This is a genomic window from Pseudomonas sp. 10-1B, from assembly GCF_000935045.1.
Taxonomy (GTDB): domain Bacteria; phylum Pseudomonadota; class Gammaproteobacteria; order Pseudomonadales; family Pseudomonadaceae; genus Aquipseudomonas.
This window is the reverse complement of the sequence record NZ_JYKS01000022.1, coordinates 1-55045: the sequence shown is the minus strand read 5'-3', so window position 1 is coordinate 55045 and position 55045 is coordinate 1. Positions and strand designations below refer to the sequence as shown.

Sequence of the window (55045 nt, the reverse complement as noted above, 5' to 3'; positions counted from 1 at the left end):
GGAGCTGGCTTGCCGGCGAAAGGGCTGCAAAGCAGCCCCGACATTCTCAATTCAGTAACTGGCCCGCAAGCTCAACGTCAGGTTCCGCGGCTCACCATAGAAGTTCGAGCCCCAGGCACTATCGACCCGCTCGTAATACTTGCGATCGAACAGGTTGTTCGCCGTCAGCGTCGTCGTCAGATGCTTGTTGAAGCGGTACCCCACCTGCGCCGTCGCCACACTGTAGCCACCCTGCACGAAGTCCACGCCGTTGCGCATGTAATAGGTCTCGCTAACCACCCGTACCCCGCCGCCGACACTGAAGCCCTGCAACGGCCCATCGCTGAACTCGTAACGCGTCCACAGGTTGAAGTTGTGCTTCGGCGTAATGCTGATGCCCTGATAGTTCTCATCGCTCATCGATTTAAGCATAGTGAAAGCGTAACCGGTGCTGATGCTCCAGTTATCGGTCAGGTTGCCCGCCAGCTCGGTTTCCCACCCTTGGCTACGCACCTTGGCCTGCGCTTCGTAGTACGCCGTCTGGCTCACCGACTGCGCACGGTTCTCGTCATAGATGCGGAACAGCGCCACGCTGCCGTTGAGCCGACCATCGAAGAACTCCCGCTTGAGCCCCAACTCATACTGCTTGCCTTTGCGCGGGTCGATCGGCACACCATCGGCATCCACCTCGGTCTGCGGCTTGAAGATACTGGTATAGCTGGCGTAGGCCGACAGCTCAGGGGTGAGCTTGGCGACCAGCGCTGCATAAGGGATGAACTTGCGATCGATGTTGGTATCGGAGCTGTTGAACTGGTTGAAGAACGGGTTGGCGTTGCGCGCCTCGCTATCGAACCAGCTCACCCGGCTGCCCAGAATCACGTCCAGCCAGTCGGTGGCGCTGATCTTGGCCCGGGCGTAAACACCATACTGGTTGGACTTCGACCAGTTGCCGTTGACCATCTCGTATTCCTGCTTGGGAATATCGATGCTGCCCGGGTCAAACACGTTGATGGCGAAATATTCGCCGCCACCGTAGGTGAAGTCCTTGTCCAGATGCTGGTATTCGCCGCCCACCGTGAACTCGTGGGTACGACCGAAAGCCTCTACCGGCAGGGTGACGAAGCTGTCCAGGCCCACTGACTTGATATGCGTGTAGTAGGAATAGGCAAGTGCGTAACTGCCGCCGGTCTCCGGGTCCACCGCATCGTCAGTCCAGGTAAAGTTACGGGTCGGCGTCTCGGCATCGCGGTAGGTCAGCGAAGTCTTGAACTGGCCGCCGTTTTCCAGCGTATGGTCCACTTCGAAGAAGCTTTCCCACAGGCGCTCGTCCAGTTCGTTCCACTTGGCGTCGACGAAGGTCGAGCGGCTGACGTCGAGCAACTTGCCATCGGCATAGGCCGGCAAACCGAAGGCGGGCGTGGAGTTGTTGCGTTGGTAGGTGCCACCGAAAGACAGCGTGGTGGCCGGGGTAATGTCATATTCCAGGCGGCCGTAGATCATCGGCCGCTCATTCTGTGCGTAATCGACGAACGACTGGTTGTTCTCGTAGGCCGTGACGAAACGCCCACGCAGGGTGCCCTGGTCGTTCAGCGGCCCGGTGATGTCGACCGTGGAGTGATAGCGGTCCCAACTGCCCGCCGACAGCTCGCCAGACAAGCCGAATTGCCCCAGCGCCCGCTTGCGCACCAGGTTGATGGTGCCGCCCGGTTCACCCGCCCCCTGATACAAGCCCGACGGGCCACGCAATACCTCGACGCGATCGAACATGGCCAGGTCGAAGCTGGTGGCCATGTCACCCTGCCCCGTGCGCTGCGAAACGCCATCGACCTGTACCTGGTCGACCAGGAAGCCGCGCATGTACACGTCGTTCAGGTTGGAGCCGGTGTTATAGGACTTGATCGTCGCCCCGGTCACCTGGCGCATGGCGTCCTGCAGGCTGTTCATGTTCTGGTCGTCCAGGCGTTGGCGGGTAACCACCGAGACCGACTGGGGAATGTCCTTGAGCTTCTGCTCGCCCTTGCCGATGGTCAGCGCACTGGTGGTGTAGGAACGCGTGCCTTCGGTGGTGGTACCCAATTGTCGGCTGTCGATCTTGATCGCGCCCAGTTGCAGCGAGCTGTCCTCGTCATTGCCGCGCCTCTGCAGGGTGACACTATCGCCGTCGATGTAGCTGGCACTGAGCCCGGTACCCTGCAACAGGCGGCTCAACGCCTGCTCCTGTGGATAACTGCCGCTCACCCCTGGCGAACGCAGGCCCTGGGTGAACTCGCCAGGCACCAGCACTTGAATTCGCGTCACCGCACTGAAGGCAGCCAGGGCCGAGTCCAGCGGCTGGGCCGGAATCTCGAAACGATAGGCTTGAGCCTGGGTCGCGGCACTGGCGTGCAATGGCACGGCCAATGTGCCGCAGGCAAGCGCGATGGCCAGGCCGAGCGCGGTGCGCGTGGCGATGATCTTCATGTGGTGAGGCTCCCCGAATGCGTCCTGATGATCGACGGCGCGGCACTGTCTGAGAGTGCTTATTATTTGCGCCTACCCAATCAAGGACGACGGCCTGGCGGGAAACCCTGAAACTTTTTAAAAATTCTTCGCTCAGCCCTCACGAAGAATCCGCAGGTAAGGCGTGTACTGCTCGGCACGCAGCCCCAAGGTATGGGTCAGCGCCTTGAGCACGGCATCGGGCTTGTCGATTTCGAACACACCAGACACCTTGCGCTGGCGCAGGCCATCGCCCAGCAGCACGGTCTGGCCTGGCCAATAGCGGTTCAACTCGGCGACCACCTCGGCCAGCGGCTGCTGGCTGAACACCAGTTGCCGCTGCCGCCAGGCAAAGGCGCCGGCGGGGTCGAATGGGTGCAGGGCGTCCAGCGAGCCTGCTGCATACTCCACCGCCTGCCCCGGTTCTAGGAATACCCCCAGGCCACTGCCAGCATTGACCTCGACCTTGCCTTGGGCGACTTTGACCCGAGTCTGCCCAGCGTCACTGGCCACGCTGAAACGGGTGCCGACCACCCGCACCCAACCATCACCCGCATTCACCACGAACGGCCGGGCGGGGTCGCGCGCCACGTCGAACCAGGCTTCGCCACGCAATAGCCGGACCCGTCGCTCACCTTGCGCCAGCACGACCTGTATCGCCGTATCGGTGTTCAGTTGCAGCTGCGAGCCGTCGTCGAGCCGGATGCTGCGTGACTCCCCCGTAGCCGTGGCATAGTCGGCGCGCCAACGGTCGATGAAAGGCGTCTGGCCAATCAGCAAGCCAAGCAACAAGGCCGCCGCAACGCCCTGGGCAACCTTGCGCCAGGTTCGCCGGGCAGGCTTGCGCCACTGCTGGCGCTGCTGTTCACGCAGGCGTGCAGCAGGTGCCTGCAAGGCGCCCAGCAACAGGATCACTTCGTCCCAGGCCTGCGCCTGCGCAACCCCTGTGGCCTTCCAGGCAGCGAACGCCGCCTGCTCCTCGGGCGTGACATCGTCGGCCTGCAGACGGTAGTACCAGGCTGTAGCTTCGGCAAATAACTGCTCGCTGTCGGGCGTTTCGCTCATCGGGATATCTGTCGTTCCAGGGTTCATGGCCGCAGCGTCCTCACCTGGCCGGCCAGTTGCCGCTTGATGAAGGCGCGACAGTCGAGCAGTGCCCGGCGCAGCTGGTATTCGACGCTGCGTGGCGTGATGTTCATGCGCTCGCCGATTTCCCGGTAGCTGCAGCCGTCGACATGATAGAGCAGGAAGATATGCCGGGTAGCCTCGGGCAGCGACTCGATCGCCGCCTGCATCAAGGCGTGCTGCTGCTGGTCGAGCAGTTGCTCTTCGACACCGGGGTCGTCGCTGGCCAGATCCTCACTGGGTTCGCCACCGTCCAGGCGCTCGCGCCGAATCATCTGGCGCTGGTGATCGCGTACCAGGTTGCTGGCGATGGTGAAGAGAAAGGCCGGCAGGTTGTCGATCTGCTTGTCGGCAGGCAGCCGCGCCAGGCGCAGGAACGATTCCTGGGTCAGGTCGGCGGCTACCTGGGCATTACCGGTGCGCCGCGCAACAAACGCTTCCAGCGCTTTCTTCTGCTCGGTGAACAGACGAGCGATCTGCTTGTTCCATGAGGACACGGCACGTCTCGGCTCAAGGTCTCGGAGGTGCGCACGCTAGCAGATGATGAGATGTATTCGCAATTGATGCCCGCGCAAGGTGCGACTCGGTGCCAGTCAGTAAAGCCTATAAGGCACATTGGGGCTGCTGTGCAGCCCATCGCCGGCAAGCCAGCTCCCACAGGTACCGTGCAGATCTCAAGCTTTGCACAGTCTCTGTAGGAGCTGGCTTGCCGGCGATGGGCCGCAAAGCGGCCCCCAGAAATCTCAAACCCTGTCCCAAACCTCGAAGTGATACCCAGGCTTGCCTTCTTCAGCCTGTGCCTCGCTCGACACCAGTTTCCACTGCCCCTGATCGAACTCAGGAAACCAGGCATCCCCCGCCGGTGCCAATTCCACCCGCGTCAGGTACATCCGGCTGACCAGCCCCTTCTCCAGCGCCTGCCCATACAACTGCGCCCCGCCAATCAGCATCAGCTCATCGACGCCTTTCTCAAGCGCCCACTGCTCGGCCCGCACCAGCGCCTGTTCCAGGGAGCTAAACACCTCGGCCCCGGCCAGTTCCAGCCCGGCCTGCCGGCTGACCACGATATTCAACCGCCCGGGCAGCGGCCGCCCCAGCGAGTCCCAGGTCTTGCGCCCCATGATGATCGGCTTGCCCAGGGTGGTGGCCTTGAAATACTTGAAGTCCCCCGGCAAATGCCAGGGCATGGAGTTGTCGATGCCGATCACACGGTTCTCGGCGTGAGCCGCGATCAGGCTGAGGGGGAGTGATGTATTCATGCCAGCGAGGATAGCACCGGGCGTGTGGGTTATGCTTCTGCCCTGACCTGTGCAATGGAAGACCTTGTGACTGCACCGACTCCACTGGACAAGCGCTGGCTAACCGAAGCGGTACGCCTGCGCGAAGAACACGCCGGCCTGCTGGAAGATCAGGAAGCCAACCGCCATGCGCGCCAACTCGGCGGCGACCTGGCGATGCGGATCGAAGCTCGGGCGCTGTTCCTGGCCGAACGCGATGGCATCAGCACCGCCCTGCGCCACTGGAAGCAGGGCGCGCGCCTGGCGTTGCTGGCCTTGCTGCTGATGGCCGTGCTCAGCGGTGCAGGCCTGGCGCTGGCCGCCCTCGGCGACGGGCAACGCCCGGTGAATGTGTTCTGGGCGCTGGGCAGCCTGCTCGGGCTGAACCTGCTGATGCTGCTGGGCTGGGCCGTCGGTTTTGCCGTGAGTGGCGAACATGGCGCGGGGCTGGGCCGCCTGTGGCTGTGGCTGAGCGAACGCTTTGCCCGTGACGCCAAGGCCGCGCACCTGGCGCCGGCGCTGCTGGTGCTGCTGCAACGCCAGCGCCTCAACCGCTGGCTGCTCGGCCTGCTGGTGCATGGCCTGTGGCTGCTGGCGATGCTCACGGCCTTGGGCATGCTGCTGACCTTGCTCGCCACCCGTCGCTACGGCTTTGTCTGGGAAACCACGCTGCTCGCCGCCGACCCGTTCATTCACCTCACCCAAGCCTTGGGCGCCCTGCCCTCGTTGCTGGGCTTTGCCGTACCTGACGAAGCCATGATCCGCGCCAGCGGCGACAGCCTGCCGGCTCTGGACCTGGCGCGCCAGGCCTGGGCCAGCTGGCTGCTCGGCGTGGTGCTGGTATATGGCCTGCTGCCACGCCTGCTGCTGGCCGGGCTATGCCTGTGGCGCTGGCGCCAGGGCCGCGAACGCCTGGCGCTGGACCTGAGCCTGCCCGGCTACGCGCAACTGCGCGAAGCGCTGATGCCGCGCAGCGAACGCATCGGCGTGCAGGATGCTGCGCCCGAAGCCTTGCCGCAGTTCGCCGCCGGCCAGCTGGAAAGCGGCAGCAGCGGCGCCCTGCTGGTCGGCCTGGAGCTGGACGACCAGCGCCCCTGGCCGCCGGCCCTACCCAAAAGCGTGACCGATGCCGGCGTACTCGACAGCCGCGAATCGCGTAACCGCCTGCTCGAACAGCTCAGCCGCTTCCCTCCTGCACGCCTGGCCATCGCCTGCGACCCACGGCGTTCGCCCGACCGCGGCAGCCTGGCGTTGCTCGCCGAACTGGCGCGCAATGCCGGCGCAACCCGTATCTGGCTGCTGCAGGCAGCACCGGGCCAGGCCCTCGATGCCCAGCGCCTCGGTGACTGGCACGAAGCCCTCGACCGCCTTGGCCTGGCGCACGCCGACACCTCACCGCTGACCTGGCTGGAGCATGGCCATGACTGAGCCACTGAAACTGGCCGTGGTCGGCCACACCAACGTCGGCAAGACCTCGCTGCTGCGCACCCTGACCCGCGACGTGAGCTTTGGCGAAGTGTCCCACCGCCCCAGCACCACCCGCCATGTGGAAGGCGCGCGCCTGTCGGTGGATGGTGAACCCTTGCTGGAGCTGTACGACACCCCGGGCCTGGAAGACGCCATCGCCCTGCTCGATTACCTCGAGCGGCTGGAGCGCCCGGGCGAACGCCTGGACGGCCCGGCCCGCCTGGAGCGTTTTCTGCAAGGCAGCGAAGCACGCCAGCGTTTCGAGCAGGAGGCCAAGGTGCTGCGCCAGTTGCAGGCCAGCGATGCCGGCCTGTATGTGATCGACGCACGCGAGCCGGTGCTGGCCAAGTACCGCGACGAACTGGAAGTGCTGGCCAGCTGCGGCAAGCCATTGCTGCCAGTGCTGAACTTCGTCGCCAGCCATCAGCACCGCGAACCACAATGGCGTGAAGCCCTTGCCCGGCTTGGCCTTCACGCGTTGGTGCGGTTCGACAGCGTGGCCCCGCCAGAGGACGGCGAGCGCCGTTTGTACGAGAGCCTGGCCCTGCTGCTGGAAGGCGCCCGCCCGGCCCTGCAGCGGCTGATCGACGACCAGCAGGCCCAGCGCCTGGCTCGTCGACACAGCGGCAAGCGCCTGATTGCCGAGTTGCTGCTGGACTGCGCCGCCTGTCGGCGCAGTGTCGAGGCCGAGCCAGCGGCCGAAGCCCGCGCCATCGAGGCCTTGCGACACGACGTGCGTCAACGCGAACAGCGCTGTGTCGAGGCGCTGCTCAAGCTGTATGCCTTCCGCCGCGAGGATGCCCATGCCAGCGACCTGCCCTTGCTGGATGGCCGCTGGGGCGACGACCTGTTCAACCCCGAAACCCTGAAACTGCTGGGCGTGCGCCTGGGCAGCGGGGTAGCGGCCGGGGCTGCGGCAGGTGCCGGGGTCGATCTGCTGGTTGGCGGACTTACCTTAGGTGCAGCGGCGTTGGCCGGGGCGATTGCCGGCGGCGCGCTGCAGACGGCGCGCAACTATGGTTCGCGGTTGATGGGCAAGCTCAAGGGCAAGCGCGAGCTGACCGTGGATGACACCGTATTGCGGCTGCTGGCCTTGCGTCAGCAGCAGTTGATGGTGGCGCTGGATAGCCGCGGACATGCGGCGCAGGACAGCATCAGGCTAGGAGAGCTGGATGAGAAAGCCTGGCGCGAGGGCAAGCTGCCAGAGGCGCTGGTGAAGGCCCGGGCGCATCCGCAGTGGTCGACGCTGAACCCTGGTGCGAAACTGAACCAGGCGGAGCGACAGGAGCAGTTGGAGGCGCTGGTTTCACAGATTTGAGCCAGCAGGCCCGGCCCTATCGCCGGCAAGCCAGCTCCCACAGGAACCCCACAGCCTTCAAGACCTGCGCAGTACCTGTGGGAGATTCTATGGTTTCTGGCAAAGGCACCAGGGTTGCCAGGTGCTCGCCACAGCATCTTTCAGCCCTGATGCGATCCTGTGGGAGCTGGCTTGCCGGCGATAGGGCCGGTGCTGGCAACCAGGATTTCAGAGTAAAGCCAAAGCCTTCTGCTTCAACCCATCCAGGTCAATCAGCGGCACCCCGACCTCCTTGGCCTTCTCATCCCACTCCCGCATGCGCAAGCTCACCTCGAACAGCGGATCCCGCTCGAACGCATCCGCCTCGGCCTCATTCATCATGCCCCCCTGATACCCCAAGGTACGCCGGCTCGCCTCGCTCAAGCGCTGGTAATACCCCGGCTGGCGCAAAGTCAGGTAGCGCTTGGCTTCCACGTGATATTGCACCAGTCGCACCATACGCTCGCCAAAGCCACAGCGGCGCAGGTACTCGGCACCAATGCGCTCATGGCTGACCACCCCGTAGCCGCCCATGCTGGCGTCACCGCCACACAGGTGGCCAATGTCGTGGAAGAACGCTGCCAGCACCACTTCGTCATCGAAGCCTTCGGCCATGGCCAGTTGCGCGGCCTGGGACATGTGTTCGAGCTGGGTGATGGCTTCGCCGATGTAGTCGTCGCTGCCGTGGCGCTCATACAGGGCGAAGGTGCTGTCGATGATCTGGGCTGGGGTAGGCATCGGTATCTTGTCCTGGCTTGATAGCGGCGGTGGCCTCTTCGCGGGCTTGCCCGCTCCCACAGGTACTGCGCAGGTCTTCAACTGCGCGCTATCCCTGTGGGAGCGGGCAAGCCCGCGAAGAGGCCGGTACAGGTTACTGCTGGGCCACCTTCTCCGACTTGCCATCATAGCGCTTGCGCCACTCGGCCAGGATCTGGTCACGGTTCTTCGAAGCCCAGGCAAAGTCGTTCTTGATCAGGCGCTGCTCATAGTCCGCCGGCAGCTCGGTCTGCGGCTTGGCAATGCCCGGCGCGGCCAGCACGGCGAAGTTCTCCTTGTACAGCTCCATGGCCGCCGGGCTGGCCGAGAAATCGGCCAGGCGCTTGGCCGCATCCGCCTTGGGCGAACCCTTGATCACCGCAGTCGCCTCGATCTCCCAACCCAGGCCTTCCTTCGGCAGCACGATGTCCAGCGGTGCACCTTGGCGCTTGAGCTGCACGGCCGGGTACTCGAACGAGATACCAATCGGGAACTCGCCCGCCGCCGCCAGCTTGCACGGTTTGGAGCCAGAATGAACGTACTGGCCGATGTTCTGGTGCAAGGCATCCATGTAGGCCCAGCCCTGCGGCTCGCCATAGGTCTGCAGCCAGGCGCTCACATCCAGGAAGCCGGTGCCGGACGAGGCCGGGTTAGGCATGACGATCTTGCCTTTGTACTCGGGCTTGGTCAGGTCCTGCCAGCTCACTGGCTTGCTCAGGCCCTGTTTCTCGGCCTCGACGGTGTTGAAGCAGATGGTCGCGGCCCACACGTCCATGCCGACCCAGGCCGGCGGGTTGGCAGCATCGCGGTAGTTGCCGGCGATCTTGTCCAGGTCCTTCGGTGCATAGGCTTCGAGCATGCCGTTCTGGTCGAGAATGGCCAGGCTGGAGGCGGCCAGGCCCCACACCGCGTCGGCTTGCGGGCGGTCTTTCTCGGCCAGCAGCTTGGCGGTGATGATGCCGGTGGAATCACGAACCCACTTGATCTCGATGTCCGGGTTGGCCTTCTCGAAGGCCTGCTTGTAGCTCTTCAGTTGCTCCGCTTCCAGGGCGGTGTAGACCGTCAGCTGGGTGCCGGCGGCCGAGGCCTGCAGGCTGAACACGGCGGAAACGGCAGCGGCAAGTGCAAGGTGCTTGTACATGGGTAGGTTCCTTACAGATCAGACGGTCGCGGCGCGTTGGCGCCAGGCTTGGGAGCGGCGCAGCAGGCCGCGTGAGGCTGCGGCCAGCAGCAGTGAAGCGCCGGCACTGGTCAGCAGAATCAGGGTGGACATGGCGGCAGCACCGCCGACGTTGCCGGCGTCGTCCATGTTCAGCACGGCGACGGCAGCCAGGATGGTGTCGGGGCTGTACAGGAAGATCGCCGCCGACACGGTGGTCATTGCCGAAACGAACAGGTAGCGGATGATGTCCAGCAGCGCCGGCAGGCAGATCGGTACGGTCACCCGCAGGAAGTGCTTGTACAGCGGCGCCTTCAGCGACAGCGCGGCAGCCTCGAACTCGCCGTCGAGCTGGCGCAGGGCGGTGGTCGCTGTCATCTGCGCGGTGGTCAGGTAATGAGCGATGGTGCACACCACCAGCAGCCCCATGCCGCCGTAGAACACATGCAAAGGGTTGCCGTTCAGGTTGAAGAAGAAAACGTAGCCCAGGCCCAGCACCAGGCCCGGCACGGCCATGGGGATGAAGCTGAGCAGGCGCAGCACCTGGTTGAGTAGGCGTTGGCCCTGGGTCTTCTCCATCAGGTAAGCGCCGGTGAAGATCACGATACTGCCGATCAGCGCGGTGCCAACGGCCATGGTCACGCTGTTGCGATAGGCCAGCCAGCCGCCACCGGCGGTGTCTTCGAACATGTAGTGGCGCAGCGACAACGACAGGTTGTAGGGCCAGAAGGTAACCAGCGACGAATACACCGCCATGCCGATCACCAGCAGCAACGCCGCGCACACCAGCAGCACGATGGCCAGGAAGCAGGCATCGCGGCGCCGCGATGGCTTGGGCTCGAACACCTGGGCACGGCCGCTCATGGCCTCGCCCTGGCGCCGGCGCAGCCAGGCATCGACGCTGAAACTGAGCAGCGCCGGCACCAGCAGCACCATGCCGATCAGTGCGCCACGGCCAAACTGTTGCTGGCCGACCACCGCCTTGTAGGCCTCCAGGGCCAACACCTGATAGTCGCCACCGACCACCACCGGCACACCGAAGTCGGTGATGGTCAGGGTGAACACCAGGCAGAACGCCGCGAACACCGCCTGGCGCGTGGCCGGCCAGGTGATGCTGGTGAACGCCCGCCAAGGGCCGGCGCCCATGCTGGACGCCGCGTCGAACAGGCGTGCATCGGCCAGCGACAGCGCCGACAGCAGAATCATCAGCGCGTGCGGGAAGGTGTAGATGACCTCGCCCAGCACGATGCCCCAGAAGCCGTAGATGTTGTCGCTGAGCAGCCCGCGCAATAGCCCCTGGTTACCGAATAGGTAGACCAGTGCGATGGCCGGCAGCATCGACGGCGCCAGCAGCGGCAGCAGCGAGATCCCCCGCCACAGGCCCTTGGCCGGAATCAGCGTGCGTTGCAGGGCATAGGCGAACAGGTAGGCCAGGGGCACCACGATGGCCGCAACGGTGAAGGCCACCGACAGGCTGTTGCCCAGCAACCAGTGGAAGTTGTCACTGGCAAACAGTTCACGGGCCGCCAGCAGGCCGCCACCCTGGCCCGCCTCGGCGCTGAAGCCGCGCCAGAAAATCGCCAGCAGCGGCATCAGCACAGCCAGCAGCAGAAGGATCAGCAGCAGGCTCTTGCCGCCGACGACGAATAGCCGGTCACCCATGGCGACGCCTGCACGCGGCGCGGCCTTGGTTTGGGTCTGCGGCAGGGACATTGGCGCGGCCATCTCAGGCAAACACCTGCAGGCTCTGCGGCGGCAGCGCCACCCAGATGTCCTGCGAGCCCAGCTGCGGCATGGCCTCGGGGGCCAGCTCCGCCAGCAGTGCATGGCCTGGCAGGGCCTTGAGTTCGAAACTCATGCGGCAGCGGTTACCGAGGAAGGTGATTTCACGGACCATGGCCGGGAACAGGTTTTCTTCATGCACCACCGGGTTGACCGTGATCGCCTCCGGGCGGCAGAACAACCGGCCGCTGCTGGCCTGGGCCGAACCCGGTGCCAGGCGCATGTTCATGCCACCGACCTGGGCATGGCTGTCATCGCTGCGCTGGAACGGCAACCAGTTACCCTGGCCGACGAACTCGGCGACGAACGGCGTCGCCGGCTGGTCGTAGATTTCCTGCGGGGTGGCGTACTGCTCGACCTGTCCGTTGTTCATCACGGCAATGCGGTCGGCCATCAGCATGGCTTCGTCCTGGTTGTGGGTAACCATCAGCGTGGTGATGCCCAACTGGCGCTGCAGCTGGCGCAGTTCGCTGCACAGGTGCTCACGCACCCGGGCATCCAGCGCCGACATCGGCTCGTCGAGCAACAGCAACGAGGGCGACGGCGCCAGCGCGCGGGCCAGGGCCACGCGTTGCTGCTGGCCACCGGAGAGCTGGCCGGGGTACTTCTTCTCACTGCCGGCCAGGCCCACCAGTTCGAGCATTTCCGCCACCCGCTGGCGGGCCTGCTCGCGGCCGCTGCCGGTCAGGCCGTAGGCGATGTTGGCTTCGACGGTGAGGTTGGGGAACAGCGCGTAGGACTGGAACAGGATGCCGTAGTCACGGGCCTGGGGCGGCAGCGTGGAGATATCGCGCTGGCCGATGTACAGCGTGCCGCGGTCCTGGCGCTCCAGGCCGGCGATACAGCGCAGCAGCGTGGTCTTGCCACAGCCGGACGGGCCGAGCAGGCACACCAGCTCGCCGGCGGCGATGTCCAGCGAGACATCGTTGAGCGCCGTGAAGGCACCGAAGCGCTTGTGGATGTTGCGCACTTTCATCTGTGCGCCGGGGGTGGCGTGGTTCATGGCAAGGCCTCATCGAAGAGATGGGGCCATGCTAGGAAGGCTGTGCGAAGGTTCTGTGGCTTTTGGGCAAAAGCCAGCGATAGTGGTATAGGCAGATTTTGTAGTGGCTTGCGAGGGCCTCTTCGCGGGCTCGCCCGCTCCCACAGGGCCTCCACAAAATTCAAACCCGATGCAGTACCTGTGGGAGCGGGCAAGCCCGCGAAGAGGCCAACACAGCTTTAGAAATGGGAACCGGCCACTTCCTGCGCCACCCCCAGGAATGCCGCCGGCAACCGGGCCTGGCGCCGCTCCTTCAGGCAATACAGGTATTCATGCATCACCGGCGCATTCTCCAGCGCCAGCACCCGCAACTCCGGGTTGTGTGGCACCTCATGGCGGGCAATCACACTGATGCCGATATTGCGCAGCACCGCCTCGCGAATCGACTCCCGGCTGCCGATTTCCAGCAACGCCCCGGCCTTCACCCCCGCCTCTTGCATCATCTGCTCGGTCAGCTTGCGCGTGGTCGAGCCCTTCTCGCGCATCAGCAGGCAATGCCCGGCCACCACCTCGATCGACACCGCCTGGCGATGGGCCAACGGGTGATTGCGGTGCACCGCTACCACCAATGGGTCGCTGCCCAGCACCCGCCGTACCAGGCGCGCGTCTTCCACCAGTTGCGACGAAGCGGCGATATCCACCCGGTAGTCCTCGAGCATCTCCAGCACCTGCTGCGAATTGCCGATCTCCATCGCCACTTCCACCTGGGGCAGGCGTTCGCGAAAGATCTTCACCAGGTCGAGAACGTAGTAAGGTGCCGTGGCCGCAATACGCAGGCTGCCCTGGGCCTGGCCGCTGTTGCGCAGTTCGAACTCGATGTCGGCCTCCTGCTGCAGCAACGCCTTGACCATCGGCAGCAGGCGCACGCCCTCCTCGCTCAGCACCAGGCGCCGCCCGCCGCGGTAGAACAGCTCCACCGCGTAGTGGCTTTCCAGGTTGCGAATCTGCGTGGTCACCGTGGGCTGACTGAGCCCGAGCTTCTTCGCCGCCAGGGTGATACTGCCCAGGCGGGCCACCATGTAGAAGGCTTTCAGCTCCGAACTCAGCATGCACGTCCTCTATTTGCGCAACAGGCGCAAGCCGTTGAACACCACCAGCAGGCTCACGCCCATGTCGGCGAACACCGCCATCCACATGGTGGCCATACCGGCAAAGGTGATCGCCAGGAATATCGCCTTGATGCCCAACGCCAGAACGATGTTCTGCATGAGGATCGCCGCACTTTGCCGCGACAGCCTGACGAAGGCCGGGATTTTCCGCAAGTCGTCGTCCATCAGCGCCACGTCTGCAGTCTCGATGGCGGTGTCGGTACCGGCCGCCGCCATGGCAAAGCCGATCTCGGCACGGGCCAGGGCCGGCGCATCGTTGATGCCGTCACCGACCATGCCCACACGATGGCCCTGACCGTACAGCGCTTCGATGGTCTTGAGCTTGTCGGCAGGCAGCAGATTGCCTTCGGCGCGGTCGATACCCACCACAGCGGCAATGGCCTGGGCGGTATGCGGATTGTCACCGGTCAGCATGACAGTCTTGATACCCAGTTCGTGCAGCTCGGCGATGGCTTGGCGGCTGCTGTCCTTGACCGTGTCGGCCACGGCGAACAGCGCCAGCGGGCCAGAGCCGTCCAGCAACAGGACCACGGTCTTGCCCTGACGCTCAAGCGTGTCCAACTGGGCCTCCAGCGTGGGCGAACATAGCCCCAGCTCCTCTACCAGGCGGTGGTTGCCCAGGTGGTAGACCTCACCGCCGATGCTGCCACGCACGCCGCGCCCGGCCAGGGCCACGAAGTCGTCAACCTCGCTCAAGGCCAGGCCTTGCTCCTTGCCAAACAGGGCGATGGCACGGGAAACCGGGTGGTCCGAACGCTCTCCCAGGCTGGCGGCCAGGGCTTGCGCGCGGCCTTCGAACAGCGGCTCCAGTACCTTGGCGTCGGTTTGCACCGGCTTGCCATGGGTGATGGTGCCGGTCTTGTCCAGGGCCAGGAAGTCCAGGTGGCGACCGCCCTCGAGGTACACGCCCCCCTTGATCAGGATGCCTTTGCGTGCAGCAGCGGCCAGGCCGCTGACGATGGTCACCGGGGTCGAGATCACCAGCGCGCATGGGCAGGCCACCACCAGCAGCACCAGGGCGCGGTAGACCCAGTCGAACCAGGCACCGGCCATGAACAGTGGCGGGATCAGCGCCACCGCCAGGGCAATGGCGAATACCGCCGGGGTATAGATGCGCGAGAAACGGTCGACGAAGCGCTGGGTTGGCGCCCGTGCACCTTGGGCTTCCTCGACGGCCTTGATGATCCGCGCCAGGGTCGATTGCCCGGCAGCAGCGGTGACACGGAACTCCAGCGCCCCCGCCTGGTTGATGGTGCCGGCGAACAGCATGTCGCCCGTCACCTTCTCCACGGGCAGGCTTTCGCCGGTGATCGGCGCCTGATCGACGCTGGATTGCCCGCTGGTCACTTCACCGTCCAGGCCGATGCGCTCGCCAGGGCGTACCCGCACCAAAGCACCGATGGCCACCTCGCGCACCTCCACTTCCCGCCACTGACCATCAGCCTGCTGCACGGTAGCCATGTCCGGAGCCAACTGCATCAGGCCGCTGATGGCATGGCGCGCGCGGTCCAGCGAGCGCGCTTCGATCAACTCGGCGACGGTGAACAGCACCATCACCATGGCCGCTTCCGGCCACTGGCCGATCAGCACGGCGCCGGTCACGGCGATGCTCATCAGCGCGTTGATGTTGAGGTTGCGGTTTTTCAGGGCGATCCAACCCTTCTTGTAGGTGCCCAGACCGCAACCAAGGATCGCCGCCAGCGCCAGCGCCGCCACCACCCACTCAGGGGCCAGCGCGGCAAAGTGCACGACTTCGGCGGCGATCGCCGCAATACCGGATAGTGCCAATGGCCACCAACGAGCCTTGGCCGGTTGTGGCGCCGCTGGCGTGACGTCGTCCTCAGCGCCAAGTGGCTCGGCTTTCATGCCCAGGCTGTCGATGGCTCGCTCGATCTCGACAGTGCCGCCCAGCGTGTGGCGTACACCGAGCACGCGGTTGATCAGGTTGAACTCCAACTGCTCGATGCCCGCCAACTTGCCCAGCTTGTCCTGGATCAGGGTCTGCTCGGTGGGGCAATCCATGGCCTCGATGCGGAAACGGCTGAACTGGGCGTGGCTGCTGGCTTTCTCGCTCAACTGCACCAGGGCAGGCGCAGCGCTAGCGCCACAACAGCTATGGGTGTGGTGGTCGTGCTTGTGTTCGTGGCTGGCAGGCTGGTTCATGAGGTCGTCCTTAATTTGCGCCTGTTGCCAAGTGAACACCCTGTAGCCACTATAGGGTCAAGCCACTTGCTGGAGATTTCGTGATGAAGATCGGAGAATTGGCCAAAGCCACCGACTGCGCCGTGGAAACCATTCGCTATTACGAGCGCGAGCACTTGTTGCCGGAACCAGCCCGTAGCGACGGCAACTACCGGCTGTACACCCAGGTCCACGTCGAGCGACTGACCTTCATCCGCAACTGCCGCACCCTGGACATGACCCTGGACGAAATCCGCAGCCTGCTACGCCTGCGCGACAGTCCGGATGACTCGTGTGGCAGCGTCAATGCGCTGATAGACGAGCATATCGAGCATGTGCAGGCGCGGATCGATGGGCTGGTGGCGTTGCAGGAGCAGTTAGTGGAGCTGAGGCGGCGCTGCAATGCGCAGGGGTCGGAGTGCGCGATCTTGCAGCGACTGGAGACGAATGGGGCAGTATCGGTGCCTGATACCGAGTATTCGCATGTGGGGCGGAGTCATGGGCATTGAGCCAAAAGCTTCGCGGGCACGCCCGCTCCCACAGGGATAGCACAAGGCTTGGGCCTGTGACATACCTGTGGGAGCGGGCGTGCCCGCGAAGAGGCCAGCTCAGGCGATAGAGAACGATCAGACCGCCATTGGCGCCGTCATCGGCGCATGGTGCTCATACCCTTCCAGCCAGAAATCACCCGGCTCGATCTTCTCCAGCCACTCCGGCTCGTACTTGCCGGTTTCGGCAAACGCCGGCACACGATCACTGATCACCAGCTTCGGCGCTTCCAGCGGCTCGCGCTTGAGCTGCTCGTTGAGCATGTCCAGGTGGTTTTCATACACATGGGCATCGCCGATGAAGTAGGTGAACCAGCGCGGGGTATAACCGGTCAGGCGACCGAACAGCGACAGCAGCGCAGCGCCTTCGGTGAGGTTGAACGGTGTGCCCAGGCCCAGGTCGTTGGAGCGGATGTAGAGGGTCAGGGAAATTTCCCTGGTCTTCACGTTCGGGTGGAACTGGTACAGCAGATGGCACGGCGGCAGGGCCATTTCGTCCAGCTGGGCGCAGTTCCAACCGTGGAACAGGATACGTCGGCTGCCCGGGTCGTTGGCGATGGTGTCCAGGCACTGGCGTACCTGGTCGATGGCCTTGTACAGGATGACGAAGGCGACGCCGTCCTCTTCGTCCTGGGCAATACGACGGAAGCCCGCCTTTTCGGCCATTTCGATGGCCGCCGGGTTGCTCAGCGGGATGCGCTTGTAGCCCGGCCACTGGCGCCATTGCACGCCATAGATTTCGCCCAGGTCGTCATGGCCCTGGCGGAACGGGTTGGCCAGCCATTGGGCGTTTTCGTTGGCGTTCTGGTCCCAGACCTTGCAGCCCAGCTCACGGAATTCACCAGCGTTCTTCACGCCGCGCAGGAAACCGACCATTTCGCCGATCGCCGACTTGAACGCCAGCTTGCGCGTGGTGATGGCCGGAAAGCCCTTCTGCAGGTCGAAACGCAGCATGGCGCCCGGCAGGCTGATGGTGCGGATGCCAGTGCGGTTTTCCTGCAACGTGCCGTTTTCGATGACCTCACGGACCAGGTCTAGATACTGTTTCATGGCTTACCTGTAACAAGAACGGCAGGGGGATCGCCCCTGCCGCAAGAATCAAACTGTGGCCTTGGCCGTCGGTTTACGGTTGTAGGCCCACCAGATCAGGAAGATGCCGCCGACGATCATCGGCACACACAGCAACTGCCCCATGGTCAACCAACCGAAGGCGATGTAGCCGAGCTGGGCATCGGGTACTCGGACGAACTCCACGATGAAACGGAAGATGCCGTAGAACAGCGCGAACATGCCAGAAACGGCCATGGTCGGGCGCGGCTTGCGCGAATACAGCCAAAGGATGACGAATAATGCCACACCTTCGAGCGCGAATTGGTACAGCTGCGACGGGTGACGCGGCAACTGCGCGGGGTCGCTGAACGGCGGGAAGATCATCGCCCATGGCACGTCGGTAGCCTTGCCCCACAGCTCGGCGTTGATGAAATTGCCGATACGCCCGGCACCCAGGCCGATCGGCACCAGCGGGGCAACGAAGTCCATCAGCTCGAAGAATGACTTGTTGTTGCGCTTGCCGAACCACAGGGCCGCCAGCATCACCCCGATGAAACCGCCGTGGAACGACATGCCGCCCTTCCATACCTCGAAGATCAGCGTCGGGTTGGCCAGGTAGGCGTGCAGGTCGTAGAACAGCACGTAGCCCAGGCGCCCGCCGACGATCACCCCCATCGACAGCCAGAACACCAGGTCGGAGAGCTTTTCGCGGGTCCAGGCAGGGTCGAAACGGTTGAGCCGGCGCGAGGCGAGCAGCCAGGCGCCGCCGATACCGATCAGGTACATCAGGCCGTACCAATGGATTTTCAGCGGCCCGATGGCCACGGCCACAGGGTCTATCTGCGGGTAAGGCAGCATGGAACTTCCTCTCGATTCAAATCAAAAAGCTGAGGCCGACACAGAACAGCAGGGCTGCGAACAGGCGTTTCAACAAACGTGGCGACAGCTTGTGCGCCAGGCGCGCGCCGAAGCGGGCAAAGAACATGCTGGTCACGGCAATGCCAACCAGCGCCGGCAGGTACACGTAACCCAGGCTGTGGGCCGGCAGGTGCGCCTCGTGCCAGCCCAGCAGCATGAAGCTCAGGGCACTGGCCAGGGCAATCGGCAGGCCACAGGCAGAGGACGTGGCTACCGCCTGCTGCATGGGCAGGCTGCGCCAGGTCAGGAACGGCACGGTCAGCGAACCACCGCCGATGCCGAAAATGGCCGAAGCCCAGCCAATCACCCCACCGGCGCCGATCAGTGCGGGTTTGCCAGGGATGCCACGGCTGGCCTTGGGCTTGAGGTCCAGGGCCATCTGGGCGGCGATGACCAGGGCGAACACACCGATGATCTTTTGCAGCAGCGGGCCCTGGATCAGCGAGGCAGTCTTGGCGCCGATACCGGCCCCGAGGAGGATGCCGAGGGTCATCCAGGCGAAGATCGGCCACTGCACCGCGCCCTTGCGATGGTGCTCGAGCACCGCGTTGATCGAAGTGAAGACGATGGTTGCCAGCGAAGTACCGACCGCCAGGTGAGTCAGCACCGAGGCATCGAAGCCTTGCAAGGTGAAGCTGAATACCAGCACCGGCACGATGATGATGCCGCCGCCCACACCGAACAGCCCGGCCAGCACGCCGGCGCAGGCGCCCAACAGCAGATAGAGCACGAATTCCATTCGTCTTCCCCGAGAAATCAATCCGGCATGGTAACGGAAGCCGGGCTCGGGGCTCTAGTGAAGTCTGTGACAGGATGGATCCGCCTCGCCGCAGTGGGTACAGTGGCAAAAAACCCAGAGGCCCGACCGATGTGCCTGATCGTATTCGCCTGGCGGCCGGGGCATGCCCTGCCGCTGATCGTGGCGGCCAACCGCGACGAGTTCTATGCCCGCCCTACCCAGGCCCTGGCGGCCTGGGAGGATGCACCCGGGGTGCATGCCGGACGTGACCTGGAGGCCGGCGGCACCTGGCTGGGCGTGGGGCCGCAGGGGCGGTTCGCGGCACTGACCAATATCCGCGACCCGGGCCAGGCGCTGGGGCCGCGCTCGCGGGGTGAACTGGTGGCGGCGTATCTGCAGGGCGAACTGGGGGTCGAGGCTTACCTGGACCAGGTAGCCAGCCGCAGCGGGCAGTATTCGGGGTTCAACCTGTTGGTGGGTGATGGGCGGCAGCTGGGTTACCTGCATGCCCGGGACGTGGCGCCACGCTTGCTGGAGGCCGGGGTATATGGGCTTTCCAATGCCGGGCTGGATACGCCGTGGCCGAAGCTGGTGAAGGCGCGCACTGGGTTGGAGAGGCTGCTGGATACGGCCGATCCACAGCGGTTGCTGGCGTTGCTGGCGGATGACCAGCCTGCGGCTGACGGTGATCTACCGGAGACAGGTGTGGGGCTGGCGACCGAGAAGTTGCTGTCGAGTGTGTTCATTGCCAGCCAGAACTATGGGACCCGGGCGAGTACCGTGCTGATTGTGGATGATCAAGGTAGAAGGCGGCTGGTCGAGCGCAGTTTCGGGCCTTTTGGGGGGCATCTTGGGGAAGTTGAGCTTTCAGTCTGACCCTTTGATGTTGCCTGTCCTGGCCTCTTCGCGGGCTTGCCCGCTCCCACAGGCATTTCACAAGATTCGAGCCCTGTGGAGTATCTGTGGGAGCGGGCGAGCCCGCGAAGAGGCCGGCCCAGGCAACATCATACTTACAGGGTTTTATTGGCCCCAGGCCCAATCATCCGCGCCAACCCAAGGTTCTTCAGGGCCAACTGCAGCGAGCTGTGGATAACCTGCGGGTTGTCATGGCTCAAGGCCTCGGCCAGCAGCTCCTTGGCCTTGCCCATGTTGATCTGGCGCAGCATCCACTTCACCTTCGGCAAGTTGGTGGCGTTCATCGACAGGCTGTCGAAGCCCATCGCCATCAGCAGGATCGCCGCCGCCGGGTCACCGGCCATCTCGCCGCAGATACTTACCGGCTTGCCTTCGCCATGGGCATCGCGCACCACCGTGTTCAGCGCCTGCAGCACCGCCGGGTGCAGGTAGTCATACAGGTCGGCGACCCGCGGGTTGTTGCGGTCCACCGCCAGCAGGTACTGGGTCAGGTCGTTGGAGCCGACCGACAGGAAGTCCACCTGCCGCGCCAGCTCCTTGGTCTGGTACACCGCGGCCGGGATCTCCACCATCACGCCCACCGGCGGCATCGGCACGTCGGTGCCTTCGTCACGCACCTCGCCCCAGGCGCGGTGGATCAGGTGCAGCGCCTCTTCCAGCTCATGGATGCCGGAAATCATCGGCAGCAGGATGCGCAGGTTGTTCAGCCCTTCGCTGGCCTTGAGCATGGCGCGGGTCTGCACCAGGAAGATTTCCGGGTGGTCGAGGGTGACGCGAATGCCGCGCCAGCCAAGGAACGGGTTTTCTTCCTTGATCGGGAAGTACGACAGCGCCTTGTCGCCACCGATGTCGAGGGTACGCATGGTCACCGGCAGCGGGTGGAAGGCCGCCAACTGCTCGCGGTAGATGGCCAACTGCTCTTTTTCGCTGGGGAAGCGCTGGTTGATCATGAACGGTACTTCGGTGCGGTACAGCCCAACCCCTTCGGCGCCGCGCTGCTGGGCGCGCGCCACATCGGCGAGCAGGCCGGTGTTGACCCACAGCGGCATGCGGTGGCCGTCAGGGGTAACGCACGGCAGTTCGCGCAGAGCATCCAGGCCCTGGGCCAGCTGGCGCTCTTCCTCGACCACATCGCTGTACTGTTTGCGCAGCACTTCGCTGGGGTTGGTGAACACCTCGCCCTTGTAGCCGTCGACGATCATCTCGATGCCGTCGACCTTGGAATACGGCAGGTCGACCAGGCCCATCACCGTGGGGATGCCCATGGCACGGGCCAGAATGGCGACGTGGGAGTTGCCCGAGCCCAGTACCGAGACCAGGCCGACCAGCTTGCCTTCCGGCACTTCGCCGAGCATCGCCGGGGTCAGTTCTTCACTGACCAGGATCGTGTTGTCGGCGTACACCAGCGACTGCGAACGGGCTTCCTGCAGGTAGGCCAGCAGGCGCCGGCCAAGGTCCTTGACGTCCGAGGCGCGCTCACGCAGGTAGTCATCATCCATCAGCTCGAAGCGGTTGACGTGCTCGCCGACTACCTGGCGCAAGGCGCCCTGGGCCCACTGGCCGGTCTTGATGACAGCGGTCACCTCACCGCCCAGGGCGGCGTCTTCGAGCATCATCAGGTACACATCGAACAGCGCCCGTTCTTCCGGGCGCAGCTGGGTGGCCAGCTTGGCCGACAGCTTGCGCATGTCGTCGCGCACGCCTTCGAGGGCGTTCTGGAACAGTTTGAGTTCGGCGTCGATGTCTTCGACGGCCTTGTCCGGCACCACTTCCAGGTCGGCCGGTGGCAGCATCACCACGGCACGCCCCACGGCAGCGCCTGGCGAACCTGGCACACCGACGAAGCGCGCCTCCTGGATGCCCTTGCCCTGACGGCCCAGGCCACGGATCGAACCAGTGGCCTCGGCGTGGGCGATTACCCCGGCGAGCTGGGCGCTCATGGTGACCAGGAAGGCTTCCTCGCCCTCGTCGAACTGGCGGCGCTCCTTCTGCTGGATGACCAATACCCCGACCACACGGCGATGGTGGATGATCGGTGCACCCAGGAAGGAGGCGAATTTTTCTTCGCCGGTTTCGGCAAAGTAGCGGTAACGCGGGTGGTCGGCGGCGTTTTCCAGGTTCAGCGGCTCTTCCCGGGTACCGACCAAGCCGACCAGGCCTTCGTTGGGGGCCATGCTGACCTTGCCGATGGAGCGCTTGTTCAAGCCTTCGGTGGCCATCAGCACGAAGCGGTTGGTTTCCGGATCGAGCAGGTAGACCGAGCAGACCTGGCTGCCCATGGCTTCCTTGACGCGCAAGACAATGATCCCCAACGCCGACTTGAGATCTTTGGCGGAGTTTACTTCCTGGACGATCTTGCGCAGCGTATTGAGCATGGCTCGGGGTCGAACTCCGTCGTCAGTCGCGCGTCAGCAGGCGCGGTGCTAGCTCTTTCAGGGCGCGTCGGTAGACCTCGCGCTTGAATGTCACAACCTGGCCCAGCGGGTACCAATAGCTGACCCAGCGCCAGCCGTCGAATTCCGGCTTGCCGGTCAGGTCCATCCGCACCCGTTGTTCGTTGCTGACCAGACGCAACAGGAACCACTTCTGTTTCTGGCCAATGCACAGCGGCTGGCTGTGGGTACGCACCAGTCGCTGGGGTAAACGATAACGCAACCAGCCGCGGGTGCAGGCAAGAATTTCCACATCATCGCGTTCAAGGCCAACTTCTTCGTTCAGCTCGCGGTACAGGGCATCTTCCGGCGTTTCGTCAGGGTTGATGCCACCCTGGGGAAACTGCCAGGCATCCTGGTTGATCCGTCGAGCCCATAGCACCTGCCCGGCATCATTCGTGAGAATGATCCCGACATTGGGGCGAAAACCATCCGGGTCGATCACGGCAGCAACCTCGCAAACGCATGTCACCGCATTGTTCCACAAAGCTTGCGAGCGCAGCAACGCGCCCGCCAAGCTTATGTGCAGCAGCGTGCAGCACCGCGACGCGGGCAACCGAATGCGAAATGCGCGAGGGCAGCTATACCGGGCGATGCATGCGGTGACCGGTGGTATCGCTCAGGACTTGAGCTTGCCGGGGCCGCTGTGCGGCCCATCGCCGGCAAGCCAGCTCCCACAGGGACCGTGCAAAACCGCTTTTTGTGGGAGCTGGCTTGCCGGCGATGGGCTGCAAAGCAGCCCCAAATTCCATCAGACTGGCTTGGCCCCCATCAGCCCGGCAATGGACAGGAAGCAAACCCCACTGAACACTGCCAACGCCAGGGTAAAGCGCAGCCCCACCACCTCGGCCTTGCGCAGCCGGTTCAGCCGCACCAGCAGCCACCACACGGCAAACGCGCCGAACGTATAGATGATGCTGGACGCCAGCACCCAGGTCTGCCCCAGCGGCCAACCCACCAGGTGTACCAGCCACCAGCCGGTGAACGGCATGCTCACCAGGCACAGGCCCATCACCAGCCAGACGAACAGCAGCGGCCGCCGTAGCAGCTTGGCATAGGCCTCGGCATCGCCCTGGCGGCGGGCGCGCACGGTCCAGATCGCCAGGCCCAGGGCGCCCAGCAGCAGGAGTGCGGTGGCGATGATGTGCAGGGTCTTGAGGGTGGTCAGGTGTTCCATGTCACTGTTGTCCTTAGCAGGCCATTTTGTGCTGGCTTCTTCGCGGGCTTGCCCGCTCCCACAGGGAAATAACTGGCCCTAAGGCCTGCGCTGTACCTGTGGGAGCGGGCAAGCCCGCGAAAGGGCCATCAGCCCCAGCTTAGCCGCTCAACCCAGGAACAGCTTGTAAGCCGGGTTCTCGGTCTCGTCCCAGTACGGGTAACCAATCTTGGCTAGCGCCGCCGGCACCAGGTGGCGCTCATCTTCCGGAACCTGCAGCCCGGCCACCACACGCCCGTCTGCCGCACCATGGTTACGATAATGGAACATCGAGATGTTCCAGCGCCCGCCCAGCTTGTTGAGGAAGTTGAACAACGCCCCCGGTCGCTCGGGGAACTCGAAGCGCAGCACCATTTCGTCACTGGCGCCAGCCGAATGGCCGCCGACCATGTGGCGAATATGCATCTTGGCCAGCTCGTTGTCGGTCAGGTCGGTAACCGGGAAACCCTGCTCGGTCAGCTGTTGAACCAGCGCCGCCCGCGGGTCGTTTTCCGGGTGGGTCTGCACACCGACAAAGATATGCGCCTCGTCGGAGGTGTGCTTGCGGTAGTTGAACTCGGTGATCTGGCGCTTGCCGATCGCTTCGCAGAAGGCCTTGAAGCTGCCCGGGCGCTCGGGGATGGTCACGGCGATGATCGCTTCGCGCTTTTCACCCAGCTCGGCACGCTCGGCCACATGGCGCAGGCGGTCGAAGTTGACGTTGGCGCCGGAATCGATGGCCACCAGGGTCTGGCCGGTCACGCCGTACAGCTCGACGTACTTCTTGATGCCCGCCACGCCCAAGGCGCCAGCAGGTTCGGTGATCGAGCGGGTATCGTCGTAGATATCCTTGATTGCCGCACAGATCTCATCAGTGCTGACAGTGACCACCTCATCCACATGGTGGCGGCAGATATCGAAGGTGTGCTGGCCGATCTGCGCCACCGCCACGCCGTCGGCGAACAAGCCCACCTGCGGTAGCACCACGCGCTCGCCGGCAGCCATGGCCGCCTGCAGGCAGTTGGAGTCGTCCGGCTCGACGCCGATCACCTTGATTTCCGGGCGCAGGTACTTCACATAGGCGGCAATGCCGGCGATCAGGCCGCCACCGCCTACGGGCACGAAGATCGCATCCAGCTGGCCAGGGTGCTGGCGCAGGATTTCCATGGCCACGGTGCCCTGGCCGGCAATGGTGTGCGGGTCGTCGTAGGGGTGGATGTAGACGAAGCCCTTTTCATCCACCAGTTTCAGCGAATAGGCCAGTGCCTCGGGGAACGAGTCGCCGTGCAGCACCACCTTGCCGCCCCGCGACCGCACGCCTTCGATCTTGATCTCCGGGGTGGTCTTGGGCATCACGATGGTGGCCTTGATGCCCATCTCGCGCGCAGCCAGGGCCAGGCCCTGGGCATGGTTGCCGGCCGAAGCGGTGACCACGCCACGGGCCAGTTCTTCCGGGGTCAGCTGCGCCAGCTTGTTGTAGGCCCCGCGGATCTTGAACGAGAACACCGGCTGCAGGTCTTCGCGCTTGAGCAGAATCTGGTTGCCCAGGCGCTTGCTCAGCTGCCCGGCGCTCTGCAGCGGGGTTTCGACCGCAACGTCGTAGACGCGCGAGGTGAGGATCTTCTTGACGTACTGTTCGAGCATCGGGAAAGCATCACTGGGCCGCGGGACAAGGGCTGCGAGTCTACCCCAGCGCTACGTCGGGCGACCACAGCAAAGCCGTGCGAGCCGTTATACTAGGCAACTTTGAAACCGCCCTGCCCCTTCCGGAGCCCGCATGACCCAGGACCAACTCAAACAGGCCGTCGCCCAGGCCGCTGTCGACTTCATTCTGCCCAAGCTGGATGAAAAGAGCGTCGTCGGCGTCGGTACCGGTTCGACCGCCAACTTCTTCATCGACGCCCTGGCTCAGCACAAGACCGCCTTCGACGGCGCGGTCGCCAGCTCCGAAGCCACTGCCCAGCGCCTGAAGGGCCATGGCATCCCGGTCTACGAGCTGAACAGCGTCAGCGAGCTGGAGTTCTACGTGGACGGCGCCGACGAGAGCGACGCGCACCTGAACCTGATCAAGGGCGGCGGCGCGGCCCTGACCCGCGAGAAGATCGTCGCCGCCGTGGCCAAGACCTTCATCTGCATCGCCGACGCCAGCAAGCTGGTGCCGGTACTGGGCGCCTTCCCGCTGCCGGTCGAAGTGATCCCGATGGCCCGCAGCCACGTGGCGCGCCAACTGGTCAAACTGGGCGGCGACCCGGTGTACCGCGAAGGCGTGGTGACCGACAACGGCAACGTGATCCTGGATGTGTACAACCTGCAGATCACCAACCCGGTAGAGCTGGAAGCGCAGATCAACGCCATCGTTGGCGTGGTGACCAACGGCCTGTTCGCGGCGCGGCCGGCGGACTTGCTGCTGCTGGGTACCGCTGAAGGTGTGAAGAGCCTGAAAGCCGAGTGATGGCAATCGCCGGCAAGCCAGCTCCCACAAGTACTGCACAGGGCCTGAAATCTGTGGGGTACCTGTGGGAGCTGGCTTGCCGGCGATAGGGCCCTCACAGGCAATCAATCCGCCGGCTGCTTGAACACATAGAACAGGTTCGGCTCACTGACGAGGTAAATGGTCCCCGCCTCGTCCATCGCAATCCCCTCCGCCTGCGGCACCGTCGCCTGCAACCCCTGGAAGCCCTTGCGCAACGACAGGGTACTCAGCGGCCTGCCTTCCACATCCAGCTCCAGCACCAGCCGCGACTCGTCGGAAAGCGCCAGCAGGTGCCCGCTGCGCTCATCGAACTGCAAACTCGACAAGTCCCGCACGAACAGCCGTGAATCGCGCTTGCGGTCCTGTACCACATGCACCGCATAGGGCTGCTGCGGGTTGTCATGCGGGAAGCCATGCACCTCGTAGATCAGCATCGGGTCACGCTCCTTGGCCACGAACAGGCGCTTGCCCGCCGAATCGTAGGCCAGGCCTTCGAAGCCTTTATTGCCATTGAGGCCAATGCCCAGGGTCAACTGCTCGGCATCAGCGGCATCGAGAAATATCGTGTCGTCCTCCAGCCGCACGCGAATCAGCCGCTGCTGGCGTTCATCGGTGATCACATAGCTGTTCGGCCCGACATACTCCACGGCCTCCGGGTCGCCGAAACCGGTCAGCGGCACCCGCCGCAGGATGCGGCCGTCCAGCGACAGCTCGATCAGCTCCGAGCGGGAATTGGTGACGGTGAACAGGGTCTTGCGGTCAGGGTCGTAGGTCAGCGCCGAGATGTCGTCGTCCAGCCCTTCGACCGGCTGCGCCTCCACCACCACCCGGTAGCGATCCAGGCCGATGCTCTGCTGGGCGGGCTGCCACCAAGTCTTCAGGTTGAACCAGCCACGTTCGAACAGGCGGAACTCCTGCCCGGCCCAGCCAAGCAGGAGCAGGCCGATAACGGCCAGAACAAGGGACAGGCGAACAAAATGGCGCATGAAGGGAGACTCGACATAAGGGTGGCGAATCTAACCATGAACAGCTGAAGTAAAGCTTAATGCCAGCATCCGAAAAAGCGGATATTGGGGTCAGTTCTTTCTGAAGCGGTAGAACAGTGCCGGCTCGCTGACCATGTACAGGTTGCCCTTGTCGTCCAGGGCCACGCCTTCGGCACGCGGAATGGTGCCCTGCAGGCCGTTGAAGCCGCCCAGCAGGGTCATGAAACTGACTTGCTGGCCTTGCTCGTCCAGCTCCAGCAGCATGTTGGAATCGGCCGACAGCACCAGCAGGTGGCCGGTGCGTGGGTCGACGCCGAGCGCCGAGAGGTTGCGCAGGTCGAGTTCATCGCTGGGCAGCCGCTGCTTGTCACCCTTGAGCGGGCTGCGGCCGTCGGTGTTCCAGGTATACAGCTTGGGTGGGCGCTCCTCGCCGATGATCAGGCGCTGGCGCAGCGGGTCCCAGGCCACGGCTTCGAAGCCCTTGTTACTCTTTACCGACGGGCCCAGGTCGTAGCTTTTGAAGTCATCGTGGTTGAGTGAAGCTGTTTGTGCATCCACCTTGACCAAGGTCAGGTCGTGCGCGCGCTCGTCGGTGATCGCCAGGTAGCCGTCTTCCAGCACGGTGACGCCTTCCGGGTTGTTCCAGCCGTGCAGCGGGATCTTGCGCAGCACATCGCCATCCAGGCTCAACTCGACCAGGATCGGGTTCTTGCCCATGACCGCGAACAGGGTGCGGGTACGCGGGTTGAAAGCCACGTCTGAGGCTTCGTCATCGTCCATGCCCGGCAGCGGCTTGGCATCGATATCGACCTGGTAGTCCGGCAGCCATACGCTTTCGCTGCGCTCGGCGGTGCCTTCGAAGCCTTCCTTGACCCACAGCGCACCGCGGTCATCCCAATGCATGGCCACAGCCACGCCATAGCCGATCACCGCCGCCACGGCCAGGCCGAAGGGCCAGCGCAGGTAGAAACGACGCTTGAGGGTTGCCGGGGCGCTGGAGGGGGATGGCATGCGGGGGTCCTGGGGTAATGGGCGTAAGTCCGCGCATTATCCAGAAAGGGTGTGAAAAAATCGGTAAACAGGACCGACCTCTTCGCGGGCACGCCCGCTCCCACAGGAACTGCGCAACACTCAAGGCGGCGCTGTCCCTGTGGGAGCGGGCGCGCCCGCGAAAAAGGCAACCCGGTCTCGGCTCAGAGCACCCGGCTTTCGAAGCGGCTCACGCCTGGCAATTCCAGCACCAGCTCGTCACCGACATTGAACGGCCCTACGCCCGCCGGGGTGCCGGTGAGGATCACATCCCCCGCCTGCAGCGAGAAATGCGCGGCCATGTACTGGATCATTGGCACGATCGGATTGAGCATCATCGCGCTGTTGCCGTCCTGACGCACTTCGCCGTTGACGGTCAGGCGCACCGGGATATCAGTCACATCCTCGAAACTGGCGGCCGACACGAATGGCGGCAGTACGCAAGCGCCGTCGAAGCTCTTGGCCAGTTCCCACGGCAGGCCCTTCTCTTTCAGCTTGGCCTGCACGTCGCGCAGGGTCAGGTCCAGCGCCGGGGCGTAACCGGAAATGGCGTCCAGCACCTCTTCCTCGGTTGGCCGCGTCGACAGCGGCTTGCCCAGCAGCACGGCAATTTCGGCCTCATAGTGCACCGAGCCGCGCTCGGTCGGGATCTTGAAGCCGCCTTCGGCCGGCACCACGCAACTGCCGGGCTTGATGAACAGCAGCGGCTCGGTGGGGATCGGGTTGTCCAGTTCCTTGGCATGCTCGGCATAGTTACGGCCGATGCACACCACCTTGCCCAGCGGGAAGTGAATGCGTGTGCCGTCTACGTACTGGTGCTGGTAACTCATGGCCGACTCCTCTGGATACTGCTTTTTATTCGGGAGCGAAGATCTTACCCGGATTCATGATGCCGTTAGGGTCGAACACGGCCTTTATCGCCTTCATGCAGGCAATTTCTTCGGGCGAGCGGCTGTAGCCCAGGTAATCGCGCTTGGTCATGCCCACCCCGTGCTCGGCCGAGATCGAGCCGTTGTAGCGCTGGACGATCTCGAACACCCACTTGTTGACCTTGGTGCACGAGGCAAAGAAGTCGTCCTTGCTCATGTGCTCGGGCTTGAGGATGTTCAGGTGCAGGTTGCCGTCGCCGATGTGGCCGTACCACACCACTTCGTAATCGGGGTAATGCTCAGCGACGATGGCGTCGATATCGCGCAGGAAGGCCGGCACGTTCGACACGGTGACGGAGATGTCGTTCTTGTACGGGGTCCAGTGCGAGATGGTTTCCGACAGGTATTCGCGCAGCTTCCACAGGTTTTTCAGCTGGGTCTCGCTCTGGCTCATCACCCCGTCCAGCACCCAGCCCTGCTCGACGCAATGCTCGAAAGTGGCCAAGGCTTCGTTGGCCACCTCTTCGGTGCTGGCCTCGAACTCCAGCAGCGCGTAGAACGGGCAAGCGGTCTCGAACGGCGCCGGCACATCGCCACGTGCGAGGATCTTCGCCAGGCCCTTGTCGGAGAAGAACTCGAAGGCGGTCAGGTCCAGCTTGCCCTGGAAGGCATGCAGCACCGGCATGATCGAGTCGAAGTCCGGCGTGCCCAGCACCATGGCGGTAAGGTTGCGCGGGGCGCGGTCCAGGCGCATGGTGGCCTCGACCACGAAGCCCAGGGTGCCTTCGGCGCCGATGAACAGCTGGCGCAGGTCGTAGCCGGTGGCGTTCTTGATCAAGTCCTTGTTCAGTTCCAGCAGCTCGCCCTTGCCGGTGACCACTTTCAGCCCGGCCACCCAGTTGCGGGTCATGCCGTAGCGAATCACTTTGATTCCGCCGGCATTGGTGCCGATGTTGCCGCCAATCTGGCTAGAGCCGCTGGAGGCGAAGTCCACCGGGTAATACAGGCCCTGCTCTTCGGCGTAGGTTTGCAGCTGGCGGGTGATCACCCCGGGCTGGCAGACCACGGTGCGGTCGAAAGCATTGAAGCCGAGAATCTGGTTCATGTAGTCGAAGGCCACCACCACTTCGCCATTGGCCGCCACGGCGCCGGCGGAAAGCCCGGTACGCCCGCCAGACGGCACCAGCGCCACCTTGTGCGCATTGGCCCAGCGCACGATCGCCTGCACCTGCTCTGGCGTCTTGGGGAAGACGATGGCGCTGGGCGCCGGCGGGTAATGCTTGGTCCAGTCCTTGCCATAGGCTTCGAGGGAAGCCGCGTCGGTCAGGACCTTGCCAGGGTCGACAAGGGTCATCAGTTCATCAATAACAGCGGGCTGGGTCATCGCTGGAACTCTCGACTTATTCATAGTCACCCTGAGCACTCTTCACCTGTCGGGATAAGCTCAGATTGTGTCGCGTATGCTAGCATAGCCCTCCCGCTGTTCATGCTAAGGCTGCCCTCGCGCCTGGCATCACCCCTCGCCATTTTTTCTCCGGGATACAGGTTTACGCAGATGAGCAAGACTTCTCTCGACAAGAGCAAGATCCGGTTCCTTCTTCTTGAAGGTGTGCACCAGAACGCGGTCGATACCCTCAAGGCCGCCGGCTACACCAACATCGAATACCTCACTGGTTCGTTGCCGGAAGCCGAGCTGAAGGAAAAGATCGCCGATGCCCACTTCATCGGCATCCGTTCGCGCACCCAGCTGACCGAAGAGATCTTCGACTGCGCCAAGAAACTGGTCGCCGTTGGCTGCTTCTGCATCGGCACCAACCAGGTTGACCTGGAAGCTGCCCGCGAGCGCGGTATCGCCGTGTTCAACGCGCCGTACTCCAACACCCGTTCGGTGGCCGAGCTGGTGCTGGCCGAAGCCATCCTGCTGCTGCGCGGCATCCCCGAGAAAAACGCCTCCTGCCACCGTGGCGGCTGGATCAAGAGCGCGGCCAACTCGTTCGAGATCCGTGGCAAGAAGCTGGGCATCGTCGGCTACGGCTCGATCGGCACCCAACTGTCGGTGCTGGCCGAGAACCTGGGCATGCAGGTGTACTTCTTCGACCCGCTGACCAAGCTGCCACTGGGCAACGCCGTGCAGGTCACCAGCCTGAACGAGCTGCTGGGCCTGGCCGACATCGTTTCGCTGCACGTGCCTGAGCTGCCGTCCACCCAGTGGATGATCGGCGAGAAGGAAATCCGTTCGATGAAGAAGGGCGCGATCCTGATCAACGCCGCCCGTGGCACCGTGGTCGAGCTGGACCACCTGGCCGCCGCCATCAAGGACAAGCACCTGATCGGCGCCGCCATCGACGTGTTCCCGGTCGAGCCGCGCTCCAACGACGAAGAGTTCGAAAGCCCGCTGCGTGGCCTGGACAACGTGATCCTGACCCCGCACATCGGTGGTTCCACCGCCGAAGCCCAGGCCAACATCGGCCTGGAAGTGGCCGAGAAGCTGGTCAAGTACAGCGACAACGGTACCTCGGTGTCCTCGGTCAACTTCCCGGAAGTGGCCCTGCCGGCGCACCCAGGCAAGCACCGCCTGCTGCACATCCACGAAAACATCCCGGGCGTGCTCAGCGAGATCAACAAAGTGTTCGCCGAAAACGGCATCAACATCTCCGGTCAGTTCCTGCAGACCAACGAGAAAGTTGGTTACGTAGTGATCGACGTTGACGCCGAGTACTCGGACCTGGCGCAAGAGAAACTGCAACAGGTCAAGGGCACCATCCGTTCCCGCGTACTGTTCTAAGTTTGCTTGCATGTCTAGTCCTGAAATAGGTTTACACCCGTTCAGGTAGGCCGACAGGCCTCAAAACGCCCGATGCACCGCATCGGGCGTTTTGTTTTTTAGGGCCATATGGGGCCGTTCTGTGTTGTAGATCTGCACTGCCTCATCAACCATCTTCCTCGCCTGCTCAAGATCTTTAGGGCTGCTCAACAGCAGCTCCATCTTGAGGATTCCGTTGATTCGCTCCGCCAGTGCGTTCTGATAACAGTCATACCCATCAGTCATGGAGCACTGAACGTCATGCCGTTGGTGCAGTGACTGGTACAGCGTCGAGCAGTATTGGGATGCCTCGATCCGAATGGTGGACTAATGGCTGGCGACGACGTCGCTTTCGTAAGGCCTGCTTGAAGGCTTGCGCCACTGACTCGGCATGCAGGCTTTCATGGACGTGGTGGCCAACAATTTTCCTGGAGTACGCATCCGTTACCAGGCTCAGATACAGCGGGCCGTTACGTGCGGGCAGATAAGTAATGTCGGCAACCCAGACGTGCTCTGGCCTTGTCGGTACGACTTGGCTTGGGCCGGGCTTAAGTAAGTTGGGATGACGGTAGAAGCGATGAAAGCTCTGCGTTGTCTTGTGATACGCCCGCTTAGGCAGCACTAGCAAGCGGCGCTCACCCAAGACCTGGAAAAGCCTGTCTCGGCCGACCTTGACTCGCCTGTCAGGTTGGCAATGCAGCAGATAGTGCAGCTTGCGTGTACCCAGACGAGGCTGGCGCATCCGGATTTGCTGTACGAACTCAACCACTCGATCCGCTTGGCGCTCTTTGTCATCAGCGGCTTGGTTGCGCTTGTAGTAAGCCTGTCGACTGATGCCTAGAAACTGACAAGCCCTGGCAATGCTCAGTCCTGCGACTTGACCTTGCGTGAGGACTTGCCGGATCGCTTTTTTACGACCGATACACCGTAGTCATTTTTCAGAACATCAACGACCGTCTCAAAGAATTGAGCCTTCTGGCTCATCAGCTCAAGCTGCTGCTCAAGCTCTTTGATCCGCTGCTCTGGAGTGAGCGTTTTGGGGTCAGACATCGCGCAGCTCCTCTCGTCGCGGATCGAGGCCCCCTGGCTCCAATCCTGCCGACCGTGCTTACGCAACCATACCAGAACCGTAGATTTTCCTTGGATGCCGTACCGCTCCCGGGCCTGGGTGCAGGTCAGCTCGCCTTTTTCGATCTGATCGACCACTGCCAATTTAAAAGACAGCGAGTAATCACGCTGCGTGCGCTTTACACCTTGATCCATCTGACTCTCCGGAAATTCGGGATGGGAGGTGTAAACCTTATTTAGGACGGGACAGCAGCATGAAAAAGGGAGGCCCTGGTGGCCTCCCTTTTTTTGCCTGCGGCATCGGTGTCGCCTGCTTCGCGGGTAAACCCGCTCCCACAGTCTGCGGGGGCCTGTGGGAGCGGGCGAGCCCGCGAAGAATCCAACGCTTATTTCACCTCGACAGTGATCTTCTGCGACTCCACGCTCGGCTTGAACGGCACGTGATACTGGTCACCCAGCACCAGTTGCAGGGTGTGCTTGCCTGGGGTCAGGGTAATGCTGGTTTCGGTCTGGGCCTTGCCGAAGTGCAGCACTTGCGGGCCCGCCGGCAGTGCAGTGCCGGCCTCTGGCATCAGGCTGGTGGGCAGTGGCATGTCGGCCACAGGCTCCTTGTCCACGTCCACCAGCAGGTGATGGTGCCCGGTATGCGGGGTCTGGTCACCCGCTGGCTTGAGCTGCATGCCCTCGATGCCGAATTTGACGGTGAAGGTCTTGTCGACCGTGGCGCCATCGGCGGGGGAAACGATGAAGACCTTGGCATCCTTGGGCGGCTCCTGGCTCTTCAGGGCGTCCGCGGCACTGGCGAACACCGACGCTCCCATCAGCAGACCGGCAACGGCAGCACGCGAAAATAGGCTGTTCATTCACTTCTCCTGTGATTCACTTATTGACCGCAGCCCGTATTCCAGCGGCGGCGGTAGTTCACCTTAGTTGAAATATGCGCCAAGGTGTTCACATTGCCTGGCAGAAATATTTCCGTCAGGGTTAAACAATGCCGAGGCTTGACGGTCATAGGCTGCGCTCGACCATGGCGAGGAAGAAAGCCGTGGCGAAAGTTATTCATCTGCTTAAAAAAAGGGGCATTCATGCGTTCGACCATAGGGGTACTGCTGGCAGTGCTGATCAGTCCATTGGCCCAGGCGGAACTGATCGACGAAATCGCCGACCGGGGCGAACTTCGCATTGCCGTACAGGCGGACAACTCGCCGTATGCGTTCAAGCAAGATGACCACCTGACCGGTTTCGACATCGAGTTCGGCCAGGACCTGGCCAGGGAGCTGGACCTACGCGCCGAGTTCGTCGAAGCCCCTGCTGCCGAAGTGTTGCCTGGCGTCGAAAGTGGCAAGTACGACATTGCACTTACCCCGTCGAGCGAAGCGCTCAAGGGTGACGGCCCGCTCGATGTGAGCCTGCCGTTTGGCGAGAAGAAGCTGGTGATTCCGTTCCAGAAGGACAACCCGGCGTTCGAAAGTGCAGTGAACAATGCATTGCAGCGCCTGAAAAACAGTGGCCGCATTGCTGAGCTTGAGCAGAAGTGGTTCAAGGGTGTGCAGGAGACTGCGGCCGGGCAGTAGGTTTTGGCCGCCTGTACCGGCCTCATCGCCGGCAAGCCAGCTCCCACAGGTAATCTGCAAGTCTCATGGCCTGTGGTGTACCTGTGGGAGCTGGCTTGCCGGCGATAGGGCCGGTGCAGGATTACCCTAAAGCCCGCTGTGCCTCGTCCAGCTCCAGCTCGCTGAACACCTGCACCCCCGCCCGCCGCAGCAACGCCGTGGTCACCCCTTCCCCCGTCACCTTCACTCCACTGAACGTGCCGTCATAGGTCGACCGGTTGCCACACGAAGGGCTGCCCGACTTCAGCACCGCCACGCCAATGTCATACCGGCGCACCAATTCCAGCGCCAGTCGCGCCCCGGCCAGAAACTCGGCACTGACATCTTCGCCCGTCACCGTGATCACGTGCGCGCTGCCATCGAGCACCTCGCCGCCCTGCCCGCCGGGGATTTCCGCAGGCGGGCGCGGGGTCGGCAAGCCGCCGGCCACTTCCGGGCACAATGGCACCACACGCCCTTCGGCCTGCCACTGCTGCAACAGGTCGGGGTGGCCGCTGGTCCGGCCGTCGTAGCGCACCGGTTGCCCCAGCAGGCAGGCGCTGACCAGCACCTTGGGCAGCTCAGAACGGGTCATTGCCACGCCGCCTGAACCAGCCGGTCAACGACAGCCGCTCACGCCCGGCCGGCAGCACTTCGTGGGGCACTTCGCCCGACAGGAACACCACCAGGCAGCCCGCTACCGGCTCGACGTCGTGTTCGATACCGCCGGCGAGGAACATGCGCAGTTGCCCACCATGTTCCGGTTGCCAGTCTTCATTGAGGTACAGCACCGCCGAGACCATACGCCGGTCATCGTCGCGGAAGCGGTCCAGGTGCCGACGATAGAACGCCCCCGGCGGGTACAGGGCAAAATGGCACTCGAAGTCTTCCAGGCCCAGGAACAGGCCTTGGTTGATGGCCTGGCGCAACTGGTCCATGGCCATCAGGTACTGGTCGCAGGCTTCGGCCTGCCCGGGGTCGATCCACTGGATCTGGTCGCCGCGAATGGCTTCACGCACCTCCTGGGCAGCACCGCGCCCAACCCCCGCGGGGTTGAGTTCGCCTTCGGCCTCACGGCGCCGGCACTCGGCCGCCAGCGCGCGCACCAGGTCGGCAGGCAGAAACAGCGCCTGCTGGGACCAGCCATGGGTGGCCAGATCGTCGACGACGGCCGCAAGCTTCGGGTGTTCAGGGGAGATGTGCATGGCGCGCATCATATCCATTCGCCCTGTCGGCGCACAGCGCCACTTGGCCGAGAAGCACGCGGGTATCTCGACAAACCGGCGCCGGGCCAAGGACAATAGCCACCTGCCGACAGGAGTCCTGAATGCGCCGTCTGTTTTCCCTGATTCTGCTGATGATCTGCACCATGCCTGTCTGGGCAGACAACCTGGATCAACTGTACAAGGCCGCCGGCTGGCCCGACCAGCGCGCCCATTTCAACGATGCCCTGACCGCCGCCCAGGAGCGCTATCGCAACAGTTTGCCACCCGCCGTGTACCAGGCGCTGGTCAACAACAGCAACCAGCGTTTCCAGGCCCAGGCGGTGGACCGTCGCGCCCAGGCACAACTGCGCGCCACCCTGGCCAACCCGGCGCCGGCCCTGGCCTTCTTCCAGTCGCCACTGGGGCGCAAGGTGGTGGCGGCCGAACTCAAGGCCACGCGCAAGGACCAGTTGGCCAAGCATGCCAAGGGCCTGCCCAAGATCCAGGCCAGCGACGACCGGTTGCTGATCATCGGCCACCTGGCCCAGGCTCTGCCGGCACGCGAGGCCGGTGCCGAAGTCAGCCTGGCCATCGCCGGGGTGGCGGCAGACAGCCTCAGCTCGATGATCCCCGGCCTGTTCGGCGGCGGCCAGGCCCAGGGCCTGCTCGATGGCCAGCGCCAGCGGCTGATGAACCAGATCGGCGAAGACCTGAACAACACGCTGCTGTACGTCTACAGCGACCTGTCCGATGCCGAGCTGGAGCAGTTCGCCACCTTTGCCGAGTCACCAGAAGGCAAGGCGTACTACCAGGCCGCGCTGGCCGCCGTTCGCGCGGGCCTGGCGGTTGGCCAGAGCACCGATGACCTGAAGTGATCAGCCCAGGCGCTGGTCGATGAAGTCGAAGTAGCGCTGGCGAATGCCTGGCAGCTCGTTGGCCAGGTGGTGACGGGCCTCGGGCAGCAGCAGAATCTGCGGCTCGGCGAACTTGGCCTTGAGCACTTCGAGGTTGTAGGGCCAGTCCACCGTGGCATCCGCCTCCCCCTGCACGATCAATGGCCGCCGCGTACTGCGCGGCGCGGCCTCGATGCGTTTGACCCAGGCGATCAGTGCGCCCACCCAGGCGGTTGGCAGGCGGCGCGGCTGCAGCGGGTCGGCTTCGAGAAATGGCAGGAAGGCCGGGTCATTGGTGTTCTCGCTGAAGCGCCGCTCGATCCCATTGACGAAATGGCGCAACACCCGATAACTGAGCTTCGACCAGCGCCAGGAACAGGGCCGCACCAGCGGTGCCAACAAAATGACCTGGCCATCGATGGGGCTGCGCGCGCCCTGGTACAGCAGGTGGTCCACGGCAATGGCGCCACCGGTGCTCTGCCCGCACAGGTGCCAGGGGCGCGGCAGTTGCAGCGTGCGCGCCTGTTCGAACAAGGCCTCCAGCACTTGCTGGTACACCGCGAAGTCACTGATGCTGGCCCGCTCGCCACTGGACAGGCCATGGCCGGGCAAGTCGCAGCTGATCACGGCGAAGCCCTGCTCGAGCGCCCACGCGATCACGTGCCGATAAAGGCCCATGTGGTCGTAATAACCGTGCAGCAGGAACAGCGTCGCGCTGGGCTGCTCGGGTAACCAGGCCTGCCCGACCAGCTCGAAGTCTGCGGCCTGGAAGCCGCCCAGCCAGCTGTGGGCTGACAGGTCCAGGCCATAGAAGCGCTGGTAATCCTGCGCCTGGGCCGACAGCGGTTGGCGGGCGGTGAACGGCGCCAGGCTGGTGCGCAGGAGGTCGGGGTGAAAGGCAGCGGGCATCAGGTACATCCACATGTGGAGCAAGTATTGATCTGGGATATTCAGCTCTGGCTGGCGTCGTGGCAAGCTTGGCCCATCTATCACCTGTACTGGCCCTATCGCCGGCAAGCCAGCTCCCACAGGAAGATCACCGCCCTCAAGAACTGTGGTGTACCTGTGGGAGCTGGCTTGCCGGCGATAGGGCCAATGAACCCACCACAAAAATACCAGCAGATATCCATGCAGACCCGCCTCGCCAAACCTGCCCTGATCATCCTCGCCCTACTGCTCTGTGCCGCTTTGCTCTGGCAGGCCTACACCACCTTCCAGGCCCGCTACCTGCGCCCGTTCGACAACCAGGCCACGCTGTTCGACGGCAGCCAACTGCAGCTACCCACCGAGCTGGCCGGCCCCGGCCCGATCCGCGTGGTGCACTTCTGGGACCCGGCCTGCCCGTGCAACGTCGGCAACCAGCAACACCTGGGCGACCTGGTCAGCCAGTTCGCAGGCCAGGGCGTGACCTTCCACGTGCTGCAGAAGCCCGGTAGCCACGGCCAGCTACCGGCCAACCTCACCGTCCTCGAGCCACTCGCCAGCCTGCCCGGCAGCGAACACCTGCCTGCCTCCCCGGCCGTGGCCATCTGGGACCGTCAAGGCCACCTGGCTTATTTCGGCCCCTACAGCGAAGGTGCAGTGTGCAACGCCAGCAACAGCTTCATCGAGCCGATCCTCAAGGCGCTGCTCGGCGGCCGCCAGGTCAGCGCCTCCAATACCCTGGCGGTAGGCTGCTACTGCCCCTGGGCCGGCTGACGCACCCGCGCCGGGTTACCTACCACTGTCGCCCCCGCCGGCACGTCACGGGTGACCACACTACCGGCACCCACCACGGCGTTGTCGCCAATGGTCACCCCCGGCAGGATGATCGCCGCACCGCCGATCCACACATTGTTGCCGATAGTCACCGGCCGCCCGCTCTCCAGCCCGCTGCGCCGCACATCCGGGTCGAGTGGATGGTCGGCGGCGTAGATCTGCACGTTGGGGCCGATCTGGCAGTCGTCGCCGATGCGCACCGGCGCCACGTCAAGAATCACGCAGTTGAAGTTCATGAAGGTATTACGGCCGACACTGATGTTGTAGCCATAGTCGCAATAGAACGGCGGGCGGATCACCGCGCCTTCGCCAACCTGGGCAAAGTGCTCCACCAGCAACCCATGACGTGCCTCGTTGAGCAATTCGACACTGCTATTGTAACGGTGCATCCAGTGCTTGTTGGCGATCTGCTCGGCCTGCAGCTCGGGGCAGCCAGCGTGATAGAGCTGGCCGGTAAGCATTTTCTGTTTTTCGCTGAGGGACATGGAAACTCCTTCCTGGGGCTATGCTCTGTTCGCGAATCCGCCGATGATCGGACCACATTTTCTGCTTGAACGCACAAGGAGCCTGCATGAAGCGCAGCCTGACCCTGCTGGCCGTGGTCATTGCCGTGGCCGCCGGCGGCGGATACTGGTACGTACAGGACAAGCTGCCGCAACGCGAGGGCGAGGTGGCCATCGCTGGTCTGCAGGCGCCGGTCAGCGTGCGCTACGACGCCCGCGGCGTGCCGCACCTGCAGGCGCAGAGCGAGCCGGACCTGTATCGCGCCCTGGGCTACGTGCATGCTCAAGACCGATTGTTCCAGATGGAGATCCTGCGGCGCCTGGCCCGTGGTGAGCTGGCCGAGGTGCTGGGCGACAAGCTGCTGCCTACCGACACCCTGTTCCGCAGCCTGCGCATACGCGAGCAGGCCGCGCTGATGGCCAAGCGTCAGGACCCGCAGTCGCCGGCTTGGCAGGCCCTGCAAGCCTATCTCGAAGGGGTCAACACTTGGCAGGCCAGCCACCCCAAGCCCGTGGAATTCGACCTGCTCGGCATCACCCCGCGCCCGTTCACCGCCGAAGACACCCTGAGCATCGCCGGCTACCTGGCCTACAGTTTCGCCGCCGCGTTCCGCACCGAGCCCGCACTGACCTATATCCGCGACCAACTGGGCCCTGACTACCTGAACATCTTCGACCTGGGCTGGCAACCCGAAGGCGCGCTGGGCACACCACTGGCCGCTGCCGACTGGCACAGCCTGGAGGCCCTCGCCCGTCTCAGCAATGAGGCGCTGGGCGACGCCGGCATCCCCCAGTTCGAGGGCAGCAACGCCTGGGCGATAGCGGGTAGCCACACCCGCAGTGGCAAGCCGCTGCTGGCCGGCGACCCACACATCAGCTTCGCGGTGCCGGCAGTGTGGTACGAGGCCGAGCTGTCGGCGCCCGGCTTCAACCTGTATGGCTACTTCCAGGCGCTCAACCCGTTTGCCCTGCTCGGCCACAACCGCGACTTCGGCTGGAGCCTGACCATGTTCCAGAATGACGATGTCGACCTGATCGCCGAACGCAGCAACCCGGCCGACACCAATCAGGTCATGGTCGATGGCAAGTGGCAGGCGCTGGAAAAGTCCGAGCAACAGATTGCGGTAAAAGGCCAAGCGCCGGTCACCATCAGCCTCCGCCGCTCGCCCCATGGCCCGATCGTCAACGACGTGCTGGGCGCCACGGCCGGCCCCACGCCCATTGCCATGTGGTGGGCCTTCCTGGAAACCGAAAACCCGATCCTCGACGGTTTCTACCAGCTCAACCGCGCCGACACCCTGGACAAGATGCGCGAGGCCACTGCCAAAGTCCACGCGCCGGGGCTGAACTTTGTCTGGGCCAATGCCCGTGGCGATATCGGCTGGTGGGCGGCGGCGCAGTTGCCGATCCGCCCCGACGGCGTCGACCCGGCGTTCATCCTCGATGGTGCCAGCGCGCAGGCCGACAAGCTCGGTTTCTACCCGTTCAGCGTCAACCCACAGCAGGAGAACCCGGCGCGCGGCTACATCGTCTCGGCCAACTACCAGCCACCGGCGGTGGTGCCGATACCGGGTTACTACAACCTGCCCGACCGGGGCCGCCAGCTCGACCGCCATCTGGCCAACCCCGAGGTGAAATGGGACATCCACAACAGCCAGGCGCTGCAGCTGGACACTGCCAGCGATTATGGCCCGCGTACCCTTGCACCGCTGCTGGCAACCCTGCGCACTGTGGCCGAGGGTGACGAAGAGAAGGAACTGGTCGAACAGCTGGCGGCCTGGGTTGGCGACTACCCGCTGGACTCGATCAACGCCACGCTGTTCAACCAGTTCCTCTACGACCTGGCGTTCGCGGCGCTGCATGACGAACTGGGCGATACCTGGTTCCCGGTGTTGATCAGCACCCGCGCCATCGACGCCGCCCTGCCGCGCCTGGCGGCGGATGCCGAAGCACCCTGGTGGAACACCCGTGGTGCCAGCCAGCGTACCGACCGTACCGCCGTCGTGCGCAGTGCCTGGCAGAACAGCCTGAAGCACCTGCGCGATACCTTGGGCAGCGACCCGGCCAGTTGGCAGTGGGGCAAGGCTCATACCCTCACCCACAACCATCCGCTGGGGGTGAAAAAGCCGCTGAACCTGCTGTTCAACGTTGGCCCGTTCGCCGCACCCGGTACTCATGAAGTACCGAACAACCTCTCGGCGAAGATCGGCCCTGCGCCGTGGCCAGTGAGCTATGGGCCATCGACACGGCGGCTGATCGACTTTGCCGATGCCGGGCAGGCGCTGACCAGCAACCCGGTCGGGCAGAGTGGCGTGCCGTTTGACCGGCATTACTCGGACCAGGCCGAGGGGTATGTGCAGGGGCAGTACCAGAAGGCGCAGATGGGGGTGATTCCGGCGCAAAGCACCTTGCGACTGGTGCCAGGCGAATGACCGAGGGGGCTGCTGCGCAGCCCATCGCGACGCAAGGCCGCTCCCACAGGTGCTGTGCAGGTTTCGGGCGCCCCCTATACCTGTGGGAGCGGCCTTGTGTCGCGATGGGCCGCAAAGCGGCCCCGACAATTACGAACACCCTAAACCATTCCCAAACGAGGCCCTCATTCAATGCAAAGAAACTTCATCGAAATCGACGGCGCGCGCATGAGCTACATCGACCAGGGCCAAGGCTTCCCGGTCCTGTTCGGCCACAGCTACCTGTGGTCCGCCGACATGTGGCAGCCGCAGGTCGAAGCCCTGTCGCAACACTTCCGCGTCATCGTGCCCGAGCTATGGGGCCATGGTGATTCCGACGCCCCGCCCGCCACTACCAGGAACATGGCTGACCTGGTTCGCCAGCACCTGGCCTTGCTCGACAAGCTGGACATCGCCAAATGCCACCTGGTCGGTTTATCGGTAGGCGGCATGTGGGGCGCCCCACTGGCCAGTGAGCACCCCGATCGTATCGACCGCCTGGTACTGATGGACACCTACCTCGGCGCCGAACCTGAAGCCACGCGGCTGAAGTATTTCGCCCTGCTGGACGCTGCAAGCGCCGCCGGGGAGTTCAGCGATGCCTTGCTCGATATCATCGTGCCGATATTCTTCCATGCCGATGGCCAGACGGTGCCGGAGATCCGTGAGCAGTTTCGTGCGGCGCTGAAGGCTACCAGCGCTGAAACCATCCGCGACAGCCTGGCCCCCATGGGCCGCATCATCTTCGGCCGGCCCGACCTGCTGGACAGGCTGGCGGGCTTGCCTGGCGAGCGTACCATCGTGCTGTGCGGCGACAAGGACATCCCTCGGCCGCCGGCAGAGTCCAACGAGATGGCGCAGTTGATCAATTGCCTGGCCGCGCAGATTCCGCTGGCGGGGCATATTTCCTGCCTGGAGAACCCGAAGGTGGTGAATGAATTCTTGCTGAACTGGCTACCGCGTTATCAGTGAGATCCCCGGGGCTGCTGCGCAGCCCATCGCCGGCAAGCCAGCTCCCACCTCGACCGCATAGGCCCCAAGCTCTTTGCAGTACCTAACTGCAGCAGCCTAAAGCCCTATGCAGTACCTGTGGGAGCTGGCTTGCCGGCGATGGGCCGCAGAGCGGCCCCTTAAACCGGTCACCCCTGCCACTTGCCGCCTTCGACGATCACGCTCTCCGGCTTGGTGTCGTCACTCAGTTCCTTGCGCACATACTGGTCATACAGCTTCAGCAAGAACTTCTCTTCGCCCAGCTTGGCCAGCTCGGCATTCACCCAGTCACGCAGCTCGGTATTGCCCTTCTTCACCGCCGGCGCAATAGGTGCTTCGTCACCCAGCAGCTCTGGCAGCACGCGGTAGCCCGGGTTCTGCTTGGCCCAGCTGAACAAAATCAGGTTGTCCTGGGCATAAGCATCGCCACGCCCGGTGGCCAGGGCCTGCAGCGACTCACTGTTCTTCTCGAACTTGAGCAGCTTCCATTCCGGATGGTTCTTGGTCAGCCAGATATCGGCAGTGGTGCCGGTGGTAACGATGATGGTCTTGTCGGCCAGGTCATCCAGCTTCTGCACTGGGCTGCCGTCGGCGACGATGGCCTGTACGGCAACCCGCAGGTTGGGGTTGGTGAAGTCCACCGCTTCCTTGCGCTCCGGGGTCACGGTCATGTTGGCGAGGATCAGGTCGACCTTGTCGCTCTGCAGGAACGGAATACGGCTGGCCGGCTCCACGGCAACGAACTCGACCTTGTTTTCATCGCCCAGCAGATCCTTGGCCAGGCGCCGGCCAATATCGGTATCAAAGCCCACATAGCGGCCCTGTTCATCGACGAAGCCAAACGGAGGCTTGTCGGTGAACACGCCGACAATCAGTTTGTCGCGGGCCTTGATGGTTTCCAGGTAGCTGGTTGCCGGCGATGCCGCCGCGGGCTTGGGTGGCTCTTCGGCCTTGTTGCAGCCGGCCAGCAGGGCCAGGCCGAACAGCGGCGCCAGCAGTTTGGTGAGGTTGGCAGTTTTCATGACAGTTCCTTGTGCAGTGTCTTCGGCAGGCTTTCTACGAAGGAGAATTTCTCCAGGAACTGCTGCGCACGTGCGGTTCGCGGTCGGGTGAAGAAGCTCTCGGGGTCGCCCTGTTCAAGGATCCTGCCGGCCTCCATGAACACGATGCGGTCGGCCACCGCGCGAGCGAAGGCCATTTCGTGGGTAACGATGAGCAAGGTCATGCCGTCGCGGGCCAAGCCCTGGATCACCTGCAGCACCTCCTTGACCATCTCTGGGTCGAGGGCCGCGGTAACCTCGTCGAACAGCATCACCTCGGGGTTCATGCACAGCGAACGCACGATGGCGATGCGCTGCTGCTGGCCGCCGGACAACTGCCGGGGGAAGGCGTCGCGCTTGTCCAGCAGGCCGACCCGCGCCAGCAGCGCCTCGGCCTGGGCCTGCGCTTCGGCCCGCTCGCGCTTTTGCACTTTCAGCGGGCCCAGCAGCAGGTTGTCAATCACGCTCATGTGGCCGAACAGGTGGTAGCTCTGAAACACCATGCCGACCCGCTGACGGATGGCGCGCCAGTCGGTGCGCGAGTCGATCAGCTCTTGCCCGGCCAGGCGCAGATGGCCGCTGTGGGCCTGCTCCAGGCCGTTGAGGCAGCGCAGCAAGGTGCTTTTGCCACAGCCGCTGGGGCCGAGGATCACCACCACTTCGCCGGCCGCTACCTGCAGGTCGACGTCCTTGAGCACCTGGTGCTCGCCGAAGAACTTGTTGAAACCCTGGAATTCGATCAATGCGCTCATGAGTGGGCCCAGCGGCGTTCCAGCACGCGCGAAGCGGCGGACAGCGGATAACAGACGATGAAGAAGAACAGGAACAAGGCGCCGTAGATCAGCACCGATTCGTAGGTGCGTTCGATGATCTGCTGGCCGGCCTTGATCACCTCGACCACGCCGATCAGCACGGCCAGCGAGCTGGTCTTGACGATCCGCGTATAGATGTTGATGGTCGGTGGGGTCATGCGCTTGAGCGCCTGCGGCAGCAGCACGTAGCCATACAGCTGCCAGCCGGCCAGGCCGATCGACAGCCCGGCCTCGCGCTGGCCACGCGGCAGCGAACCCAGCGCGCCACGCACCACCTCGCCTACCTCGCTGGCGCCCCACAGGCCCAGCACCAGCACCGCGCACCAGAAGCTGGGGATGCTCACGGCGAAGAAAATCGGCAGGCCGAAGAACACCAGGTACAGCCAGACCAGCACCGGAATGGCGCGAAACAATTCGAGGTACACCTGCAAGACGATGTTCAAGGCACGGTTGCCCAAGGTCGCCAGCACGCCATAGAGCACACCACCCAGCGTCGCGAAGAGGATGCCCAGCGCCGAGATGGCCAAGGTCTGCGCTGCGCCGCCGGCCAGCTGCGGCAGCGCCTGCAGCAACAGTTCAGACGCCGAACTGGCCATGTTGCAGCCTCCTTTCCACATAGCGCAACAGCAACGACAACGGCAGGAACAACAGCACGCAGAGCAGGGTCAGCACGGTGAGCATTTCATAGGTCTTGTAATACAGCGCGATGTAGTTCTTGGTTGTGTAGAGGATCTCTGGCACCGCCACCGCCGACACCACGGTGGTTTCCTTGAGCAGGAAGATGAAGTTGGCGAACAGCGCCGGCAGGCTGAGGATACCGGCCTGGGGCAGCAGCACATGGCGCAGCAACTGGCCCTCGGACAGGCCGATGGAGCGCCCGGACTCCAGCTGGGCACGGGGCACGGCCTCGACTCCGGCACGCAGCACTTCGGTGAGGTAGGCGCCGCCCATGAAAGTCATGGTGATGATCGCTGCGGCAAAACCGGAAATCTTCAGGCCCAGGCTGGGCAAGGCGAAATAGACGAAGAACAGCTGGATCAGTAGCGGGGTGTTGCGCGCCAGTTCCACGTAGGCCTTGACCAGCCGCCACAGGTAGGGGGTGCGCAGGACCAGCAGTGTGGTGTTGACCAGGGCGACCAACAACGAGGTAGCGATGGCGATCAGGCCGACCTGCAGGGTCACGCCCACGGCCTTGAGGAAGGCCGGCAGGGTGCTGAGGATGAATGCGGTGTCGAGGGTCATGGGTAAAGCAGGTCTGCAGGGTGCGCAGCGGCACGATAGCTAGACTGTAATGATCTAAAAACTTTTTAATAAATACCTTTATTGCATATTCATATCACCAAGAAGTCGCTGGTGGGCCGGCCATTCTGGGGCTGCTCTGCAGCCCAATCGCGACGCAAGGCCGCTCCCACATGGGTCGACTGTGGGAGCGGCCTTGCGTCGCGATTGGGCCGCAGAGCGGCCCCAGAAACAAAAACGCCGACACATATGCGTCGGCGTTTTTTCCATCACTGCAAGCGCATCAGAACGCCGGCAGCACCGCACCTTGGTACTTCTTGGCGATGAATTCCTTCACTTCCGGGCTGGTCAGGGCCTTGGCCAGTTTCTGGATGGCTTCGCTGTCCTTGTTGTCCGGGCGGGCGACCAGGAAGTTCACGTATGGCGAATCGCTGCCTTCGATCACCAGCGCATCCTTGGCCGGGTTGAGGCCGGCTTCCAGGGCATAGTTGGTGTTGATCATGTCCAGGTCGACCTGGTCCAGCACACGCGGCAACATGGCCGATTCAAGCTCGCGGAACTTCAGCTTCTTCGGGTTCTCGGCAATGTCCTTGGGGGTGGCCAGGGCGTTCTTCGGGTCCTTCAGGGTGATCAGGCCAGCCTTCTGCAGCAGCAGCAGGGCGCGGCCGCTGTTGCTGCCTTCGTTAGGGATGGCAACGGTGGCGCCTTCTTTCAGCTCGCCCAGGGCCTTGACCTTGTTCGAGTAACCACCGAAGGGCTCGACGTGTACGCCGATCACGGTTTCCAGGTGGGTACCTTTGCCTTCGTTGAAGTTTTGCAGGTAAGGCAGGGTCTGGAAGTAGTTGGCGTCCAGGCGCTTCTGGTCAACCTGCACGTTTGGCTGCACGTAGTCGGTGAAGACCTTGATCTGCAGGTCGACACCTTCCTTGGCCAGGGTCGGCTTGATCAGCTCGAGGATTTCGGCGTGCGGTACCGGGGTAGCGGCAACCACCAGTTTCTCGGCGGCGGCGGCCAGGCCGGAGAACGACAGGGCAGCAGCCAGGGCAGTGGTCAGCAGGGTCTTCTTCATGGTGGTCCTTGTTCTGAATCTGAGCCATCGGCGATGGCGAATCGGGTGCCCAACCGCTTCACCAGTGGGCGTGAAGCGGACAATACCTAGATTTTTTATTCCGTAACAATATCTTTTATTCAGTTGCTTATTCCAAAAACAAACTGCCATCAGCCACTTTGCTTATGAGCGATGTCTAGCGCGCGGGGTTGGGCAGGTCGAGATCCTCTGGCAGGATCTCCGCGCCGTCATTCACCAACAAGGCGAAGTGAATGACGTTCTCCAGTTCGCGGGTGTTGCCGGTCCAGGGATGGGCCTCCAGCACCTGCTGCGCCGCCTCGCTCACCAGCGGCACAGGCCGCTGCAGGCGCGCGCTGTAGATGCCCACGAAGTACTCCGCCAGCGGCAGGATATCGCCCGGCCGCTCGCGCAGTGGCGGCAGCTCCAGTGCACCCTCGCGCAGGTACTGGTACAGGCGCTCATTGAAGCGCCCGGCGCGCACCACCCGCGCCAGGTCGATGCTGGTTGCGGCCACCAGGCGCACATCCACCGGCTGCGGCTGCTGCGCGCCCACCCGGGTGACCTCGCGGTTTTCCAGGGCTGCCAGCAGCTTGCCCTGGATGGCCAGCGGCAAGTCGGCGATCTCGTCCAGGTACAGCGTGCCGCCGTTGGCCGAGCCGAACCAGCCGGCGCGGCTGCTGGCCGTGCCGCCATGGCTGCCGGCACTGTAGCCGAACAGCTCGGCATCGGCGTAAGTGGGGCTGATGGCCGCGCAGTTGACTGAGACGAACAGCCCACCGCGGTCACTGGCACGATGGATCTGCCGGGCCAGCAGCTCCTTGCCGGTGCCGGTCTCGCCCCGGATCAGCACCGGCAAGGGTTGCGGCGCCAGGCGCTCCAGCTCTTCGCGCAGTTGCTGCGAACGCGGGTCGATGAACACCAGCGCCTTGGCACGGATGCTCAGCGGGCTCTTGTCCAGCTCGGGGAAGGTCAGCAGCGGCTGGCCAAACGGGTTTTGAAAAGTCATGACGAACTCCCGCCCCAGGCCTCCATTGGCCGGGCGTCAGGCAAACGGTAAACAGTAAGGGCAGTCAGGCGCGGCGCAATGCGCGCTGCTCGACCCGGCTCTGCAAGCGATACAAGTAGGCGAAGCCTTGTTCCCAGCGCTCATGGCCGGACTTGACGTTGATGTGCCCGGCGTTGCTCAGCAGCCCTGCTTCGGCGCCCCACACCTGGGCCAGGTACAGCGCCCGCGGCACGCTCACGGCCGGGTCGTTGTCCGAGCTGACCACCTGGCTGGGGAACGGCAATGTGTCGGTCGGGATAGGCGCAAAGTTACGTAGGGCCGGCGCGCAAGTGGGCCGCTCGACGTCGGCCGGTGCCACCAGCAGTGCACCACGCACCTGCCGCAGCAAGGCCGGGCTGGCCTGCGCGGCCCAATGGGCGACGGTGATGCAGCCCAGGCTGTGGGCGATCAGAATCACCGGCGAACGCTCGGCGGCAACCGCCTGCTCCAGCGCCAGCACCCAGTCCTGGCGTTGCGGGGTCAGCCAGTCGTGCTGCTCGACCCGCGCACTGTTGGGCAGGCTGCGCTGCCAGTGACTTTGCCAATGGTTGTCTGGCGATCCTTGCCAGCCCGGCACAATCAGGTAACGAATAGACTCATTGCGCATGGGGACGCCTCCAGTAAGTTTGCGTGCTTGAAGACCAGTATAGGGAGGGAGTTATATTCGTAAAGGAATAAGAAGCTATTTATTAATAACCAAATTTACCTTTCGACACAATCCCTGTGGGAGCGGGCGAGCCCGCGAAACATGCGACGCGGTGGATGGTACCGGCTCTGCCGGTGTTCGCGGGCGCGCCCGCTCCCACAGGGATCGCGCAGGCAAAAAAAAAGGCCAACCCCTGCCAAGAGATGTGGCCCCAACGCATCTGCGTAAGTCACTTGCCTGAAGAGGGTTACCGGGGGTTCAGCGCGCGGTAATCACCGCCAGCTTGCTGATCCCCGCACGTTCGATGGCGGCCATGGCCCGCGCCACTTCGCCGTAGTTCACGCCGTCGTCGGCCTGCAGTTGCACGCGCACATCCGCATCCTTGTCCTTGGCCGCCTTGAGATTGGTCTCCAGCAGGTCGGGCTGAATCTCGTCCTTGTTGATGAACAGCTTGCCGTCCCCGTCGATACTGACCACCAGCGGGTCCTTCTGCTCTACCGGGGCCACGGCCTCGGTCTTGGGCAGGTTGATGGGAATGGCGTTGGTCAGCAGCGGTGCGGTGACGATGAACACCACCAGCAGCACCAGCATGACGTCCACCAGGGGCGTGACGTTGATTTCACTGAGGACTTCGTCGCTGTCCTGGGTCGAAAAGGCCATATCAGGACGCCTCCTTCACCGGCTGGGTGAAACCGGCCTGGGGCTTGTGCACGGCAGGGTGCACCAGCACGCGGAAGGCACTCTTCTGCGCCAGGCTGTAGAAGTCGTGGGCGAAGTCATCGAGGTCGGCGGCGGTGAGCTTGAGGCGGCGCAGGAAATAGTTGTAGACCAGCACCGCCGGCACCGCGACGGCGATACCCACGCCGGTGGCCACCAGCGCCGCACCGATTGGCCCGGCCACAGTTTCCAGGCTGGCGGAGCCGGCTGCACTGATACCCTTGAGCGCTTCCATGATGCCCCACACGGTGCCGAACAGGCCGATGAAGGGCGAGGTGCTGCCAATACTGGCGACCACCGCCAGGCCAGTTTCCAGCGAGCGGCGTTCACGCACGATCTGCTGGCGCAGGGCACGCTCCAGGCGGTCCTGGTGGTTGATGGCATGGCTCAAGTCATTGGCCTGGTTGTCACCGACAGCGATGGCTGCGTAACCAGCTTGGGCAACGCGGGCCGCCGGGCCAGGCAGTTCATGGCTGGGCTCGGCAGCCGAGTCCAGGCTCGAGGCGGCCCAGAACTGCTGGTGGAAGCGCTTGTCCTGGTTCTTCAGCCGCACGAACTGCACGACCTTGACCAGGGCCAGGCCCCAGGTAACGACAGAAAAACCGACCAACAGCCAGATGACTGCGCTTTCAACGGATTCGAGGGGGGATGCCAGCAGGCTCATGATGATGTCTTCCTGTGTTCTGCGAAATGGTTATCGAAGCTTGAAATCGATCGGCACGCTGACCCAGCCGGTCTGGGCCACATCGCCCTGCTTGGCAGGCACGAAGCTCCAGCGCTTGACCGCGGCCAGCGCGGCGGCATCGAGGGCATCGCGGCCACTGCTCTTCTGCACCTGGATCTGCCCCGGCTTGCCACTGGGCAACACCTCGACGCGCAGCAGCACAGTGCCTTCCCAGCCACGCCGCTGGGCCATCTGCGGGTATTCCGGGGCCGGGTTCTTCAAGTACGCAGCGTTGGCCGATGCCGGCGTTACCGGGGCCGGTGCAGGGGGGGCTGGCGCAGGGGGTGCCGGGGCAGCCACAGGGGCTGGCGGCGGTGCCTCGACCGGCTTGGGCTGTGGTTTGGGCGCTTGCTTGACCACCGGTTTGGGCACAGGTTTTGGCTTGGGTTTGGGCTTGGCGGCCAGTTCGTCGACTACCGGTGGTGGTGGCTCGACCACGGGCGGCGCAGGAGCTGGTGGCGGTGGCTCGACCACAGGCGGTGCCGGCGCGGCGAACTCGATGGTCATGGGCGGAACTTGCGGCGGCACCACCGGCAGCTCGGGCATCGGCGCCTGGCTGACCCAGTAAGCTGCGGCACCGTGCAACGCCAGCACCAGCAGGCCTAGCGCCAGCTTGTCGCGGCGCTTGAGCCCGCTGACGGGTGTGCGTTGCAGGCGCAGTTGGCCAAGCGGGAGGCGAAGCGTGCGTCCAAGCTCGACCAGGTCGCCCGGGGCTGGACGCCATGGCTGGTCGTAGGCCCTGACGGCCGACTGGACATTACCCATTGATCAAACTCCTGGGGTCTCGATTCAGGTGTGTGGCTGAATCATCGGGGCCAGAGGCTTATCTCTAAAAGTAATGTTTAAAATTATGGTTAGAACGTAACTGAATATATGTTTTGATGGGTTTCGCCAAGGCCACGGATTTCGCGGGGTCTGACCGGAGCGTAGCCACGCGATGCATTGCGGGCATGCAAAATATTCGCGTAAGGCATCAGATTGCCGCGAGGGCTGCGCCCTCGATCGCCGGCAAGCCAGCTCCCACAGATACTGCACATGGCTCGTAGTCGATGCGATCCATGTGGGAGCGGCCTTGTGTCGCGATGGGCTGCAAAGCAGCCCCGGCAACCTCCCAGGCATAAAAAAGCCCGGGACCAACCCCGGGCTTTTCGTCATCGAAGGCGACTCAGATATCCGCCACCTTCTGCCAAACCTTAGGCCGGAAGAACAACGTCTCCCCGCGCGCCAACCCGCTCAGGCTGTCATGGTCCTTGACCACCTCGGCCTCGATCAGCTCGCTCTGCCCTTCCACCTTCAAGGTCACCCGCGTGGTAGCCCCCAACGGGCGGATATCCCGCACCTCAGCCGCATGGTGGCCTTCGGTCTCATGCCGCGACAGCGACACCTCGTGTGGGCGGAACAGCACATGGTGCCCTTCGCTCAAGGCCAGGCGGTTGGAATCGCCGAGGAAGTGATAGACGAAATCATTGGCCGGCTGTTCGTACACCTCGCCCGGCGAGCCGATCTGCTCGATCACACCCTTGTTCATCACCACGATGCGGTCAGCCACCTCCATGGCCTCTTCCTGGTCGTGGGTGACGAATACCGAGGTCAGGTTGATGTCCTCGTGCAACCGCGCCAGCCAGCGACGCAGCTCTTTACGTACCTTGGCATCCAACGCACCGAACGGCTCGTCCAGTAACAGCACCTTGGGCTCCACCGCCAGCGCACGGGCCAGGGCGATACGCTGGCGCTGGCCGCCAGACAACTGCTCGGGGTAACGGTCGGACAACCAGTCCAGCTGTACCATGTTCAGCAGCTCATGCACCTTCTCGGCGATCTTGCTCTCGCTCGGGCGCTCGCCCTTGGGCTTCATGCGCAGGCCGAAGGCGACGTTGTCGAACACGCTCATGTGGCGGAACAGCGCGTAGTGCTGGAACACGAAACCGACGTTACGGTCACGCACATCATGGCCAGACACGTCTTCGCCATGGAACACGATATTGCCCTGGTCCGGGGTTTCCAGGCCGGCGATGATACGCAGCAGAGTGGTCTTGCCGCAGCCGGACGGGCCGAGCAAGGCCACCAGCTCGCCGCTGTTGATGTCCAGGTTGATGTTGTCCAGGGCCTGGAAGCTGTTGAAGCGCTTGCTGACGTTACGAACTTCGATCGACATGAATCATTCCTCCGCGGCGCTGTGGCGCAGGCGGTTAATACGGTTCTCGCTCCACTGCTTGAGCAGCAGGATGAAGAGCGCCAGGATCAGCAGCAGGCTGGCCACGCTGAAGGCCGCGACATGGTTGTACTCGTTGTAGAGGATCTCCACGTGCAGCGGCAAGGTGTTGGTAACGCCGCGAATGTGGCCCGACACCACCGACACCGCGCCAAACTCGCCCATGGCCCGCGCAGTACACAGCACCACGCCATAGATCAGGCCCCATTTGATGTTCGGCAAGGTCACGTGCCAGAACATCTGCCAGCCATTGGCACCGAGCAGGCGCGCGGCCTCCTCCTCTTGCGTGCCCTGCTCCTGCATCAGCGGGATCAGCTCACGGGCCACGAACGGCACGGTGACGAAGATGGTCGCCAGGACGATGCCCGGCAGGGCGAACACGATCTGGATGTCATGGTCCTGCAGCCATGGCCCGAACAGGCCTTGCGCACCGAACATCAGCACGTAGACCAGGCCGGCGATCACCGGCGACACCGAGAACGGCAGGTCGATCAGGGTGACCAGGATGCTCTTGCCACGGAAGGTGTACTTGCTCACGCACCAGGCGGCGCTGACACCGAACACCAGGTTCAGCGGCACCGAAATGACCACGGCGAGCAGGGTCAGCTTCAGTGCCGACAGGGCATCGGGCTCGAAGATCGCCTCGAAGAAGGTACCGAAACCGTTCTTCAGCGCCTGCGACACCACGATCACCAGCGGCAGCAGCAGGAACAGCGCGAACACCAGCCAGCCAAGGCCGATGAGAATGCGCCGCGATGTGGCACTGCCACGGCGGGCGGCGTTGGCGGCGGCGGTTGCACTCAGGGATGAACTGGACATGCCGGCCTCCTTCAAGGGGTTTCGATGCGGCGCTGCAGCAGGTTGATCAGCAGCAGCAGGATGAAGGAAACCACCAGCATCAGCACGCCGATGGCGGTCGCGCCGGTGTAGTCGTACTGGTCGAGCTTGACCATGATCAGCAACGGCAGGATCTCGGTCTTCATCGGCATGTTGCCGGCAATGAAGATCACCGAACCATACTCGCCCACGCCGCGGGCGAAGGCCAGGGCAAAACCGGTGAGCCAGGCAGGCAGCAGCGCCGGCGCCAGCACATGGCGGAACACCTGCAGCGGTTTGGCGCCCAGGCAGGCGGCAGCCTCTTCCACCTCACGGGGGATATCGGCCAGCACTGGCTGCACCGTGCGCACCACGAACGGCAAGGTGACGAAGGTCAGTGCCAAAGTGATGCCCAGCGGGGTGTAGGCGATCTTGAAGCCCAGGTCGGTGGCGAACTGGCCGACCCAGCCAGCCGGGGCGTACAGGGCGGTCAGGGCGATACCGGCGACGGCAGTGGGCAGGGCGAACGGCAGGTCGATCATGGCGTCGATGATCTTGCGCCCGGGGAAGGTGTAGCGCACCAGCACCCAGGCCAACAGGGTACCGATCACGCCATTGATGATGGCGGCGAACAGGGCAGTGCCGAAACTCAGCTTGAGCGCGGCGAGTACCCGCGGTGCACTGATGATGTTCCAGAACTGCTCCCAGGTAAGCTGCGCGGCATGCACGAACATGGCGGCCAGCGGTATCAGCACGATCAGGCTGAGGTACACCAAGGTGTAGCCCAGCGTCAGCCCGAAGCCGGGTATGACGGGGGAAATGCGACGTGACATAAATATCCCTGGTTGAATGCACTTGGCCCAGTATCGATCCCGGGCCGGTACAGGCTTCTAAATCCTGGGGCTGCTTTGCAGCCCATCGCCGGCAAGCCAGCTCCCACAGGATTACCACAGGCCTGAAGGCTGCGCGATCCCTGTGGGAGCTGGCTTGCCGGCGATGTGCCGCAACGCGGCCCCGCGTTTCCCTGACCGCGGTTACTGTGCCTGATAGATCTGGTCGAACACACCGCCATCATTGAAGAATTTCGGTTGTGCAGTCTTCCAGCCACCGAAGTCCTTGTCGATGGTTACCAGGTCCAATTTCGGGAATTGCTTGCCGAATTCGGCAGCAACCTTCTCGTCACGCGGGCGGTAGAAGTTCTCGGCGGCAATCTTCTGCCCAGCCGGGCTGTACAGGTGCTTGAGGTATTCGGTGGCAATCTCGCTATTGCCCTTCTTCTCGGCGTTCTTGTCCACCACTGCCACTGGCGGCTCGGCCAGGATCGACAGCGACGGCACGACGATGTCGAACTTGTCGGCACCACCGTCTTCCTTCAACGCCAGGAAGGCTTCGTTTTCCCAGGCCAGCAACACGTCGCCCTGGCCGTTGTTGACGAAGGTGATGGTCGAGCCACGGGCACCGGTATCCAGCACCGGTACGTGCTTGAACAGCTCCTGCACATACTCCTTGGCCTTCTCTTCGCTACCGCCGGTCTTCAGGCCGTAGGCCCAGGCCGCCAGGAAGTTCCAGCGGGCGCCGCCGGAGGTTTTCGGGTTGGGGGTGATGACCGACACGTCCTTCTTGATCAGGTCGCCCCAGTCCTGGATGCCTTTCGGGTTGCCCTTGCGCACCAGGAACACGATGGTCGAGGTGTACGGGGTGCTGGCGTCCGGCAGACGCTGCTGCCAGTCCTCGGGCAGGGTCTTGCCGAGCTTGGCGATTTCATCGATGTCACCGGCCAGGGCCAGGGTCACCACGTCGGCGCGCAGGCCGTCGATCACCGCACGGCCCTGCTTGCCCGAGCCACCGTGGGATTGCTGGATCTTCACCTTGTCGCCCGGGTGGGACTGCTGCCAGTGCTTGATGAATTCGGCGTTGTACTGTTGGTACAGCTCACGGGTCGGGTCGTAGGACACGTTCAGCAGTTCGTAGTCCTTGGCGATGGCGGAACCGGCAAAAACAGCACTGGCCAGGGCGGCGAGCGCATAACGGCGGATGGACATGGTGAAGCTCCCGATTGGCATTTTTCTAGTTTTGGATGTAAGGCGCGATCAGCCGGACTTGTTGCCGGGCTGTTGCAGGCGGAACTTCTCCTTGCGCTCGATCTGCACGACCTGAGCGTTATGCACAGTGATCTCCACCGCACCGAACCGCAGGTCGCGCAAGGCGCTCTGGATTTCACGCAGAATGGTGGCTTCGTCCTGACCGTCGATGCTACGCAGAGATGCACTCATGCTCGTTCTCCTTGGGGTGAAGGTGCCGGGCTGAGGTTTTGAAGGGGATTGCGCCTGGCTTGAGGGCAATAGTAGTGAGGCGGAGTTATTCTTAAAAATACTGTTTAAGAATGTTTATATAACCATTTATACAAATCAGCATGAAGCCTTTGTAGGAGCGGGTTTAACCGCGAATGCGATGGTGGATCCACCATTGCATTCGCGGGTAAACCCGCTCCTACAGTGTTCAGTGTTGGGTTTTAGTCGTGTTTTCAGGCTCGCGGATCTTGTACCAGGCCACATACAAGGCCGGCAGGAACAGCAGCGTCAGCAGCGTTGCACTGATGATGCCGCCGATCATGGCGT

Annotated in this window: 54 protein-coding genes and 1 pseudogene; 11 read left to right on the top strand and 44 right to left on the bottom strand. The window is 63.6% G+C overall.

Translation table 11 applies throughout. The features are described 5' to 3' along the window. Nucleotides 1–51 precede the first annotated feature (51 nt). The 4 genes from TZ03_RS13335 to TZ03_RS13320 form a co-directional block, all read right to left on the bottom strand. The gene (locus TZ03_RS13335) at nucleotides 52–2439 is read right to left on the bottom strand and encodes a TonB-dependent siderophore receptor (RefSeq protein ID WP_051098235.1); all 2388 of its coding nucleotides are present in this window, start codon (nucleotides 2437–2439) and stop codon (nucleotides 52–54) included. Nucleotides 2440–2571: 132 nt separating this feature from the next. After that, nucleotides 2572–3549, bottom strand: coding sequence for a FecR family protein (locus tag TZ03_RS13330; RefSeq protein ID WP_236692830.1), 978 nt, complete (start codon nucleotides 3547–3549; stop codon nucleotides 2572–2574). After that, the gene (locus tag TZ03_RS13325) at nucleotides 3546–4079 is read right to left on the bottom strand and encodes an RNA polymerase sigma factor (protein WP_051098233.1); all 534 of its coding nucleotides are present in this window, start codon (nucleotides 4077–4079) and stop codon (nucleotides 3546–3548) included. The genes TZ03_RS13330 and TZ03_RS13325 overlap by 4 nt, the downstream gene beginning before the upstream one ends. Before the next feature lie 246 nt (nucleotides 4080–4325). Continuing rightward, the gene (locus TZ03_RS13320; RefSeq protein ID WP_051098232.1) at nucleotides 4326–4841 is read right to left on the bottom strand and encodes a dihydrofolate reductase; all 516 of its coding nucleotides are present in this window, start codon (nucleotides 4839–4841) and stop codon (nucleotides 4326–4328) included. Nucleotides 4842–4895: 54 nt separating this feature from the next. On the opposite strand from TZ03_RS13320, the gene TZ03_RS13315 reads away from it, so the two are divergent. Together TZ03_RS13315 and TZ03_RS13310 are read left to right on the top strand one after the other, a co-directional pair. After that, nucleotides 4896–6287 carry a DUF2868 domain-containing protein gene (locus TZ03_RS13315; RefSeq protein ID WP_051098231.1) on the top strand — a complete coding sequence of 464 codons (1392 nt, stop codon included), beginning with the start codon at nucleotides 4896–4898 and terminating at the stop codon, nucleotides 6285–6287. Beyond that, nucleotides 6280–7644 carry a GTPase/DUF3482 domain-containing protein gene (locus TZ03_RS13310; protein WP_051098230.1) on the top strand — a complete coding sequence of 455 codons (1365 nt, stop codon included), beginning with the start codon at nucleotides 6280–6282 and terminating at the stop codon, nucleotides 7642–7644. The genes TZ03_RS13315 and TZ03_RS13310 overlap by 8 nt, the downstream gene beginning before the upstream one ends. A 207-nt stretch (nucleotides 7645–7851) precedes the next feature. On the opposite strand, the gene TZ03_RS13305 is transcribed toward TZ03_RS13310, so the two are convergent. From TZ03_RS13305 to TZ03_RS13280, 6 genes are all read right to left on the bottom strand, one after another. Further along, nucleotides 7852–8400 (bottom strand): phosphonate degradation HD-domain oxygenase, encoded by a 549-nt coding sequence (locus TZ03_RS13305; protein ID WP_051098229.1) that lies wholly within the window; start codon nucleotides 8398–8400, stop codon nucleotides 7852–7854. Nucleotides 8401–8533: 133 nt separating this feature from the next. Beyond that, nucleotides 8534–9559 carry a putative 2-aminoethylphosphonate ABC transporter substrate-binding protein gene (locus TZ03_RS13300; RefSeq protein WP_051098228.1) on the bottom strand — a complete coding sequence of 342 codons (1026 nt, stop codon included), beginning with the start codon at nucleotides 9557–9559 and terminating at the stop codon, nucleotides 8534–8536. Between the two features lie 18 nt (nucleotides 9560–9577). Further along, nucleotides 9578–11302 (bottom strand): putative 2-aminoethylphosphonate ABC transporter permease subunit, encoded by a 1725-nt coding sequence (locus TZ03_RS13295; RefSeq protein WP_051098227.1) that lies wholly within the window; start codon nucleotides 11300–11302, stop codon nucleotides 9578–9580. Between the two features lies 1 nt (nucleotide 11303). After that, complete coding sequence (locus TZ03_RS13290; protein ID WP_051098226.1) at nucleotides 11304–12362, bottom strand: putative 2-aminoethylphosphonate ABC transporter ATP-binding protein; 1059 nt, start codon at nucleotides 12360–12362, stop codon at nucleotides 11304–11306. Nucleotides 12363–12580: 218 nt separating this feature from the next. Continuing rightward, nucleotides 12581–13450: a LysR family transcriptional regulator gene (locus tag TZ03_RS13285; protein WP_051098225.1), complete on the bottom strand. Its 870-nt coding sequence runs from the start codon at nucleotides 13448–13450 to the stop codon at nucleotides 12581–12583. A 9-nt stretch (nucleotides 13451–13459) separates the two neighbouring features. After that, on the bottom strand, nucleotides 13460–15673 hold the full coding sequence (locus tag TZ03_RS13280; RefSeq protein ID WP_051098223.1) for a heavy metal translocating P-type ATPase: 2214 nt from the start codon (nucleotides 15671–15673) through the stop codon (nucleotides 13460–13462). 83 nt (nucleotides 15674–15756) lie between these two features. Between TZ03_RS13280 and cadR the strand changes: the two genes are divergently transcribed. Further along, nucleotides 15757–16200 (top strand): cadmium resistance transcriptional regulator CadR, encoded by a 444-nt coding sequence (cadR, locus tag TZ03_RS13275; RefSeq protein ID WP_051098221.1) that lies wholly within the window; start codon nucleotides 15757–15759, stop codon nucleotides 16198–16200. 117 nt (nucleotides 16201–16317) lie between these two features. On the opposite strand, the gene TZ03_RS13270 is transcribed toward cadR, so the two are convergent. Genes TZ03_RS13270 through TZ03_RS13260 form a run of 3 tightly spaced genes read right to left on the bottom strand, consistent with a single transcriptional unit; the run spans nucleotide 16318 to nucleotide 18946 of the window. After that, entirely contained in the window at nucleotides 16318–17289 is a 972-nt protein-coding gene (locus tag TZ03_RS13270) for a thymidylate synthase (RefSeq protein ID WP_051098219.1), read from the bottom strand. A gap of 48 nt (nucleotides 17290–17337) precedes the next feature. Continuing rightward, on the bottom strand, nucleotides 17338–18147 hold the full coding sequence (gene lgt / locus TZ03_RS13265) for a prolipoprotein diacylglyceryl transferase (protein WP_051098217.1): 810 nt from the start codon (nucleotides 18145–18147) through the stop codon (nucleotides 17338–17340). Between the two features lie 16 nt (nucleotides 18148–18163). Beyond that, entirely contained in the window at nucleotides 18164–18946 is a 783-nt protein-coding gene (locus TZ03_RS13260) for a sulfite exporter TauE/SafE family protein (RefSeq protein WP_051098215.1), read from the bottom strand. A 129-nt stretch (nucleotides 18947–19075) separates the two neighbouring features. On the opposite strand from TZ03_RS13260, the gene TZ03_RS13255 reads away from it, so the two are divergent. Further along, nucleotides 19076–19822 carry an NRDE family protein gene (locus TZ03_RS13255; RefSeq protein ID WP_051098213.1) on the top strand — a complete coding sequence of 249 codons (747 nt, stop codon included), beginning with the start codon at nucleotides 19076–19078 and terminating at the stop codon, nucleotides 19820–19822. Nucleotides 19823–19956: 134 nt separating this feature from the next. On the opposite strand, the gene ptsP is transcribed toward TZ03_RS13255, so the two are convergent. The 4 genes from ptsP to ilvA all read right to left on the bottom strand — a co-directional run bounded on the left by ptsP (nucleotide 19957) and on the right by ilvA (nucleotide 25132). After that, on the bottom strand, nucleotides 19957–22236 hold the full coding sequence (ptsP, locus tag TZ03_RS13250) for a phosphoenolpyruvate--protein phosphotransferase (RefSeq protein ID WP_051098211.1): 2280 nt from the start codon (nucleotides 22234–22236) through the stop codon (nucleotides 19957–19959). A gap of 22 nt (nucleotides 22237–22258) precedes the next feature. Next, nucleotides 22259–22738, bottom strand: coding sequence for an RNA pyrophosphohydrolase (locus tag TZ03_RS13245; protein ID WP_003249017.1), 480 nt, complete (start codon nucleotides 22736–22738; stop codon nucleotides 22259–22261). Nucleotides 22739–23044: 306 nt separating this feature from the next. Further along, nucleotides 23045–23470: a DUF2269 domain-containing protein gene (locus tag TZ03_RS13240; RefSeq protein ID WP_051098209.1), complete on the bottom strand. Its 426-nt coding sequence runs from the start codon at nucleotides 23468–23470 to the stop codon at nucleotides 23045–23047. A 147-nt stretch (nucleotides 23471–23617) separates the two neighbouring features. Further along, nucleotides 23618–25132, bottom strand: a complete 1515-nt coding sequence (gene ilvA / locus TZ03_RS13235) for a threonine ammonia-lyase, biosynthetic (protein ID WP_051098207.1) — start codon at nucleotides 25130–25132, stop codon at nucleotides 23618–23620. A gap of 133 nt (nucleotides 25133–25265) precedes the next feature. Between ilvA and rpiA the strand changes: the two genes are divergently transcribed. After that, on the top strand, nucleotides 25266–25940 hold the full coding sequence (gene rpiA / locus TZ03_RS13230; RefSeq protein WP_051098204.1) for a ribose-5-phosphate isomerase RpiA: 675 nt from the start codon (nucleotides 25266–25268) through the stop codon (nucleotides 25938–25940). 104 nt (nucleotides 25941–26044) lie between these two features. Here rpiA and TZ03_RS13225 read toward each other — a convergent pair whose 3' ends face one another. From TZ03_RS13225 to TZ03_RS13210, 4 genes are all read right to left on the bottom strand, one after another. Continuing rightward, nucleotides 26045–26947 carry an SdiA-regulated domain-containing protein gene (locus tag TZ03_RS13225; protein ID WP_051098203.1) on the bottom strand — a complete coding sequence of 301 codons (903 nt, stop codon included), beginning with the start codon at nucleotides 26945–26947 and terminating at the stop codon, nucleotides 26045–26047. A 90-nt stretch (nucleotides 26948–27037) separates the two neighbouring features. Further along, nucleotides 27038–27958 carry an SdiA-regulated domain-containing protein gene (locus TZ03_RS13220; protein WP_051098201.1) on the bottom strand — a complete coding sequence of 307 codons (921 nt, stop codon included), beginning with the start codon at nucleotides 27956–27958 and terminating at the stop codon, nucleotides 27038–27040. A gap of 182 nt (nucleotides 27959–28140) precedes the next feature. Next, nucleotides 28141–28806 carry a fumarylacetoacetate hydrolase family protein gene (locus tag TZ03_RS13215; RefSeq protein WP_051098199.1) on the bottom strand — a complete coding sequence of 222 codons (666 nt, stop codon included), beginning with the start codon at nucleotides 28804–28806 and terminating at the stop codon, nucleotides 28141–28143. A 25-nt stretch (nucleotides 28807–28831) separates the two neighbouring features. Beyond that, a complete protein-coding gene (locus tag TZ03_RS13210; protein WP_051098197.1) occupies nucleotides 28832–30229 on the bottom strand; it encodes an FAD-binding oxidoreductase in 1398 nt (465 codons plus the stop codon). A 171-nt stretch (nucleotides 30230–30400) separates the two neighbouring features. Between TZ03_RS13210 and serA the strand changes: the two genes are divergently transcribed. Then, complete coding sequence (serA, locus tag TZ03_RS13205) at nucleotides 30401–31630, top strand: phosphoglycerate dehydrogenase (protein ID WP_016712564.1); 1230 nt, start codon at nucleotides 30401–30403, stop codon at nucleotides 31628–31630. 60 nt (nucleotides 31631–31690) lie between these two features. On the opposite strand, the pseudogene TZ03_RS28770 reads toward serA, so the two are convergent. The 3 genes and pseudogenes from TZ03_RS28770 to TZ03_RS30215 form a co-directional block, all read right to left on the bottom strand. Then, nucleotides 31691–32911, bottom strand: a pseudogene (locus tag TZ03_RS28770) (IS3 family transposase). Between the two features lie 191 nt (nucleotides 32912–33102). Next, nucleotides 33103–33579 carry a DUF4399 domain-containing protein gene (locus TZ03_RS13190; RefSeq protein WP_051098194.1) on the bottom strand — a complete coding sequence of 159 codons (477 nt, stop codon included), beginning with the start codon at nucleotides 33577–33579 and terminating at the stop codon, nucleotides 33103–33105. Between the two features lie 20 nt (nucleotides 33580–33599). Continuing rightward, entirely contained in the window at nucleotides 33600–33815 is a 216-nt protein-coding gene (locus TZ03_RS30215) for a hypothetical protein (protein WP_152645446.1), read from the bottom strand. Between TZ03_RS30215 and TZ03_RS13185 the strand changes: the two genes are divergently transcribed. Then, nucleotides 33802–34290: a transporter substrate-binding domain-containing protein gene (locus TZ03_RS13185; RefSeq protein ID WP_051098192.1), complete on the top strand. Its 489-nt coding sequence runs from the start codon at nucleotides 33802–33804 to the stop codon at nucleotides 34288–34290. The two genes, TZ03_RS30215 and TZ03_RS13185, sit on opposite strands and share 14 nt — an antisense overlap. A 121-nt stretch (nucleotides 34291–34411) precedes the next feature. On the opposite strand, the gene TZ03_RS13180 is transcribed toward TZ03_RS13185, so the two are convergent. Further along, complete coding sequence (locus tag TZ03_RS13180) at nucleotides 34412–34903, bottom strand: DUF523 domain-containing protein (RefSeq protein ID WP_051098190.1); 492 nt, start codon at nucleotides 34901–34903, stop codon at nucleotides 34412–34414. Next, nucleotides 34890–35522, bottom strand: a complete 633-nt coding sequence (locus tag TZ03_RS13175) for a 2OG-Fe(II) oxygenase (protein WP_051098256.1) — start codon at nucleotides 35520–35522, stop codon at nucleotides 34890–34892. Before TZ03_RS13175 ends, TZ03_RS13180 begins: the two co-directional genes overlap by 14 nt. A 113-nt stretch (nucleotides 35523–35635) precedes the next feature. Here TZ03_RS13175 and TZ03_RS13170 point away from each other — a divergent pair, with 113 nt between their 5' ends. Next, nucleotides 35636–36388 (top strand): DUF2059 domain-containing protein, encoded by a 753-nt coding sequence (locus tag TZ03_RS13170; protein ID WP_051098188.1) that lies wholly within the window; start codon nucleotides 35636–35638, stop codon nucleotides 36386–36388. Here the strand turns inward: TZ03_RS13170 and TZ03_RS13165 are convergent, their stop codons facing one another. Beyond that, on the bottom strand, nucleotides 36389–37315 hold the full coding sequence (locus TZ03_RS13165) for an alpha/beta hydrolase (RefSeq protein WP_051098253.1): 927 nt from the start codon (nucleotides 37313–37315) through the stop codon (nucleotides 36389–36391). A 219-nt stretch (nucleotides 37316–37534) separates the two neighbouring features. On the opposite strand from TZ03_RS13165, the gene TZ03_RS13160 reads away from it, so the two are divergent. Continuing rightward, nucleotides 37535–38104, top strand: a complete 570-nt coding sequence (locus TZ03_RS13160; RefSeq protein ID WP_051098186.1) for a DUF6436 domain-containing protein — start codon at nucleotides 37535–37537, stop codon at nucleotides 38102–38104. On the opposite strand, the gene TZ03_RS13155 is transcribed toward TZ03_RS13160, so the two are convergent. Beyond that, the gene (locus TZ03_RS13155; RefSeq protein ID WP_051098184.1) at nucleotides 38083–38649 is read right to left on the bottom strand and encodes a sugar O-acetyltransferase; all 567 of its coding nucleotides are present in this window, start codon (nucleotides 38647–38649) and stop codon (nucleotides 38083–38085) included. The two genes, TZ03_RS13160 and TZ03_RS13155, sit on opposite strands and share 22 nt — an antisense overlap. 86 nt (nucleotides 38650–38735) lie before the next feature. Here TZ03_RS13155 and TZ03_RS13150 point away from each other — a divergent pair, with 86 nt between their 5' ends. Both TZ03_RS13150 and TZ03_RS13145 read left to right on the top strand, forming a co-directional pair. After that, on the top strand, nucleotides 38736–41099 hold the full coding sequence (locus TZ03_RS13150) for a penicillin acylase family protein (protein WP_051098183.1): 2364 nt from the start codon (nucleotides 38736–38738) through the stop codon (nucleotides 41097–41099). Nucleotides 41100–41270: 171 nt separating this feature from the next. Next, nucleotides 41271–42089 (top strand): alpha/beta fold hydrolase, encoded by an 819-nt coding sequence (locus TZ03_RS13145; RefSeq protein ID WP_051098181.1) that lies wholly within the window; start codon nucleotides 41271–41273, stop codon nucleotides 42087–42089. 167 nt (nucleotides 42090–42256) lie between these two features. On the opposite strand, the gene TZ03_RS13140 is transcribed toward TZ03_RS13145, so the two are convergent. The 16 genes from TZ03_RS13140 to TZ03_RS31990 all read right to left on the bottom strand — a co-directional run. Beyond that, complete coding sequence (locus tag TZ03_RS13140; protein WP_051098179.1) at nucleotides 42257–43129, bottom strand: transporter substrate-binding domain-containing protein; 873 nt, start codon at nucleotides 43127–43129, stop codon at nucleotides 42257–42259. Continuing rightward, nucleotides 43126–43899, bottom strand: coding sequence for an amino acid ABC transporter ATP-binding protein (locus TZ03_RS13135; protein ID WP_051098178.1), 774 nt, complete (start codon nucleotides 43897–43899; stop codon nucleotides 43126–43128). The genes TZ03_RS13140 and TZ03_RS13135 overlap by 4 nt, the downstream gene beginning before the upstream one ends. Then, the gene (locus TZ03_RS13130; RefSeq protein WP_051098176.1) at nucleotides 43896–44555 is read right to left on the bottom strand and encodes an amino acid ABC transporter permease; all 660 of its coding nucleotides are present in this window, start codon (nucleotides 44553–44555) and stop codon (nucleotides 43896–43898) included. The genes TZ03_RS13135 and TZ03_RS13130 overlap by 4 nt, the downstream gene beginning before the upstream one ends. Then, complete coding sequence (locus tag TZ03_RS13125; protein WP_051098174.1) at nucleotides 44536–45201, bottom strand: amino acid ABC transporter permease; 666 nt, start codon at nucleotides 45199–45201, stop codon at nucleotides 44536–44538. The genes TZ03_RS13130 and TZ03_RS13125 overlap by 20 nt, the downstream gene beginning before the upstream one ends. A 280-nt stretch (nucleotides 45202–45481) precedes the next feature. Continuing rightward, on the bottom strand, nucleotides 45482–46267 hold the full coding sequence (locus tag TZ03_RS13120) for a MetQ/NlpA family ABC transporter substrate-binding protein (RefSeq protein WP_051098171.1): 786 nt from the start codon (nucleotides 46265–46267) through the stop codon (nucleotides 45482–45484). 175 nt (nucleotides 46268–46442) lie between these two features. After that, complete coding sequence (locus tag TZ03_RS13115) at nucleotides 46443–47273, bottom strand: sigma 54-interacting transcriptional regulator (RefSeq protein ID WP_051098170.1); 831 nt, start codon at nucleotides 47271–47273, stop codon at nucleotides 46443–46445. Nucleotides 47274–47337: 64 nt separating this feature from the next. Beyond that, nucleotides 47338–47919: an alpha/beta hydrolase gene (locus TZ03_RS13110; RefSeq protein ID WP_051098168.1), complete on the bottom strand. Its 582-nt coding sequence runs from the start codon at nucleotides 47917–47919 to the stop codon at nucleotides 47338–47340. 297 nt (nucleotides 47920–48216) lie between these two features. Continuing rightward, nucleotides 48217–48618, bottom strand: coding sequence for an ExbD/TolR family protein (locus TZ03_RS13105; RefSeq protein WP_051098166.1), 402 nt, complete (start codon nucleotides 48616–48618; stop codon nucleotides 48217–48219). 1 nt (nucleotide 48619) lies between these two features. Further along, the gene (locus TZ03_RS13100; RefSeq protein WP_051098164.1) at nucleotides 48620–49339 is read right to left on the bottom strand and encodes a MotA/TolQ/ExbB proton channel family protein; all 720 of its coding nucleotides are present in this window, start codon (nucleotides 49337–49339) and stop codon (nucleotides 48620–48622) included. A gap of 30 nt (nucleotides 49340–49369) precedes the next feature. Further along, on the bottom strand, nucleotides 49370–50164 hold the full coding sequence (locus tag TZ03_RS13095; protein WP_051098162.1) for an energy transducer TonB: 795 nt from the start codon (nucleotides 50162–50164) through the stop codon (nucleotides 49370–49372). Nucleotides 50165–50564: 400 nt separating this feature from the next. Then, a complete protein-coding gene (locus TZ03_RS13090; RefSeq protein ID WP_051098161.1) occupies nucleotides 50565–51554 on the bottom strand; it encodes a sulfate/molybdate ABC transporter ATP-binding protein in 990 nt (329 codons plus the stop codon). 3 nt (nucleotides 51555–51557) lie between these two features. Then, entirely contained in the window at nucleotides 51558–52430 is an 873-nt protein-coding gene (cysW, locus tag TZ03_RS13085) for a sulfate ABC transporter permease subunit CysW (RefSeq protein WP_012312240.1), read from the bottom strand. A gap of 11 nt (nucleotides 52431–52441) precedes the next feature. Then, entirely contained in the window at nucleotides 52442–53260 is an 819-nt protein-coding gene (gene cysT, locus TZ03_RS13080) for a sulfate ABC transporter permease subunit CysT (RefSeq protein WP_051098159.1), read from the bottom strand. 201 nt (nucleotides 53261–53461) lie between these two features. Beyond that, a complete protein-coding gene (locus TZ03_RS13075) occupies nucleotides 53462–54469 on the bottom strand; it encodes a sulfate ABC transporter substrate-binding protein (RefSeq protein WP_051098157.1) in 1008 nt (335 codons plus the stop codon). 48 nt (nucleotides 54470–54517) lie between these two features. Further along, nucleotides 54518–54700 (bottom strand): sulfur starvation response protein OscA, encoded by a 183-nt coding sequence (oscA, locus tag TZ03_RS13070; protein WP_016489716.1) that lies wholly within the window; start codon nucleotides 54698–54700, stop codon nucleotides 54518–54520. 226 nt (nucleotides 54701–54926) lie between these two features. Beyond that, nucleotides 54927–55045, bottom strand: a 119-nt coding sequence (locus tag TZ03_RS31990; protein WP_414860307.1) for a hypothetical protein, incomplete at its 5' end; no start/stop codon positions are given.

What these genes read in the sequence shown, in the direction of transcription:
- cysW (WP_012312240.1), bottom strand. Translation starts at nt 52,430, where the DNA reads ATGTCCAGTTCATCCCTGAGTGCAACCGCCGCCGCCAACGCCGCCCGC.
- serA (WP_016712564.1), top strand. Translation starts at nt 30,401, where the DNA reads ATGAGCAAGACTTCTCTCGACAAGAGCAAGATCCGGTTCCTTCTTCTT.
- TZ03_RS13175 (WP_051098256.1), bottom strand. Translation starts at nt 35,522, where the DNA reads ATGCGCGCCATGCACATCTCCCCTGAACACCCGAAGCTTGCGGCCGTC.
- cysT (WP_051098159.1), bottom strand. Translation starts at nt 53,260, where the DNA reads ATGTCACGTCGCATTTCCCCCGTCATACCCGGCTTCGGGCTGACGCTG.
- TZ03_RS13140 (WP_051098179.1), bottom strand. Translation starts at nt 43,129, where the DNA reads ATGAAAACTGCCAACCTCACCAAACTGCTGGCGCCGCTGTTCGGCCTG.
- TZ03_RS13240 (WP_051098209.1), bottom strand. Translation starts at nt 23,470, where the DNA reads ATGGAACACCTGACCACCCTCAAGACCCTGCACATCATCGCCACCGCA.
- TZ03_RS13095 (WP_051098162.1), bottom strand. Translation starts at nt 50,164, where the DNA reads ATGGGTAATGTCCAGTCGGCCGTCAGGGCCTACGACCAGCCATGGCGT.
- TZ03_RS13190 (WP_051098194.1), bottom strand. Translation starts at nt 33,579, where the DNA reads ATGAACAGCCTATTTTCGCGTGCTGCCGTTGCCGGTCTGCTGATGGGA.
- oscA (WP_016489716.1), bottom strand. Translation starts at nt 54,700, where the DNA reads ATGAGTGCATCTCTGCGTAGCATCGACGGTCAGGACGAAGCCACCATT.
- TZ03_RS13075 (WP_051098157.1), bottom strand. Translation starts at nt 54,469, where the DNA reads ATGTCCATCCGCCGTTATGCGCTCGCCGCCCTGGCCAGTGCTGTTTTT.
- TZ03_RS13215 (WP_051098199.1), bottom strand. Translation starts at nt 28,806, where the DNA reads ATGAGTTACCAGCACCAGTACGTAGACGGCACACGCATTCACTTCCCG.
- TZ03_RS13305 (WP_051098229.1), bottom strand. Translation starts at nt 8,400, where the DNA reads ATGCCTACCCCAGCCCAGATCATCGACAGCACCTTCGCCCTGTATGAG.
- TZ03_RS13145 (WP_051098181.1), top strand. Translation starts at nt 41,271, where the DNA reads ATGCAAAGAAACTTCATCGAAATCGACGGCGCGCGCATGAGCTACATC.
- TZ03_RS13165 (WP_051098253.1), bottom strand. Translation starts at nt 37,315, where the DNA reads ATGCCCGCTGCCTTTCACCCCGACCTCCTGCGCACCAGCCTGGCGCCG.
- TZ03_RS13130 (WP_051098176.1), bottom strand. Translation starts at nt 44,555, where the DNA reads ATGGCCAGTTCGGCGTCTGAACTGTTGCTGCAGGCGCTGCCGCAGCTG.
- TZ03_RS13180 (WP_051098190.1), bottom strand. Translation starts at nt 34,903, where the DNA reads ATGACCCGTTCTGAGCTGCCCAAGGTGCTGGTCAGCGCCTGCCTGCTG.
- TZ03_RS13255 (WP_051098213.1), top strand. Translation starts at nt 19,076, where the DNA reads ATGTGCCTGATCGTATTCGCCTGGCGGCCGGGGCATGCCCTGCCGCTG.
- TZ03_RS30215 (WP_152645446.1), bottom strand. Translation starts at nt 33,815, where the DNA reads ATGGTCGAACGCATGAATGCCCCTTTTTTTAAGCAGATGAATAACTTT.
- TZ03_RS13135 (WP_051098178.1), bottom strand. Translation starts at nt 43,899, where the DNA reads ATGAGCGCATTGATCGAATTCCAGGGTTTCAACAAGTTCTTCGGCGAG.
- TZ03_RS13160 (WP_051098186.1), top strand. Translation starts at nt 37,535, where the DNA reads ATGCAGACCCGCCTCGCCAAACCTGCCCTGATCATCCTCGCCCTACTG.
- ptsP (WP_051098211.1), bottom strand. Translation starts at nt 22,236, where the DNA reads ATGCTCAATACGCTGCGCAAGATCGTCCAGGAAGTAAACTCCGCCAAA.
- TZ03_RS13120 (WP_051098171.1), bottom strand. Translation starts at nt 46,267, where the DNA reads ATGAAGAAGACCCTGCTGACCACTGCCCTGGCTGCTGCCCTGTCGTTC.
- TZ03_RS13300 (WP_051098228.1), bottom strand. Translation starts at nt 9,559, where the DNA reads ATGTACAAGCACCTTGCACTTGCCGCTGCCGTTTCCGCCGTGTTCAGC.
- cadR (WP_051098221.1), top strand. Translation starts at nt 15,757, where the DNA reads ATGAAGATCGGAGAATTGGCCAAAGCCACCGACTGCGCCGTGGAAACC.
- TZ03_RS13110 (WP_051098168.1), bottom strand. Translation starts at nt 47,919, where the DNA reads ATGCGCAATGAGTCTATTCGTTACCTGATTGTGCCGGGCTGGCAAGGA.
- TZ03_RS13150 (WP_051098183.1), top strand. Translation starts at nt 38,736, where the DNA reads ATGAAGCGCAGCCTGACCCTGCTGGCCGTGGTCATTGCCGTGGCCGCC.
- TZ03_RS13125 (WP_051098174.1), bottom strand. Translation starts at nt 45,201, where the DNA reads ATGACCCTCGACACCGCATTCATCCTCAGCACCCTGCCGGCCTTCCTC.
- TZ03_RS13310 (WP_051098230.1), top strand. Translation starts at nt 6,280, where the DNA reads ATGACTGAGCCACTGAAACTGGCCGTGGTCGGCCACACCAACGTCGGC.
- TZ03_RS13335 (WP_051098235.1), bottom strand. Translation starts at nt 2,439, where the DNA reads ATGAAGATCATCGCCACGCGCACCGCGCTCGGCCTGGCCATCGCGCTT.
- TZ03_RS13155 (WP_051098184.1), bottom strand. Translation starts at nt 38,649, where the DNA reads ATGTCCCTCAGCGAAAAACAGAAAATGCTTACCGGCCAGCTCTATCAC.
- rpiA (WP_051098204.1), top strand. Translation starts at nt 25,266, where the DNA reads ATGACCCAGGACCAACTCAAACAGGCCGTCGCCCAGGCCGCTGTCGAC.
- TZ03_RS13170 (WP_051098188.1), top strand. Translation starts at nt 35,636, where the DNA reads ATGCGCCGTCTGTTTTCCCTGATTCTGCTGATGATCTGCACCATGCCT.
- TZ03_RS13315 (WP_051098231.1), top strand. Translation starts at nt 4,896, where the DNA reads ATGGAAGACCTTGTGACTGCACCGACTCCACTGGACAAGCGCTGGCTA.
- TZ03_RS13320 (WP_051098232.1), bottom strand. Translation starts at nt 4,841, where the DNA reads ATGAATACATCACTCCCCCTCAGCCTGATCGCGGCTCACGCCGAGAAC.
- lgt (WP_051098217.1), bottom strand. Translation starts at nt 18,147, where the DNA reads ATGCTGCCTTACCCGCAGATAGACCCTGTGGCCGTGGCCATCGGGCCG.
- TZ03_RS13115 (WP_051098170.1), bottom strand. Translation starts at nt 47,273, where the DNA reads ATGACTTTTCAAAACCCGTTTGGCCAGCCGCTGCTGACCTTCCCCGAG.
- ilvA (WP_051098207.1), bottom strand. Translation starts at nt 25,132, where the DNA reads ATGCTCGAACAGTACGTCAAGAAGATCCTCACCTCGCGCGTCTACGAC.
- TZ03_RS13295 (WP_051098227.1), bottom strand. Translation starts at nt 11,302, where the DNA reads ATGGCCGCGCCAATGTCCCTGCCGCAGACCCAAACCAAGGCCGCGCCG.
- TZ03_RS13290 (WP_051098226.1), bottom strand. Translation starts at nt 12,362, where the DNA reads ATGAACCACGCCACCCCCGGCGCACAGATGAAAGTGCGCAACATCCAC.
- TZ03_RS13105 (WP_051098166.1), bottom strand. Translation starts at nt 48,618, where the DNA reads ATGGCCTTTTCGACCCAGGACAGCGACGAAGTCCTCAGTGAAATCAAC.
- TZ03_RS13330 (WP_236692830.1), bottom strand. Translation starts at nt 3,549, where the DNA reads ATGAACCCTGGAACGACAGATATCCCGATGAGCGAAACGCCCGACAGC.
- TZ03_RS13185 (WP_051098192.1), top strand. Translation starts at nt 33,802, where the DNA reads ATGCGTTCGACCATAGGGGTACTGCTGGCAGTGCTGATCAGTCCATTG.
- TZ03_RS13100 (WP_051098164.1), bottom strand. Translation starts at nt 49,339, where the DNA reads ATGAGCCTGCTGGCATCCCCCCTCGAATCCGTTGAAAGCGCAGTCATC.
- TZ03_RS13270 (WP_051098219.1), bottom strand. Translation starts at nt 17,289, where the DNA reads ATGAAACAGTATCTAGACCTGGTCCGTGAGGTCATCGAAAACGGCACG.
- TZ03_RS13220 (WP_051098201.1), bottom strand. Translation starts at nt 27,958, where the DNA reads ATGCCATCCCCCTCCAGCGCCCCGGCAACCCTCAAGCGTCGTTTCTAC.
- TZ03_RS13280 (WP_051098223.1), bottom strand. Translation starts at nt 15,673, where the DNA reads ATGAACCAGCCTGCCAGCCACGAACACAAGCACGACCACCACACCCAT.
- TZ03_RS13260 (WP_051098215.1), bottom strand. Translation starts at nt 18,946, where the DNA reads ATGGAATTCGTGCTCTATCTGCTGTTGGGCGCCTGCGCCGGCGTGCTG.
- TZ03_RS13210 (WP_051098197.1), bottom strand. Translation starts at nt 30,229, where the DNA reads ATGACCCAGCCCGCTGTTATTGATGAACTGATGACCCTTGTCGACCCT.
- TZ03_RS13090 (WP_051098161.1), bottom strand. Translation starts at nt 51,554, where the DNA reads ATGTCGATCGAAGTTCGTAACGTCAGCAAGCGCTTCAACAGCTTCCAG.
- TZ03_RS13225 (WP_051098203.1), bottom strand. Translation starts at nt 26,947, where the DNA reads ATGCGCCATTTTGTTCGCCTGTCCCTTGTTCTGGCCGTTATCGGCCTG.
- TZ03_RS13285 (WP_051098225.1), bottom strand. Translation starts at nt 13,450, where the DNA reads ATGCTGAGTTCGGAGCTGAAAGCCTTCTACATGGTGGCCCGCCTGGGC.